The 56,238-nt window shown below is 67.5% G+C and carries 51 protein-coding genes and 1 pseudogene (1 of these 52 cut by a window edge); 28 read left to right on the top strand and 24 right to left on the bottom strand.

Translation table 11 applies throughout. From position 1 onward, the window contains the following. Nucleotides 1–870, bottom strand: the 5' portion of a protein-coding gene (locus tag P1L40_RS13160; RefSeq protein WP_284007628.1) for a DNA-methyltransferase. The gene continues 114 nt to the left of window position 1, outside the view; only the first 870 of its 984 coding nucleotides appear in the window; its start codon is at nucleotides 868–870; its stop codon lies off the left edge, out of view. Nucleotides 871–971: 101 nt separating this feature from the next. On the opposite strand from P1L40_RS13160, the gene P1L40_RS13155 reads away from it, so the two are divergent. Then, nucleotides 972–1,274: a helix-turn-helix domain-containing protein gene (locus tag P1L40_RS13155; RefSeq protein ID WP_284007626.1), complete on the top strand. Its 303-nt coding sequence runs from the start codon at nucleotides 972–974 to the stop codon at nucleotides 1,272–1,274. A 9-nt stretch (nucleotides 1,275–1,283) separates the two neighbouring features. Here the strand turns inward: P1L40_RS13155 and P1L40_RS13150 are convergent, their stop codons facing one another. Then, entirely contained in the window at nucleotides 1,284–2,336 is a 1,053-nt protein-coding gene (locus tag P1L40_RS13150) for a TrmB family transcriptional regulator (protein WP_284007624.1), read from the bottom strand. A gap of 327 nt (nucleotides 2,337–2,663) precedes the next feature. Between P1L40_RS13150 and P1L40_RS13145 the strand changes: the two genes are divergently transcribed. Together P1L40_RS13145 and P1L40_RS13140 are read left to right on the top strand one after the other, a co-directional pair. Next, nucleotides 2,664–2,918, top strand: coding sequence for a HalOD1 output domain-containing protein (locus tag P1L40_RS13145; RefSeq protein WP_284007622.1), 255 nt, complete (start codon nucleotides 2,664–2,666; stop codon nucleotides 2,916–2,918). Between the two features lie 90 nt (nucleotides 2,919–3,008). After that, a complete protein-coding gene (locus tag P1L40_RS13140) occupies nucleotides 3,009–3,206 on the top strand; it encodes a hypothetical protein (protein WP_284007620.1) in 198 nt (65 codons plus the stop codon). Here the strand turns inward: P1L40_RS13140 and P1L40_RS13135 are convergent. Next, nucleotides 3,203–3,931 (bottom strand): GNAT family N-acetyltransferase, encoded by a 729-nt coding sequence (locus P1L40_RS13135; protein WP_284007619.1) that lies wholly within the window; start codon nucleotides 3,929–3,931, stop codon nucleotides 3,203–3,205. The genes P1L40_RS13140 and P1L40_RS13135 overlap by 4 nt on opposite strands. Nucleotides 3,932–4,366: 435 nt before the next feature. On the opposite strand from P1L40_RS13135, the gene P1L40_RS13130 reads away from it, so the two are divergent. Next, nucleotides 4,367–5,083 carry an HD domain-containing protein gene (locus P1L40_RS13130; RefSeq protein WP_284007617.1) on the top strand — a complete coding sequence of 239 codons (717 nt, stop codon included), beginning with the start codon at nucleotides 4,367–4,369 and terminating at the stop codon, nucleotides 5,081–5,083. On the opposite strand, the gene P1L40_RS13125 is transcribed toward P1L40_RS13130, so the two are convergent. After that, complete coding sequence (locus P1L40_RS13125) at nucleotides 5,078–5,776, bottom strand: LysE family translocator (RefSeq protein ID WP_284007615.1); 699 nt, start codon at nucleotides 5,774–5,776, stop codon at nucleotides 5,078–5,080. The two genes, P1L40_RS13130 and P1L40_RS13125, sit on opposite strands and share 6 nt — an antisense overlap. Before the next feature lie 37 nt (nucleotides 5,777–5,813). Further along, nucleotides 5,814–6,704, bottom strand: a complete 891-nt coding sequence (locus tag P1L40_RS13120; RefSeq protein WP_284007613.1) for a coiled-coil protein — start codon at nucleotides 6,702–6,704, stop codon at nucleotides 5,814–5,816. 333 nt (nucleotides 6,705–7,037) lie between these two features. On the opposite strand from P1L40_RS13120, the gene P1L40_RS13115 reads away from it, so the two are divergent. From P1L40_RS13115 to P1L40_RS13105, 3 genes are all read left to right on the top strand, one after another. Next, nucleotides 7,038–7,211, top strand: coding sequence for a hypothetical protein (locus P1L40_RS13115; protein ID WP_284007611.1), 174 nt, complete (start codon nucleotides 7,038–7,040; stop codon nucleotides 7,209–7,211). 25 nt (nucleotides 7,212–7,236) lie between these two features. Next, nucleotides 7,237–7,653, top strand: a complete 417-nt coding sequence (locus P1L40_RS13110; protein ID WP_284007610.1) for a DUF371 domain-containing protein — start codon at nucleotides 7,237–7,239, stop codon at nucleotides 7,651–7,653. 81 nt (nucleotides 7,654–7,734) lie between these two features. Then, a complete protein-coding gene (locus tag P1L40_RS13105) occupies nucleotides 7,735–8,538 on the top strand; it encodes an endonuclease III domain-containing protein (RefSeq protein WP_284007608.1) in 804 nt (267 codons plus the stop codon). A 16-nt stretch (nucleotides 8,539–8,554) separates the two neighbouring features. Here the strand turns inward: P1L40_RS13105 and P1L40_RS13100 are convergent, their stop codons facing one another. Beyond that, on the bottom strand, nucleotides 8,555–9,589 hold the full coding sequence (locus tag P1L40_RS13100) for an aldo/keto reductase (protein WP_284007606.1): 1,035 nt from the start codon (nucleotides 9,587–9,589) through the stop codon (nucleotides 8,555–8,557). Between the two features lie 42 nt (nucleotides 9,590–9,631). Continuing rightward, a complete protein-coding gene (locus P1L40_RS13095; RefSeq protein WP_284007604.1) occupies nucleotides 9,632–10,054 on the bottom strand; it encodes a disulfide bond formation protein B in 423 nt (140 codons plus the stop codon). 82 nt (nucleotides 10,055–10,136) lie between these two features. On the opposite strand from P1L40_RS13095, the gene P1L40_RS13090 reads away from it, so the two are divergent. Beyond that, nucleotides 10,137–10,619, top strand: a complete 483-nt coding sequence (locus tag P1L40_RS13090; RefSeq protein WP_284007602.1) for a DUF7984 family protein — start codon at nucleotides 10,137–10,139, stop codon at nucleotides 10,617–10,619. A gap of 48 nt (nucleotides 10,620–10,667) precedes the next feature. Continuing rightward, the gene (locus P1L40_RS13085) at nucleotides 10,668–11,390 is read left to right on the top strand and encodes a hypothetical protein (RefSeq protein WP_284007601.1); all 723 of its coding nucleotides are present in this window, start codon (nucleotides 10,668–10,670) and stop codon (nucleotides 11,388–11,390) included. 1 nt (nucleotide 11,391) lies between these two features. Here P1L40_RS13085 and P1L40_RS13080 read toward each other — a convergent pair whose 3' ends face one another. Further along, nucleotides 11,392–12,243: a metallophosphoesterase family protein gene (locus P1L40_RS13080; RefSeq protein WP_284007600.1), complete on the bottom strand. Its 852-nt coding sequence runs from the start codon at nucleotides 12,241–12,243 to the stop codon at nucleotides 11,392–11,394. 2 nt (nucleotides 12,244–12,245) lie between these two features. Further along, nucleotides 12,246–12,785, bottom strand: a complete 540-nt coding sequence (locus tag P1L40_RS13075; protein ID WP_284007599.1) for a hypothetical protein — start codon at nucleotides 12,783–12,785, stop codon at nucleotides 12,246–12,248. Nucleotides 12,786–12,871: 86 nt separating this feature from the next. Here P1L40_RS13075 and proS point away from each other — a divergent pair, with 86 nt between their 5' ends. The 7 genes from proS to P1L40_RS13040 all read left to right on the top strand — a co-directional run bounded on the left by proS (nucleotide 12,872) and on the right by P1L40_RS13040 (nucleotide 23,702). Continuing rightward, the gene (gene proS / locus P1L40_RS13070; RefSeq protein ID WP_284007598.1) at nucleotides 12,872–14,326 is read left to right on the top strand and encodes a proline--tRNA ligase; all 1,455 of its coding nucleotides are present in this window, start codon (nucleotides 12,872–12,874) and stop codon (nucleotides 14,324–14,326) included. A 146-nt stretch (nucleotides 14,327–14,472) separates the two neighbouring features. Continuing rightward, nucleotides 14,473–15,060, top strand: a complete 588-nt coding sequence (locus tag P1L40_RS13065; protein WP_284007596.1) for a TetR/AcrR family transcriptional regulator — start codon at nucleotides 14,473–14,475, stop codon at nucleotides 15,058–15,060. Nucleotides 15,061–15,149: 89 nt separating this feature from the next. Continuing rightward, complete coding sequence (locus P1L40_RS13060; RefSeq protein ID WP_284007595.1) at nucleotides 15,150–15,821, top strand: DUF2306 domain-containing protein; 672 nt, start codon at nucleotides 15,150–15,152, stop codon at nucleotides 15,819–15,821. A 301-nt stretch (nucleotides 15,822–16,122) separates the two neighbouring features. Continuing rightward, a complete protein-coding gene (locus P1L40_RS13055) occupies nucleotides 16,123–17,379 on the top strand; it encodes a Glu/Leu/Phe/Val family dehydrogenase (protein ID WP_284007594.1) in 1,257 nt (418 codons plus the stop codon). Nucleotides 17,380–17,508: 129 nt separating this feature from the next. Beyond that, nucleotides 17,509–17,925 (top strand): CBS domain-containing protein, encoded by a 417-nt coding sequence (locus P1L40_RS13050; protein WP_284007592.1) that lies wholly within the window; start codon nucleotides 17,509–17,511, stop codon nucleotides 17,923–17,925. Between the two features lie 158 nt (nucleotides 17,926–18,083). Further along, entirely contained in the window at nucleotides 18,084–22,643 is a 4,560-nt protein-coding gene (gltB, locus tag P1L40_RS13045; protein ID WP_284007590.1) for a glutamate synthase large subunit, read from the top strand. 75 nt (nucleotides 22,644–22,718) lie between these two features. Beyond that, nucleotides 22,719–23,702, top strand: a complete 984-nt coding sequence (locus P1L40_RS13040; protein WP_284007588.1) for an NAD-dependent epimerase/dehydratase family protein — start codon at nucleotides 22,719–22,721, stop codon at nucleotides 23,700–23,702. A gap of 1 nt (nucleotide 23,703) precedes the next feature. On the opposite strand, the gene P1L40_RS13035 is transcribed toward P1L40_RS13040, so the two are convergent. Both P1L40_RS13035 and P1L40_RS13030 read right to left on the bottom strand, forming a co-directional pair. Next, a complete protein-coding gene (locus P1L40_RS13035; RefSeq protein WP_284007586.1) occupies nucleotides 23,704–24,801 on the bottom strand; it encodes a TrmB family transcriptional regulator in 1,098 nt (365 codons plus the stop codon). 74 nt (nucleotides 24,802–24,875) lie between these two features. Beyond that, nucleotides 24,876–27,404: a glycoside hydrolase family 3 N-terminal domain-containing protein gene (locus P1L40_RS13030; protein WP_284007583.1), complete on the bottom strand. Its 2,529-nt coding sequence runs from the start codon at nucleotides 27,402–27,404 to the stop codon at nucleotides 24,876–24,878. A gap of 172 nt (nucleotides 27,405–27,576) precedes the next feature. Between P1L40_RS13030 and P1L40_RS13025 the strand changes: the two genes are divergently transcribed. Next, on the top strand, nucleotides 27,577–28,635 hold the full coding sequence (locus P1L40_RS13025) for an NAD(P)-dependent glycerol-1-phosphate dehydrogenase (protein ID WP_284007582.1): 1,059 nt from the start codon (nucleotides 27,577–27,579) through the stop codon (nucleotides 28,633–28,635). Here P1L40_RS13025 and P1L40_RS13020 read toward each other — a convergent pair whose 3' ends face one another. Continuing rightward, entirely contained in the window at nucleotides 28,636–29,109 is a 474-nt protein-coding gene (locus P1L40_RS13020) for an NUDIX hydrolase (RefSeq protein WP_284007581.1), read from the bottom strand. An 82-nt stretch (nucleotides 29,110–29,191) separates the two neighbouring features. Continuing rightward, nucleotides 29,192–30,979 (bottom strand): S9 family peptidase, encoded by a 1,788-nt coding sequence (locus tag P1L40_RS13015; RefSeq protein WP_284007579.1) that lies wholly within the window; start codon nucleotides 30,977–30,979, stop codon nucleotides 29,192–29,194. Nucleotides 30,980–31,060: 81 nt separating this feature from the next. Between P1L40_RS13015 and P1L40_RS13010 the strand changes: the two are divergent. Beyond that, nucleotides 31,061–32,118 (top strand): annotated as a pseudogene (locus P1L40_RS13010) (glycosyltransferase family 4 protein). Nucleotides 32,119–32,184: 66 nt separating this feature from the next. Continuing rightward, nucleotides 32,185–34,086 (top strand): DEAD/DEAH box helicase, encoded by a 1,902-nt coding sequence (locus tag P1L40_RS13005; protein ID WP_284007578.1) that lies wholly within the window; start codon nucleotides 32,185–32,187, stop codon nucleotides 34,084–34,086. 21 nt (nucleotides 34,087–34,107) lie between these two features. Here the strand turns inward: P1L40_RS13005 and P1L40_RS13000 are convergent, their stop codons facing one another. The 3 genes from P1L40_RS13000 to P1L40_RS12990 are packed head-to-tail and all read right to left on the bottom strand — an operon-like array spanning nucleotide 34,108 to nucleotide 38,062. Then, on the bottom strand, nucleotides 34,108–34,722 hold the full coding sequence (locus tag P1L40_RS13000) for a class I SAM-dependent methyltransferase (protein WP_284007576.1): 615 nt from the start codon (nucleotides 34,720–34,722) through the stop codon (nucleotides 34,108–34,110). Nucleotides 34,723–34,782: 60 nt separating this feature from the next. Continuing rightward, on the bottom strand, nucleotides 34,783–37,218 hold the full coding sequence (folP, locus tag P1L40_RS12995; RefSeq protein ID WP_284007574.1) for a dihydropteroate synthase: 2,436 nt from the start codon (nucleotides 37,216–37,218) through the stop codon (nucleotides 34,783–34,785). A 40-nt stretch (nucleotides 37,219–37,258) separates the two neighbouring features. Further along, nucleotides 37,259–38,062, bottom strand: coding sequence for a hypothetical protein (locus P1L40_RS12990; RefSeq protein WP_284007572.1), 804 nt, complete (start codon nucleotides 38,060–38,062; stop codon nucleotides 37,259–37,261). A gap of 173 nt (nucleotides 38,063–38,235) precedes the next feature. On the opposite strand from P1L40_RS12990, the gene P1L40_RS12985 reads away from it, so the two are divergent. Next, complete coding sequence (locus tag P1L40_RS12985; RefSeq protein WP_284007570.1) at nucleotides 38,236–38,856, top strand: hypothetical protein; 621 nt, start codon at nucleotides 38,236–38,238, stop codon at nucleotides 38,854–38,856. On the opposite strand, the gene P1L40_RS12980 is transcribed toward P1L40_RS12985, so the two are convergent. The 3 genes from P1L40_RS12980 to purH form a co-directional block, all read right to left on the bottom strand. Then, nucleotides 38,853–39,422 (bottom strand): hypothetical protein, encoded by a 570-nt coding sequence (locus tag P1L40_RS12980; RefSeq protein ID WP_284007568.1) that lies wholly within the window; start codon nucleotides 39,420–39,422, stop codon nucleotides 38,853–38,855. The genes P1L40_RS12985 and P1L40_RS12980 overlap by 4 nt on opposite strands. A gap of 40 nt (nucleotides 39,423–39,462) precedes the next feature. Further along, on the bottom strand, nucleotides 39,463–40,422 hold the full coding sequence (locus P1L40_RS12975) for a formate/nitrite transporter family protein (protein WP_284007567.1): 960 nt from the start codon (nucleotides 40,420–40,422) through the stop codon (nucleotides 39,463–39,465). Nucleotides 40,423–40,496: 74 nt separating this feature from the next. Further along, on the bottom strand, nucleotides 40,497–42,074 hold the full coding sequence (gene purH, locus P1L40_RS12970) for a bifunctional phosphoribosylaminoimidazolecarboxamide formyltransferase/IMP cyclohydrolase (protein ID WP_284007566.1): 1,578 nt from the start codon (nucleotides 42,072–42,074) through the stop codon (nucleotides 40,497–40,499). A gap of 531 nt (nucleotides 42,075–42,605) precedes the next feature. On the opposite strand from purH, the gene P1L40_RS12965 reads away from it, so the two are divergent. From P1L40_RS12965 to P1L40_RS12935, 7 genes are all read left to right on the top strand, one after another. Continuing rightward, nucleotides 42,606–43,352, top strand: a complete 747-nt coding sequence (locus tag P1L40_RS12965; protein WP_284007564.1) for a mechanosensitive ion channel family protein — start codon at nucleotides 42,606–42,608, stop codon at nucleotides 43,350–43,352. A gap of 81 nt (nucleotides 43,353–43,433) precedes the next feature. After that, nucleotides 43,434–43,982 (top strand): hypothetical protein, encoded by a 549-nt coding sequence (locus P1L40_RS12960; RefSeq protein WP_284007563.1) that lies wholly within the window; start codon nucleotides 43,434–43,436, stop codon nucleotides 43,980–43,982. A gap of 63 nt (nucleotides 43,983–44,045) precedes the next feature. Beyond that, nucleotides 44,046–44,897, top strand: coding sequence for an eIF2B alpha/beta/delta subunit family protein (locus tag P1L40_RS12955; protein WP_284007562.1), 852 nt, complete (start codon nucleotides 44,046–44,048; stop codon nucleotides 44,895–44,897). 59 nt (nucleotides 44,898–44,956) lie between these two features. Further along, entirely contained in the window at nucleotides 44,957–45,952 is a 996-nt protein-coding gene (locus P1L40_RS12950; protein WP_284007560.1) for a PrsW family intramembrane metalloprotease, read from the top strand. 37 nt (nucleotides 45,953–45,989) lie between these two features. Further along, nucleotides 45,990–47,372 carry an adenylosuccinate lyase gene (gene purB, locus P1L40_RS12945; RefSeq protein WP_284007558.1) on the top strand — a complete coding sequence of 461 codons (1,383 nt, stop codon included), beginning with the start codon at nucleotides 45,990–45,992 and terminating at the stop codon, nucleotides 47,370–47,372. 109 nt (nucleotides 47,373–47,481) lie between these two features. Then, a complete protein-coding gene (locus P1L40_RS12940) occupies nucleotides 47,482–48,792 on the top strand; it encodes an MFS transporter (RefSeq protein ID WP_284007556.1) in 1,311 nt (436 codons plus the stop codon). A gap of 38 nt (nucleotides 48,793–48,830) precedes the next feature. Then, complete coding sequence (locus P1L40_RS12935) at nucleotides 48,831–49,451, top strand: phosphoribosyltransferase (RefSeq protein WP_284007555.1); 621 nt, start codon at nucleotides 48,831–48,833, stop codon at nucleotides 49,449–49,451. Here the strand turns inward: P1L40_RS12935 and P1L40_RS12930 are convergent. Together P1L40_RS12930 and lysA are read right to left on the bottom strand one after the other, a co-directional pair. Continuing rightward, nucleotides 49,443–50,633, bottom strand: a complete 1,191-nt coding sequence (locus P1L40_RS12930; RefSeq protein WP_284007554.1) for a M20 family metallopeptidase — start codon at nucleotides 50,631–50,633, stop codon at nucleotides 49,443–49,445. The genes P1L40_RS12935 and P1L40_RS12930 overlap by 9 nt on opposite strands. Next, nucleotides 50,630–51,862, bottom strand: coding sequence for a diaminopimelate decarboxylase (gene lysA / locus P1L40_RS12925; RefSeq protein ID WP_284007552.1), 1,233 nt, complete (start codon nucleotides 51,860–51,862; stop codon nucleotides 50,630–50,632). The genes P1L40_RS12930 and lysA overlap by 4 nt, the downstream gene beginning before the upstream one ends. Before the next feature lie 166 nt (nucleotides 51,863–52,028). On the opposite strand from lysA, the gene P1L40_RS12920 reads away from it, so the two are divergent. Further along, nucleotides 52,029–53,399, top strand: a complete 1,371-nt coding sequence (locus P1L40_RS12920) for a protein kinase family protein (RefSeq protein WP_284007550.1) — start codon at nucleotides 52,029–52,031, stop codon at nucleotides 53,397–53,399. Nucleotides 53,400–53,569: 170 nt separating this feature from the next. On the opposite strand, the gene P1L40_RS12915 is transcribed toward P1L40_RS12920, so the two are convergent. Genes P1L40_RS12915 through dapA form a run of 3 tightly spaced genes read right to left on the bottom strand, consistent with a single transcriptional unit; the run spans nucleotide 53,570 to nucleotide 56,140 of the window. Next, nucleotides 53,570–54,409 carry a 2,3,4,5-tetrahydropyridine-2,6-dicarboxylate N-succinyltransferase gene (locus P1L40_RS12915; protein WP_284007548.1) on the bottom strand — a complete coding sequence of 280 codons (840 nt, stop codon included), beginning with the start codon at nucleotides 54,407–54,409 and terminating at the stop codon, nucleotides 53,570–53,572. A 55-nt stretch (nucleotides 54,410–54,464) separates the two neighbouring features. Further along, nucleotides 54,465–55,217, bottom strand: a complete 753-nt coding sequence (gene dapB, locus P1L40_RS12910; protein WP_284007546.1) for a 4-hydroxy-tetrahydrodipicolinate reductase — start codon at nucleotides 55,215–55,217, stop codon at nucleotides 54,465–54,467. Continuing rightward, nucleotides 55,214–56,140 carry a 4-hydroxy-tetrahydrodipicolinate synthase gene (gene dapA, locus P1L40_RS12905; protein ID WP_284007545.1) on the bottom strand — a complete coding sequence of 309 codons (927 nt, stop codon included), beginning with the start codon at nucleotides 56,138–56,140 and terminating at the stop codon, nucleotides 55,214–55,216. Before dapA ends, dapB begins: the two co-directional genes overlap by 4 nt. Nucleotides 56,141–56,238 lie beyond the last annotated feature (98 nt).

Genomic DNA, 56,238 nt, shown 5'->3' with positions numbered 1-56,238 from the left:
ATAGAAAGTTTCGTCCAGTTCGATTCCGACCGCATCGTAGCCGAGTGCGTGGGCTGCCGCGACAGTCGATCCACTTCCCATGAACGGATCGAGAATTGTCCCTTCACGAAGGGGAAGCGCGGCGTGACAGAGCTCCCGCATCAGCTTCTGGGGCTTCAGATTCGGATGGGCGACCCGCTCTTCCTCGTCGCCCGGATGGGCGTCCTTGACGATTTCTGTCTCTTCTTTCGGAGTCTTTCCGTTTCCGAGTAGATCTGTAAAGGGCCGATCATCAGATTCACGCCGGAGACCGCCCGTTTGCCACTCCGACAGATTGTCGTCTAAACGCCCGTCGAACGGTTTGCGGTAGAGGAGCCACGGCTCCCAGTAAACGCGTGGCATCGACGACACGTTCTGATACTCGGGATGGTCGTGCGCGCCTTTCGGGCGGTCGCCGCCTCGGAGGGTCTTCGTCTCACGGACAAGAACATCACGCCGCTCCAGCCCTGCTGCGTCCAGTTGCTTTGAGACCTCGTGCATCAGTAACTGCGTCGTCGCGAGAAAGACATGCCCACCCGGACGAAGAACACGTTCGACGGCTTCTCCAAACGTCTCGAAGAAGTTTCGAAGCTTGTCTTTGTCGTCCGCCGTGAGTGTCGTGAACCGAGGGAGTGGCTTGCGCTTGTTTCCGTCCAGTTCGGGAGGAATCCGCCAGACACCACCGGTTCCCTCACGCATTTTCTCGACATTCGCTGTTTCGAACTCTACGACACCATACGGCGGATCGGTCACAATAGCATGGACCGAGTTGTCCTCGAACTCCTCGGGTAAGACTCCGAAAGAGTTGCCCTGGTAGAGCTCATATCCCATCGTTTGAGTCATCTCGCTCATAGCGTCTTAGGCTCTATCCTTCTGTTTGTCACAAAAGTGTAAGTATTTTGAGCTAAAACATAAGTATTCTCATGTGTTAGAGGAGCTATCTCGTCAGTAAGATGGGTCAGGTTGAGGACGATGCGTCGTTCGTTGTACGGTCACCGCACCGTACGATGGTGCTTCGACGACTCGCCGAGGGGGCGGCGATCCCTGCACAGATACGGGAGGATACCGGGCAGGAGTATAGCCGCATCAGCGAGGCCGCTGGTACGCTCCGCGAGCGCGGCCTTATCGACCTCGTCGTCGATGACGACACGAAACGCGGACGACTGTATTCCATCACCGACCGAGGCGACGACGCGCTACAGTTTATGGACGAAAACGGGATGCTAAGCGACGGTACGAGCTTCGAACGACGGTGAACTCGCCCCTCACGCGAAGTCGATCTCGAACCCGTGGGCAGCGATGTCTTCGATCGTCGCGTCCCAGCCGCCGACGGTGAGCGTGCCGTCGTCGGTTTCGATCTCGAACTGCACGATGTCCGGGAGGATCGCCGTCCCTTCGAGTCCCGGTGGATCGACGGTGTAGTCACCGATGGTCCCCGTCCAGGTGTCGCGCTGGCCGGTATCGACCTCGTGGCCCTCGACCGTCGCGGTCAGGGTCGTCTCGTCCTCGAACGACGCAGAAAGTGCCGTCAGTGCCTGCCAGGGCGTCAGGAACCGCATCGGGAGCGTGTAGTCGGTCTGGATCGGGGGCGATCCCAGCCAGAACTGCTCGCCGTACCGGCGAAGCATATCGACGATATTGTCGTCGTCGGTCGCGAGCGCCTGGCGGTCCATCGACGGAACCCCGACCCCGCGAAACACACCGTACGAACGGTCGGCAGCGACGATCGTGTCTGCGCGGGTCCGATAGCGGACCTGAAGATCGTCGGGATACGCGAGGTTCTCGATCGCCGCCCGGTCCGGCGATTGGACCACCAGACGGACGGTAACGCCGCGGTCGAGGGCCGCGTCGAGTTCCGCCTCGACAGCCTGATACCACGGACGCGGCAGCGAGAGAAACAGCCACCAGTCCGCGCTCTCGATCGCGCTGGCCACGTGGCGCCGGACCGACGCCTCGTGTGTGAGAGACGTGACGAACCCGGCAGAAGTCGTGACCTCGGCGAACCGCTCGGAGAGCGTGTCGGTGGCCGTCTCGAACGTCGATTCGAACTGGGCGACCCGCTGGCGTTTCAGCGCCGTCAGGCCCGATTTCGGTGGGACCGCCACGGCCTGCTTCGCGTCGCTCCCCTCGTGGACTTCCACGAGGCCGACCTGCTGGAGGTCGTCGACGACATCGTAGATACGCTGTACGGGGACCTCGGCTTCCTCCGCGAGGTGCGTGAGTTCGGCTGTTCCCAGCGTCACGACTGCGATATAGCTCCGGGACTGGTACTCGGTCAGTCCGATCTCGCGGAGCGACTCGACGAGGTTGTCGTCCATCTACGACACCCCCGACTGACCTTGGTGGGAAACAGCACGCCACAGCGAGTCCATAGTGGTGACCGATTCCGCGTATGCAAATAGTTTCGGTCGGATCACGGGCGATATATCTCTTCACAGAAGCACGTGCAGCGGGTCAGAAACCGGGACCGGGACTGTCCGGCGGGCTGAAGCGGGCCGTGGCCTCGGACAGTCGCCGACCGTTGGAGTGCCGAGTCTCACTTAACTAAACACGACCGGACTACGCGGCAGAATCGTTCACCACTGTCGGTGGTGAACAGTTGGGATCGACGAGAGTTTATATATCAGGGTACCGACTTGTCGCTCATGGATTCCGGAGAGATGGTAGTGCGAGCGGTCGTCGACCGGGTGGCAGCGCGCGAGGGTGTCGACCCGGTATCACTCGACCCACCCCTACACGCAGCAATCGATACGGACGCGCTCTCGACGCTGTTCGGAAGCCAGGAGACCGACGGCGAGACAGTCGTCCAGTTCACCTACCAGGGGTACCGGATCACAGTCGGCGGGCCGGAAAGTATCCGCGTCAGCGATCCGATCCAGGAACCGGACACGGCGTTGTAGCACCACACGGCGGCGTCGGTACCGACCGCGGTTTTCATCCTCCGGGAACGGAGAGCCGGGTTTTTGTCCGGACAGATCGAACACGCGACTATGGAGCACCTGCACATCCCGATCGACGGCGGGTTCGTGCCGGCTCACCTGACGACCGGCTTCCCGGCCGGCGATATCCTCGTCGGTGTCGGTGTGGCCCTGGTGCTGTTTGGCCTGTACTACCGGCTGGTCCTCGAACCGGCACGTCGGGAGGCCACCGCACAGCCGCCGTCGGCGTTCGACGACACCGGCGACTAGAGGTACGCCGCGTCCCACCGGAGCGGCTTCCGGACGTTACCGCAGTTGTCACACTCGATGCGCCCCATCGAGTCCATCGCGTTGGCCAGCGTGTTGCAGTTGCTACAGAAGTAGCCGTATCTATCCTCGCCCGTCTCGTCGGCGAAGACCACCTGAAACGGCGCGATAGACCCTCGTTCGTGGTTGTCGTGGTCTACGTAGACGGTCCGACCGTTCCCGTCGTCGAGTGGTTCGCGGCCCCACTGTTCGGCCTCGGAGTAGATGTTCTCGACGTAGGTGCGGCCGTCGATCTCGACCTGTTCCGTGCCGACGTGTTCGAACCCACGCTCCGTGTAGAACGTGTTGCCCTCGACGTTGTCTTCGAGGACGCGACCGTGGAGATTAGATGCGCCCCGCTGCTCCAGATGAGTCCGCGTGGCGTCGAACAGTTCTGAGGCGAGTCCTTCGCCCCGGTGTGCCGGGTCGACGTGGATCCACAGGAGCGTGCCGGTGTCGTCGGCCGCGACGACGCTCTCGGAGAAGCCGACGACCTGCTCGTCCCGTTCGACGACGAGCAGGAGTCGATCGCCGTCGGCCAGCGTCTCGGCGAGTCGCCCCTCGTCGTACCACTCCTCGATGGCGCTGGTGATAGCCTGTGGCCCCAGGGAGTACGACGCCTGGAGCGATCGCCGTGCCACGTCCCTGATCGCTGGTCTGTCTGCGGGTTCTGCTGGTCGGATATCCATGTGTCAATCGTCGGTATGGATCGGTATAAACGTACAGCCCGCCACCCCCGTCCGGAGAGCGACAGCGTCGGAAAACTAGTACGTCCACTATTTCATTATATTGTGCTGTTTTCGTCCGAGAAAGCCTTATATATCTGGACAGAGTTGCTTCGAATAGACGTGGAGGTGAACAGATAGGAACACAGCTGCCCGCGACACACCATCGAGGCAGAGGTTGTGCTGTACCGCCTGTCCGTCCGACTTGTCGTCAGGGTACCACGCTCGCTCAACCATCGTGCGTTTCGGTACCCGCGCGGTTTTACGTGTCGCTGTCACCGATCAGTCGACAGCGCCTGCCGTCCCGCCGAAGACATGAGCCTGTCGTAACGCTAAAGAGTCGAACGTGCCTTCCTAGCTATAAGATGAATATCGGAATCTGTCGGCGGAGGTGGTTCTGTGGGCGTCGAAATTAGGGAGTCACCAGTTTCGGACGAGGAGTTCGAAGCCATGCAGGTGTTCGTCCACGACTATCTGACTGCCAGTGTCGAGAACGAGGACGAGGGCGGCCGGATGCGATGGTACCCCTGGCACTCGGCGGAGTATCGGTTCAACCACATCCTCAACGTCGTCGACCTGGCGACGAAGATCGCCCGTCAGGAGGGTGCAAACGTCGACGTGACGCGAGTCGCCGCACTGTTTCACGACATCGCGAAACTGGAGGCCGAGCAGGACGTACACGCCGAAGCCGGCGCGCGTATCGCCCGCGAGTATCTGCACTCACACGGCGACTACCCCGAATCGTTCGTCGAACAGGTGTGTGCAGCCGTCGCCGATCACTCCTATCAGGGTGACCTGACCGACCTCCCACTGGAGACTCAGTGTCTCATCGAGGCGGACATCCTCGACAAGGTCGGCGCGAACGGGACGGCGCTCATGTTGTTGCGCATGGGCTACGAGGCCCGCACGCACATGGACGCCGCCGAGATGGTCGACCGGGTGATCGAACGCGGCTACGACGCACGCGAACGTGTCGAGAGCGACACCGCCGAGTCGATCGTCCACAAACGGCTCAAACGCACCCGCTGGTTCCAGGAGTGGCTCGAACTGGAGGTCGCCGAGATGGACGCCGACGACGCTCTGGACGACGTGGCGACCGGGATGGGCGACTCATAGCGCCTCGAACAGGAACAACACACCCGATCCCGCGAGCACGAGCGCGCTCGCCCACGCGACGACCGGTGCGAGCCGTTCGACACGCCGCCGAGCAGCGGTGATCGCCGCCGGAAACCCCGTTATCCAGACGGCGATGCCGCCGAACAGTCCCGCGAGCAACACGGGATGGCCCGTCTGGACCACCAACAGGCCCGCCAGGTCCGTCCCGACGACCGGGAGCGACGCGAGGACATCCACGCTCCCGTCCTCTAGCAGGCCGATACCGACGGTGAGCCAGAACGCGACCTGATAGGGGTTGGTCAGCGCGAGCACGAACGCCTTCCGGAACCCCTGGCTCTGTTCGGCCACGTCGGCCTCGGCGGTCGAGAGGGTGTTTGCCTCCCGGACGGCGCCGTAGGCGAACCAGAGCATCAGGAGGCCGCCGCCGGCGATCATCACCCGCCTGAGTCCGGGCGTGTCCGTCACGATCGTCGCGGCGCCCAGGAGGGCCAACACGAAGAAACACGCGTCGGCGGTCATCGCACCGAGGCCGGCGGTGAACCCGGCGCGCCACCCACGTACCGCGCTCTCTTCGGCGATGACCGCGTTCATCGGTCCGGGCGGGGCCGCCAGCGCGAGGCCGAACAACACGCCGCCGGCGGCTGTCGGAACGAGTGTCAGAACGCCGAGCACCGGAACAGTCCAGAGATACATCTACAGTCGGGAAAATCGAGAGAACAGTGGTCGCAGATTACAGCTTGCCGGCCTTCTGCAGCTTCATCAGGTCCTCGGTGTCGAGGGTCTCGCCTTCCTTGAACTTCTGGTAGATCTCTTCGGCCTCCTCCTTGGCGGCCTCCTGCTTTTCCTCGCGGGCGGAGCGTTCCTGTTTCTCCTCTTTCTTGTCCAGTTCGCGCAGGCGCTTCTGGACGCGGACGAAGTCCTCGTGGTGCTGGTCGGCGGCTTCCTGGGCCTCGACGAACTCCTCGTGCTTCTCGTCGGCCTCGTCACGGATCTCGTCGGCCTCGCGGTAGGCCTCGATCATCTGGTTGTGGTGCTTCTGGGCCTCGTCGGCCAGTTCCGTGACTTTCTGGTGGTGCTTCGAGGCTTCCGAGCGGACCTCTTCGGCCTCGGCCTTGAGCTCTTCGAGGTCGTCGGTCTGATCGAGCTTCTCCGTCTTCTCCTGGAGTTTCTCGCGTTTCTCCTCGATCTTCTCGATGAGCTCTTTCTCGTCCTCCGAGGAGAGCACCTCGGTCTGTTGCTTGAACTCGAGGTCCTCGATCTCGTCTTTGAGCTCGTCGACGGACTTGCCCTCGTCGAGTTCGAGATCGTTCTTGAGGCTGTCGACCTTGTCGAACAGCTCGTTGGCCTTCGCGTTGAGCTCGTTGCGCTTGTCCTTGTGCTCTTGGACCTGCTCGTTGAGCTCGTCGCGCTCCTCGCGGTGTTCCTGTGCCTCGTCGACCTTCTCGCGCGTCTTCGCGTTCAGGTCGTCGCGGCTGGAGGCCCGCTCGGAGGCCATCTGGTTCAGCTCGTTGCGTCGGTCGCGGAGCTGACCGGCGAGTTTGATGAGCTCGCCCTTCGATTTGTTTTCGAGATCCTCTTCGGTTACTGTGACGTTTTTCGATTCGTCTATCGAGTCTGCCATTGTTGAAACCTCTATGCCATCACCGCTTCCGGATAGACAGTCGATCCGCTAGTGAGGGGCTGACGCCAATAACAAGGGTTCCCTCTCATGTTGGGCGGAAGGCGATACTGCCTGAACGCGGAAGCGTTCTGGTAGTTCAACATACCGGGGGGAGTTGTTTAAATATTCCGGTGCAACAGATACCGTGGTTTCGGCTCACACACCTGGCAACGGGCGCGTGAAGTATTGACACAGATATGGAACAATATATAAACTCGGTCGTGTCAGACGCCACTTTCACTTTCACTCCGGGGATGGCTCGCATTGACATAGCTGTCGGCCCTCCGGAAGAATATGCTGGACGAACTCGACGACCTCCGGACCCCGACCTGTGAGCACGAGGCGTGTGACCGTTCGCTGGGTGAGCCAGCACTCGTCTTCCGAACCGAAAGCGGGTGTCGGGCGGCCTACGAATGCCCGTGTGGTGCGGTGACAGTGACCGTCATCGGCCCCGAGTCCGCGCGCTAAAGTGCGTCGCCGGCCCAGCACGCGTATGAACGAAGTCGTCCACGCGAGCGGTCACGAAAACGTCAGCGCCGAACACGGAAGCACGCTCGAGGTCACCAGCGACGACTTCCTCACCCCCGCCGGGGACTGCATCCTCGGTATCGAGGCCGACCGCGTCCCGGGGGCGTTCGACGGCGAGTTCGTCGCGGCGTGCCAGGACGGGGCGGCGACGATCACCGCGACCTTCGAGGCCGGCGGCCACAGCGTCGTCGTCGAAGGGAGCGGCCACCCGGACCTGACCTTCGAGGACGACCGCAGCCACGTCCTCCGAACCAGCGACTACGTCGACGATCGGACCGTGATGGTCGAGGCGGACGCCGCCGCCGGCGATCTCGACCGCGCTCTCGTCGACGCGCTCGCGGCCGGTGCCGACCTCACGATGACCCTCAGCGTCGACGCCTGATCGTCAGAACGCGGTTTCAGGACCGCGGCGGGAGTGGCGGTTCGGCCGGTCGCTTTTGCCCTTCGAGTCCGACAAACGGGTATGGACGATCCCGAACCGGAACGCAACATCAGCGGGGGCGCTGCGGGCGGTGGCACCGAACAGGGGTTCGACCCCGCCACCGCCGGGACCCGTGCCGAGGCGGTCGTCGACGCGCTCGGCGAGCTGTACTGGCAGAAACGCTACGGCGGCCGGGACGGGTTCGAGTGTCTCGTCCGGACGATCCTCAGCCAGAACACCAGCGACAAGGCGAGCCAACCGGCCCACGACGCGCTCGTCGATCGGTACGGCGGCGGCGACCTCGTGGCTGCCCTCGCGGACGCCGACCAGCAGGAACTGGCCGAGACCATCTCCGCAGCGGGACTGTACAACCAGAAATCGGAACGGATCGTCGCCATCGCCGAGCTGATCCGCGAGGAGTACGGCGGCGAGGGGGCGTTCGACACGTTCGTCAAGGACGGCGACCCCGACGAGGTCAGGGAGCGACTGCTCGATTTCAACGGCGTCGGCCCGAAGACTGCCGACTGCGTGTTGCTGTTCGCGGGCGGCCGGGGCGGCGTCTTCCCCGTCGACACCCACGTCCACCGGATCGCCCGCCGGATGGGACTGGCCCCGGCCGACGCCGACCACGAGACGGTCCGGGAACACCTCGAAGCGGCCGTGCCGGCCGAGAAATGCGGGTTCGGCCACACCGCGATGATCCAGTTCGGGAGGGAGTACTGCCGCGCGCGCAAGCCCGCCTGCCTGGACGACCCCGACGCCTGTCCGCTGGCGGAGTACTGCGACCAGGTCGGTGTCTATCCGGCCAGCGGCGAGGTCGTCGATCCGGCCGAGGCGAGCGACTGAACCCCCCGCAGACCTGTCAGGACGTTCGGTGGCCCCAGCGGCGCCCGTCGTCGGCGTAGCGGGCCGAGACGATCCGGTTGAACTGGTCGTCCGAGAGCGAGAGCTCGACCGCGCCGACGTTCTCGTCGAGTTGCCCGACCGTGCGGGCGCCGACGATCGGGACACAGGTGAAGTCGTGCTGTTCGATCAGCCAGCGGAGCGCGACCTGTGCCGGCGTGGCGTCGAGGTCGGCAGCGACCGCACGGAGTTCGTCCAGCACGTGCCAGCCACGCTCGGAGAGGTAGTAGTCCTCGAAGGAGTCGTAGATGTCGCCGCGGGCGCCCTCGGGCCCCTCGAACTGCGTGGGGTCGTCGGGGTCGGCCCGCTCGTACTTCCCGGTGAGGAACCCACCCGCAAGCGGCGAGTACGGGCAGACCGCGATGTCCTGATCGGAACACACGTCGAGGTACTCTTTCACGTCGTCCCGGTAGCCGGCGTGAAAGAGCGGCTGGGTGACCTCGAACCGTTCGAGTCCTTCGACATCTGACTTCCAGAGGGCCTTCGTGAGCTGCCAGGCGGCCATCGTCGAGGCACCGAGGTAGTTGACTTTCCCCTCGCGCACGAGGTCGTTCAGCGTCCGCAACGTCTCCTCGATGTCGCTGTGCTCGTCCCAGCGGTGGATGTAGTAGAGATCCAGATAGTCGGTCCCGAGGCGGTCCAGGGTCCCCTCGACCTGCGCGCGGATGTGTTTCCGGCCCAGTCCGGAGTCGTTCGGACCCGGCTCGCCCCAGCCGTCGAACGGGAAGTACACCTTCGAGGCGACGACGAAGTCCTCGCGGTCGTGGTCGTCGAGCCACTCCCCGATGTACTCCTCGCTGAGTCCGTTTGGCGTGCCGTAGACGTTCGCGGTGTCGATGAAGTTGATTCCCCGTTCCCAGGCCGCGTCCAGCAGTTCGTGGGCCTCCTCACGGTCCGTCTCGACGACGCCGCCGGTCTCGCGGCCGAAGCGCCAGGTGCCAAAACAGAGCTTCGAGACGGTCGTCCCCGTCGATCCGAGGCGTGTGTACTCCATGTGCGAGCCGACGGCCGGTCGACGCAAAACCGTTGCCCCCGGTCACTCCCTGGCCTGCCACCAGCAGGCGGCGACTCCGCCAGTGACGAGCGAAAACGCCAGCAGGGAGAGGTTCGGGATCGTCAACAGTCCGAACAGTCGGTACTGGACGGTGGCACAGCTGACGACGCCGACCGAACACGTCGTCTGTGTCACCTGGAGCCAGGAGTGATACGCCGCCAGGCCGAGTCCGAAGACGGACAGGGGCAGGACCGTCCGGGCGACCGCGGGTCGTTCCTCGACGGCGGCGACACCGAGGACGACCACGAGCGGGTACATGAGGATCCGCTGGTACCAGCAGAGCCGACACGGCGTCAGTCCGAGGCCGAGCGAAAAGAAGAGGCTGCCAGCCGTGGCGACGGTAGCCACGACGGTCGCGACGGTCAGCAACAGCCGCGGGGACCGGGCAGCGTCGGCGCGGGACATACCGGTGCTGTCGGCGGACGGGTCAAAAGCGTTCCCGGTCTGGCGGCGCCACAGCGAAGGCGGCGGCCGCCGATATCCGTGTATGCAGATCACACAGACGGTCGTCCGGACGGAGTACGACTGGGTCCGCGAGCGCGCGCCGGTCGTGGTCCCTCTCGTCAACGAGACACGGAGTCGGTTGGGCGAGCAGTTCGGCGTCGACGTGTCGTCGGTCTCGGTCGAGGAGTACGACGACTGCATCGAGGCCGTCTTCGCCGACGGCGACCGCGCGGTCAACGTCGCGGCACTGACCCGACTGTTGCGAACGCTGGATGTCGACGACGACTACCCGGGGTTCGTGGTTGACGAACTCCTGGGTCGGGAACTGGCGGCGATGATCGCCGGCGACCAGCCGCTCAGACTGCTGGCCGAGGCGACGTTTCACGTCGCGGATGTCCACACGCACGGACGCGAGGGCGACGCCGCCGGGGCCGACGACCTCGATGCGGCCCTCGCGGCGGGCACCCAGACCAGGATTCCGGGGTGGCCCTGGCGCGAGGGGGCGAGCCCCTTTGCCGTCGAGTAGCTGGCGAACCCGTCCAACCTTTTTATCGCCCCCCTTCGACCGCCCGATATGGATACGATCGGGTTCATCTGCGAGCGTACCCATCCGGTGTTCTGGCCGGTGGCCGAGCGCCTCGCAGCGCGGGGGTTCGACGTGCGGTTTTTCGAGCCGGGCGAGCGGATCACACGCGCCGAGATCGGGGAGCTGGCGGCGCTGGTCAACAAGAAGATCAGGCCGGAGTCGTTCGCCGCCCTCCACTACGCCGACCGGATCGGCGTCCCGACGTGGAACGGCTTCTTCGCGACGACCGCGCTCTCGTGTCGGCTCGTCGCGCTCAACGCCTTAGAGGCGGTCGGCTGTCGGGTCCCCGCGGTCCACTTCGAGAAACCGCCGAGCGAGTACGTCGCGAAGGGACGGTACAGCTGGACCGGGTCGCCGACGCTCGGCGGAGAGGGGGATTTCTACCAGGAGCGCGTCCGAGCAGCGCCGATCGACTACAAGTACTACGCGGTCGACGACGGCCGCGAGACCCACGTTCGCGTGCTCACCGCCCGGTCGAAACTGACCGAGCAGAAGGAACTCGTCGGCGAGGGCGACGTGGATATCACGCTCGCGGCCCAGGTCCGCGAACTCCTGGACGAGTTCGGCGCACGCGCACTGGGCGTGGACTTCGTCCGCGGCGAGGAGGAGTTCTACGCCGTCGATGTCAACCCCGCGCCGAGTTTCACCGGGACCGGAATGGAGCGGCGCATCGCCGACTCGATCGCCTCGCTGACGACCATCGGCGCCTGAGCTACCACTCGACCCGACAGAGCACGCCCTCGCTGCCGTCACGAAGGTCGTGGTAGTGGACGGTTACCACGCCCGCGTCGGCGTCGATGTCGAGCCAGCGGAGGTCCCCGTCGTACTCGGGGTCGCTCTTGCCGAAGTGACGGGCCAGAACGTGAGTGACTCCGCCGGTTTCGTGGGTCGCACGACCCCGATCCGGGGAGTAGTGGCCGCTGTTGACGAGCACTGTCTCGCCCCGTTCCAGCCGGCGCTGGACGGCGGGGTAGTTCAGCGTGTACCGATAGGCGCCCGTCCGCCCCTGGTTCCAGTTGTCCAGCCCCGGGAACTGTGTCAGCGGCGTGTGACAGTAGACGAACGTCGGTACCTCGCTGTCGGCGTCGAACAGGCGATCCAGCAGGGAGAGCTGTGGCGCGGTGACGAAGTTCTGTGTCTGATACAGCGCGTGGTAGCCGGCGCTCGGGCTCGAATCGAGGAAGACGTGTCGGACCCCGCCCTCGCGGGTGGCCCAGAACCGCGGGTGGTCCTCGGCGTCGAACACCGCCTGAAACGCCGACAGCGGACGGTCGTGGTTGCCCCGGATCACCCGGTAGGGCGCGTCGAGCGCCTCGTCGAACAGCCGCTTCACTCGCCGGAAGTCCTTGCGGTAGTACTGATCCTCGGCGTCGCCGTGCCAGGTGCCCCAGCCGACACGCTCGGTCGTCTTCGAGGCCAGCGACCGCAGATCGCCGCCCAGGAGCGTCCAGTCGACGCCGTTCTCGTTGAGGATCGCACAGCCACGGCGGGCGCGCTCGGCGCCGTCGTAGGCCCGTCGCTGCCCGCGCGTGACGTGAACGTCGAACAGCAGTCCGACCCGCATCGTCACTCCGAGAACAGCTGGACGGCGGTCCCCCGATCGACCGTCGCGGTCCCGTCCTCGACGCGTGCTCTGAGCGTGAACCCACCGTAGACCTCCCGGCCGTCCCTGATCGCGTCGGGATCGTCGGGCGCGACCTCGACCATCGGCGTCTGGAGGTCGCCGGTGCGTGTCAGGTCGACCTCGGTCTCGTAGTGGTCGCCGTCGAGGTGGCGCTGTGTGAGCCACAGCGACAGCGTCGCGCCGGTCTCGACGGAGACGTGCCCGACGACGTTGAGGTACAGCGGTACGTCGTCGTGGCCGCCCAGGTACGGCAGTGTGAACCGACTGCGCTGGAGCGTGACGTACTTGCCCGTCTCGACGGACCAGTCGGCGTCTCCCGGTCCGTCGGCACCGGGTGCGGGGCCGAGCGGCCACGAGGTGACCAGTTCCGGCCCCCCGGTCCGGGGTCGGTAGTCTCGTGAGGCCAGCCCCGAGGAACTGGCGTCGAGTGGTGACGGTCGGGTCCCGTCGTCCGAGGAGCCGTTCGTGTGACGTTCTGTCATACGAGGAAATCCGGGGGCGTGGGCCTTCAGTGTGGGTGCCGGGCCGAAGCGTAGTGGGTTTGTACCCCCCGTGTCAGAGTACGGGTATGAGCGGCGAGCAGGAACTCGGTATCACCGAGTCCAAAGAGTACGCGACCGGCGAGTGGTACGCCGAAGTGGTACAGAAGGCCGGCCTGGCGGACTACGCGCCCATGGGCGGGTTCATCGTCACACGCCCCCGCGGGTACGCCATCTGGGAGCACATCCAGGACCACCTCGACGGCTGGTTCAAGGACACCGGCGTCGACAACGCCTACTTCCCACTCTTTATCCCCGAATCGTACCTCGAACGGGAGAAAGACGTGGTCGAAGGGTTCGACCCCGAGGTGGCGTGGGTGACCCACGGCGGCCACGACGAACTCGAAGAGCGCCTGGCCGTGCGCCCGACCAGCGAGTCCATCATCGCGCCCTTCATGGCGCAGTGGACCCGCTCCCACCGAGACCTCCCGATGCGGCTCAACCAGTGGTGTTCCGTGGTGCGGTGGGAGGCCACCGAGACCAAGCCGTTCTTCCGGACCAAGGAGTTCCTCTGGCAGGAGGGCCACACCGCCCACACCGACGAAGACGGCGCGTGGGACGAGACGATGACCCGGCTGGACCAGTACGCTCGCCTCTACGAGGACGTGATGGCGATGCCGCCGCTGAAGGGGCGCAAACCAGACCACGACAAGTTCCCGGGTGCCGACACCACCACGACCGTCGAGACGCTGATGCCCGACGGGAAGAGCGTCCAGGCCGCGACCTCTCACTACCTGGGGACCTCCTTCGCCGAGGCGTTCGACATCACCTACGCCGACGAGGACGAGGAGGACACGACCGCCCACACGACCTCCTGGGGGCTGTCCTGGCGCGCGATGGGCGCGCTCATCATGACCCACTCCGACGACCAGGGGCTCGTGCTCCCGCCCGCCGTCGCGCCGACCCAGGTCGTCGTCGTCCCCATCTGGCAGGAAGACACCAAAGACGACGTGATCGAGTACGCCGCCGACCTGGCCGCCGAACTGGAGGAAGCCGGCGTCCGCGTCGACCTCGACGACCGCGAACACCGCAATCCCGGCTTCAAGTACAACGAACACGAGCTCAACGGCGTCCCCCTCCGCGTGGAGGTCGGCCCCCACGAGGTCGAAGACGAGGAGGCGACGCTCGTCCACCGCCCCGACGGCGAGAGCGAGAGCGTCGACCGCGAGGGCATCGCCGGGACAGCACGGGATCACCTGGACACCGTCCACGCGAAACTGTACGCAAGCGCCGAGGAGACGCTGGACGGCGAGATCCGCGAGGCCGAGTCCCGCGAGGAGATTTTGGGGACGATCGGCCAGCACGGCGGCTACGTCAAGGCCGGCTGGTGCGGTGACGAGGAGTGTGAGGAGCCGATCAAGGACGCCATCGCCGCCGAGATCGTGATGGTGCCCCTGGACCGGGACGAGGAACCCATCCACGACGAGTGTGCCATCTGTGGCGAGGACAGCGAGGAGACGGCGTACTTCGCGAAGTCCTACTAGCCTACCGTCTTCGACTGTGGGTTCGAGTGTGCCGAAGTCGAGCGTTCGACCCCTGATCAAAGACGTGGGCGGTTCGCTCGTCGCGGAGCGGCGACGCGAACCCGACGATGAAAAAGGTGGTATGTGGTGAGCGTCCACTTAGTCGTATGACCGACTCAGTGCCGGCCGACGCCAAGGCGGAAGTCGCCCAGGCAGTACGGGCCGCGCTCGCGGAACACGGCTACGCGCGGCTGACGACCGCGAAGATCGCCGCCGAGTACCCCAAAAGCGAGGCGGGTCTGTACTACCACTTCGACTCGAAAGACGAGATGATCGCGGCCTTCCTCGAATACGCCGCGGGAGAGTTGGCCGACGAACTGGCCGATATCGGTACCGACGACCCCGAGACGCGCCTCCGAGCGGCCTGTGAGTACCTCTTCCTGTCGCCGGGCGAGGAGGGAGCCGGGGTCCACGTCGCCGTCATGGAACTGCTCTCGCACGCGCCCCACAACGAGACCCTGCGGGAGCCGTTGCTGACCCTGGAGTCGGCGACGCTGGAGACGCTCACGGCGATCGTCCGCGACGGCGTCGAACAGGGGGTGTTTCGCTCAGTCGACCCCGAGGCGACGGCGGCGTTCCTGCTGGCCGCGGCGGACGGTTCGACCGGCTTCCACACCGCACTGGAGATGGACGTAGGGGAAGCGATCACGACCGGCTGGTCGGGATACGTCGACTGTCTCCTTGCCGACGCGTGACCCGGCGCGGGGAGTGAGTACCGTCCATAGGTGAAAAGTGAGTGCTTACTCAGTAGCTTTATTATCCCGCTCACGGAACCGAGGAGACGATGATCACGGTCTCACTGATCGAAGAACTGACCCTCGGCGTGCACATCTTTGCCGGGTTCGTCGCACTGGGCGGGGGACTCGGTGCGTTCGTCACCGCCAAGGGCGGGCGTCGGCACCGTCGATTCGGGATCGCCTACGTCTACGCGATGGCGGTCGTCTCCGGAACGTCGCTGCTCCTGTACGTCATCGAGCCGGTCTCGTTTCGCCTGTTTCTCGCGCTGGTCGCGATCTTCAGTTTCTACTTCGCGTACTCCGGCTATCGGGTCCTCTCGCGTAAGCGACCGACGGACGCGCCCGGCCGACGCGACTGGGTCGCGCTGGGACTGTTCGGCGTGGCGAGCGTCGGGCTGGTCGTCGTCGGTGCCCTGTGGTATCTCGACGGAAACGGGTTCGCGCCGGTGATCCTGGTGTTCGGGACGGTGGGGACGGCGTTTGCAGCGGGCGATCTCCGATCGTTCGGAACACCGCCCGAATCCGGCGAGTGGATCGGACAACACGTCACGCGGATGGGCGCCGGCTACATCGCCGCGGTCTCCGCGTTCTCGGCCGTGAACTTCCTCTTCCTGCCAGCCGTCGCCAGATGGCTCTGGCCGACGGTCCTCGGGACGCCGCTACTGGTCTACCTTGGCCGGACGTACACACAGCGGTTCGGGCCGGCCGAGTCGACGTAGTCGGGAAGAACTGTGGGGTAGGGAGCGTGTGACCTTCTCCATGCCCCCAGGCAAGAGTCACCACCGATAGTATATAAAGTGGCGTCAGACCAGAGTCATACAAACGGAAGACGGCGGACAGATTGGGCGGCTATCACGACGGAACGACGAGCGACGCGGTTGACGCCGAGTATAATGTGTATAAGGTACATAATTTTGACCATACGTCACCCTATTCCTATACCACATTTATTGCCAGTTTTCTATTAAAGTTGGAATAGCTTCGAATACTTTATGTACTGTACTGGACAGTCGTCCAAATATGGGCAAGGCAGTCAACCCGTTCGAGAGTTTCCAGGAACAGGTAGACGAGGCCGCGAGGTACCTCGATGTCGACGAGGGCATGCTCAACCGGCTGAAAAACCCGGAGCGAATCCTCGAAACGAACCTCTCCGTGGAGATGGACGACGGCTCCATCGAGGTCTTTCGTGCGTACCGCTCACAGTTCAACGGTGACCGCGGCCCCTACAAGGGTGGCATCCGGTATCACCCGGGCGTCTCCCGCGACGAAGTGAAGGCGCTGTCGGGCTGGATGGCGTACAAGACAGCGACAGTCGGCATCCCGCTTGGCGGTGGGAAAGGCGGAATCATCATCGACCCCACCGAGTACTCCGAGGACGAACTCGAACGGATCACGCGGGCCTTCGCCGAGGAACTGACCCCGATCATCGGTGTCGACCAGGACATCCCGGCACCGGACGTGAACACCGGTCAGCGCGAGATGAACTGGATCAAAGACACCTACGAGACCCTCGAAAACACGACCGAACCCGGTGTCATCACCGGGAAGGACATCTCCAGCGGCGGGAGCGAGGGGCGCGTCGAGGCGACCGGCCGCTCGACGGTCATCGCCGCCCGCGAGGCGTTCGACTACCTCGGGAAGGACATCGCGGACGCGACCGTCGCCGTCCAGGGCTACGGCAACGCGGGCTGGATCTCCGCCAAACTCGCCGAGGAACTCGGCGCGACGGTCGTCGCCGTCTCGGACTCCAGCGGCGGAATCTACGACGAAGACGGGCTGAGCGCCGTCGACGCCAAGAGCCACAAACGCGAGACGGGAAGCGTCGTCGGCTACCCCGGTGCCGCCACCGAGATCACGAACGACGAACTCCTCCAGCTCGATGTCGACCTGCTGATCCCGGCCGCCCTCGAAAACGCGATCACCGAGGAGATCGCCGAAGGCGTCGAGGCGGACGTGATCTCGGAGGCAGCCAACGGTCCGGTGACGCCCGACGGCGACGACGTTCTCGCCGAGAAAGACACCCTGATCGTCCCGGACATCCTCGCGAACGCCGGCGGGGTCACCGTGTCGTACTTCGAGTGGGTCCAGAACCGACAGCGGTTCTACTGGGACGAGGAGCGCGTCAACGAGGAACTGGAAGCCATCATCGTCGACCAGTTCGAGACCCTCGTCGAGGCCTACGAGGAACACAACCTCCCAAGCATGCGCGTCGCGGCGTACGTCGTCGCGATCCAGCGCGTCGTCGAAGCGGCCGAACAGTCCGATATCTGGCCCTGACCGACCGCGACGACACGACCGTGGGCACGGAACCCTTCGGTTCGCTCTCGAACTGAACGTACGTCGTATTTACATAAAATAATTTAACAGCCCGACAAATTTATACCACGGGCGTTGGTATCAACACGCATGGACGATATCTTTGTCGGCCGACTGATGTCCTCACCTGTAACGACCGTCGCCGCGGACGCGTCCGCCGAGTCGGTCGCAGAGCGGATGCTGGACGAAGGGATTAGCTCTGTCGTCGCCGTCGACGACGAGAACCACATCGAGGGGATCCTCACCTCGACCGATTTCGTCCGGATCGCGGCACAGGGCGGTCGGACCAGCGCGGTGACGGTCGCGGACCACATGAGTACCGAGGTCGTGACGGCCACCGCGAACGACCCCATCCAGCACGTCGCGGACCTGATGATCGACCACGCGATCCATCACGTCCCCGTCGTCGACGAGACGGAAGGCGTCGTGGGGATCATCACGACGACCGATCTCACCGCCTACCTCTCGGGTATCGAGGAGCCGTCGCCCACTCGGGTCACGACCTGAACCCATCCTGATCGCGACAGCGGGCCTCGGGGGCCGTGAGGAACCGACAACAATAGGCAATTATCGTGCATAATATATATGCCCTAATTTGGGGTTTAAGAACACTTATACCTTGAGGGACACCCTCTTGTGCCCGTTTTCCAGAGACCTATGCACATATGGTTGAGCGACCTACGGGTGAGTCTGCGGGTGAGGCCGGGCTCGCGGACCCCACGGACGCGCGGTCGAACTGTGGCGTCGGGGTAGTAATGGACCTCGACGGCGACAGCGACCACTGGGTAGTATCGGACGGACTGGACCTTCTGGAGAACCTCGAACACCGAGGGACGACGGGGGCCGAGAAGAACACCGGCGACGGTGCCGGGATCATGCTGCAGACACCGCACGACTTTTTCGCCGAGGAGGTCGACGCAGACCTCCCCGCACCCGGCGAGTACGCCGTCGGGACGCTGTTTCTACCGAGCGACGAGGACGAGGCGGCCGCTCTCAAACAGCTCGTCGAGTCGAAACTGGCCGCCGAGGACCTCGCGGTCGTCGAGTGGCGGTCGGTGCCGACGGACAACGACGGGCTGGGCGAGACCGCACTGGAGTCCGAACCCGAGATCGTCCAGTGTTTCGTCACCAGCGAGACCGGCGCGACCGGGACCGAGTTCGACAATCAACTGTACGTCGGCCGGCGCGCGCTGGAGAACGCGGTCGAGTCCGAGGAGCCGGCGGGCCACGAGCGGTTCTACGTCGTCTCGCTGGCGACCGACGTAGTCGTCTACAAGGGGCTGCTGACGGCCGAACAGCTCCCCGACTACTATCCGGATCTCGCCGACGAGCGGCTCGATTCGACGTTCGCGATGGTCCACGCCCGGTTCTCGACGAACACGCTGGGCGCGTGGCACCTCGCACACCCCTACCGCCGGATCATCCACAACGGCGAGTTCAACACCATCCAGGGCAACATCAACTGGATGCGCGCCCGGGAGACGGACATCCAGAGCGATGCCTTCGGCGAGGACATCGAGACGATCAAGCCGATCATCGACGACCCCGAGCAGTCCGACACCGCGAGCGTCGACAACGCGCTCGAACTGCTGCTCCAGGGCGGGCGTGACCTCCCGCACGCGCTCCGGATGCTCATTCCCGAGGCGTGGCGCGGCGAGATGAACAACGTCTCCGGTGACCGCCGTGACTTCTACGACTACCACGCCTCCCTGGTCGAGCCCTGGGACGGCCCCGCACTCGTCGCGGCGACCGACGGCGACCGGATCGGCGCCGTGCTGGACCGGAACGGGCTGCGCCCGTGCCGGTACGACGTGCTGGAGGACAACACGCTCGTGATGTCCTCGGAGGCCGGCGCGCTCGACCACGACACCAGCGAGATCAGCGAACGCGGACGCCTCCAGCCCGGCCAGTGTTTCCTCGCCGACCCCGAGGAGGGGCGCGTGATCCCGGACGCCGAGGTGTTCGACGAGATCACCGACGAGAAGTACGGCGAGTGGGTCGATCAGGAGCAACTGGACATGGCGGACATCACCGACAGAGCGGACAACACGCCACAGGGCGAGGTCGGTGGTCTCCGGAGCCAGCAGGCGATGTACGGCTACACGTACGACGAGGTCGACCACCTCATCGAGCCGATGGCCGAGAAGGGGAAAGACCCGGTCGGCTCGATGGGCGACGACACGCCGCTGTCGGTGCTCTCGCAGTTCAACCGCCCGCTGTTTACCTACTTCAAGCAGCTGTTCGCCCAGGTGACAAACCCGCCCCTCGACTACATCCGCGAGGAGCTCGTCACCTCGATGGAGTCCCGACTGGGCTTCCAGCGTAACCTGCTTGACGAGAGCTCCGACCACGCCCGCCAGCTCGTCCTCGACTCGCCGATCCTCACCGACGACGAGACAGGAGCGATCAAGGAGCTGGGGTCGTCTGCCGACGCGAACGGCATGTCGACGAAGGTGCTCGACATGACCTACGATCCCGACACGGACCTGGAGACCGCCGTCGAGGAACTCCGGTCGACCGCCGACTCGGCGGCCGAGGAGCACGACATCCTCGTCCTCTCGGACCGGGCGGCCGGCGACGACCGGGTCCCGATCCCGTCGTTGCTCGCGGTCGGTGGCATCCACCACCACCTCGTCCGCAACGGCCTACGCAACCACGTCGGCCTCGTCGTCGAGTCCGGCGATCCGCGTGCGGTCCATCACTTCGCGACGCTGATCGGCTACGGCGCGGGCGCGGTCAACCCCTACCTGGCCTACCAGACCATCGAGGACCTCGTGGCCGGCCCGGACGGCGCGGACTTAGAGCAGTCGATCGACGCCTACGTCGGCGCCGTCGAGGACGGCCTGCTGAAGACGATGGCCAAGATGGGCATCTCGACCGTCGAGTCCTACCAGGGCGCCCAGATCTTCGAGGCCGTCGGGCTCTCCTCCGATTTCATCGCGGAGTACTTCGAGGGGACGACCTGCCGGACCGAAGGGATCGGTATCGACGACATCGAGGAGGACCTCCGCCAGCGCCACGACGTGGCCTGGAGCGAAGAAGAGCCGGAGATGCCCCGCCAGGGCGAGTACGAGTTCCGCTCGAACGGCATCCACCACCAGTGGAACCCCGACACGGTCGGCAAGATCCAGCAGGCCGTCCGCACGGGCGACTACGGGACGTACAAGGAGTTCGCCGGGCTCATCAACGAGCAAAACGAGCAACTCCAGACGCTTCGCGGGCTGCTCGAACTGGACTCGGACCGCGAGTCCATCCCGGTCGAGGATGTCGAGCCAGTCGAGGACATCGTCACGCGCTTCGAGACGGCGGCGATGTCGCTTGGCTCACTCTCGCCGGAGATGCACGAGAACAACGCCATCGCGATGAACCGACTGGGCGCCAACGCCAACACCGGCGAGGGCGGCGAACCGCCCGAACGCTTCGGTACCGAGAAGGAGTGTACCACGAAGCAGGTCGCCTCCGGCCGCTTCGGCGTGACCTCCGACTACCTGGCCTCGGCCGACGAACTCCAGATCAAGATGGCACAGGGCTCGAAACCCGGCGAGGGCGGTCACCTCCCCGGGATGAAGGTCAACGAGATGATCGCCCACGTCCGGTACGCGACTCCGGGCGTCGGCCTCATCTCCCCGCCGCCGCTGCACGACATCTACTCCATCGAGGACCTCAAACAGCTTATCCACGACCTGAAGGCGAGCAACCCGGAGGCCGACATCAACGTCAAACTGGTCGCCGAGGACGGCATCGGCACCATCGCGGCCGGCGTCGCGAAGGCAAACGCCGACGTGGTCCACATCTCGGGCCACTCGGGCGGCACCGGCGCCTCGCCCAAGACTTCGATCAAGAACGCCGGCCTCCCCTGGGAACTGGGCGTCGCGGAGGCGAACCAGATGCTCCGGGCGACCGGCCTGCGCTCGCGCATCAAGATCACGACGGACGGCGGGATGAAGACCGGCCGGGACGTTGCCGTCGCCGCGCTGCTGGGCGCCGAGGGGTACACCTTCGGGACCGCCTCGATGGTCACCTCGGGCTGTGTGATGGCCCGGCAGTGCCACGAGAACACCTGTCCGGTCGGCGTCGCGACACAGAACGAGAAGCTGCGCGACCGGTTCCCCGGCGAACCCCAGCACGTCATCAACTACATGACCTTCGTCGCCCAGGAACTGCGGGAACTGATGGCCGACCTTGGCTTTGCGTCGATCGACGAGATGATCGGCCGTGCCGGTGTGCTCCAGATGCGCGACGATGTCGAACAGCCCAAAGCGAAGAAACTCGACCTCTCGTCGGTCATCGCCGAACCGGACGGCGACGACGGGCGCTACAAGCAACGCGAACAGACTCACGACATCGACGCACAGCTGGACTGGGAGCTGATCGAGGCCGCCGAGCCGGCCATCGAGACCGGCGAACCCGTCGCCATCGACACCGAGATCGACAACGTCGACCGCGCGGTCGGGGCGACGCTCTCGAACCGGATCTCCCGCGAGTACGGCAAACAGGGGCTGGCCGACGACACCGTCCGGATCGACGCGGCCGGGACCGCCGGCCAGTCCTTCGGCGCGTTCCTCGCGACCGGCGTGACGATGGATCTGACCGGGACGGCGAACGACTACGTCGGCAAGGGCCTCTCGGGCGGGAAGCTCATCGTCAACACGCCCGAGGAGGCGTCTTACGCGGCCGACGAGAACATCGTCATCGGCAACGTCGCCCTCTACGGCGCGACCCGGGGCGAGGTGTACATCAACGGCCGGGCCGGCGAGCGCTTCGCCGTCCGCAACTCCGGGGTCAAAGGCGTCGTCGAGGGCGTCGGCGACCACGGCTGTGAGTACATGACCGGCGGCGCTATCGTCGTCCTCGGGGACACGGGCAAGAACTTCGCGGCCGGGATGTCCGGCGGCGTCGCCTACGTCTACGATCCCGACGGGAGCTTCGCCGAGCAAGCGAACACCGGCATGGTGACCGTCATGGACGACCTCGAAGGCAAGGACCGCCAGATGATCACCCGCCTCGTCGAGAACCACGCCGCCTACACCGACTCCGACCGAGCGGCCGAACTGCTGGAGGAGTGGGACGCGGTCGTCGAGAACTTCACGAAGGTGATGCCCGACGCCTACGCCGAAGTGATCGCGGACCGCGAGCGCGACGACGTGCGCAACGAACCGCCGGCCTCGGCCACCGCGACGGCCGACGCCACGGAGACGGACTTCGCGGCCTCGACCGACGACTGATCGCGGCTCGCCGGACGAGCGCGTCGAGGGCCGCACGACCCCACTCGTTTTCCCGCCGCCGTCCGAGAACCGGGTATGGCTACCGTACTGATCATCGGTGGGACACGGTTCATCGGGCGCTCCACTGTCGAGGAGTTCCGGGCGGCCGGCTACGATGTCGCGACGTTCAACCGGGGTCGCCACGACGACCCCTTCGCGGACGACGACAGCGTCACGCAGGTGACCGGCGACCGTCGGGAGCGTGACGCGCTGGAACGCGCTCGCGAGGCCGTCGATCCCGACATCGTCGTCGACTGTGTCGCGTACTTCCCCGCGGACGTGCGGACGGCGACGGACGTGTTCGCCGACAGCACGTACGTCTACGTCTCCAGCGGCGCGGCCTACGGCGTCGATCGGACGCCAAAGCGGGAGGACGAGACGCCGCTCGCTGACTGTTCGGCCGAGCAGGCGACGACCGACAGCGCCGAGACGTACGGCCCGCGCAAGGCCGAGGGCGACCGCGAGGTGTTCGCGGCGGCCGACGACGGCGTCCGTGCGATGAGCGTCCGGCCGACGGTGGTCTACGGCCCCCACGACTACACCGAGCGGTTCGCCTACTGGGTCGACCGGGTCGACACCGACGACCGGGTCCTCCTCCCGCAGGACGGGCTGAGCCTCTGGCAACACGTCTACGTCGAGGATGTCGCCAGCGCCCTGCGCGTGGTCGCCGAGGAGGGGACCGCCGGCGAGGCGTACAACGTCGGCGACGAGCACGCCCCCACGCTCGCCGAGTGGATCGACCTGCTGGCCGGCGTCTGTGGGACGACCGTCGAGACGGTCGGGGCGAGCGCCCGCGAACTCGCGACCGAGGGGATCGAGCCAGAGGACTTCCCGCTGTACCGGCGCCCGCCACATCTGCTCTCGACGGCGAAGCTCCGGGGGCTGGGCTGGTCGTCGACGAGCCACGCGAGAGCGCTCGAACGGACCGTCGAAGAACACCGCGAGAACGGCCGAACGGGGCGGGAGCACGGCCCGGACCGAGCCGCCGAACGGGCGCTGATCGAGCGGTTGACGGGCTGAGCTACGCCGGCCGGAGCGTCGTCTGCTTGGTCTCGTAGTCCTCCAGGAAGGCGTCGATACCGCCCACGGAGAGGCGACGGTCGCCGGTGTCGACGACAAGGGAGTTCTCGAAGCCGAAGTCGCTGGCCGGCGGGTCGAGCAGGTTCTGTCGCACGTCGACGACCTCGCCGACGACCGTCTCGAAGGCGTCGTCGGTCCCGGTCGGGCGGGCGTACAGTTCGGCCCTCAGTTCGGTCCCCGCACGCCGGTGCAGCGTCGCCGCGAGGACGGCGTGTCTGAACATCCGGGAGGTCAGGGGCAGGTCGGGCGGCCGCGCGACCGCGACCGTCTCGCCGATCGGCCAGTAGTTCCCCAGATACGAGCCCACCAGGACCGCCGCGATAGCCTCCTGTGAGAACGTGATCGCCCGCGTCTCGTCGTGGTCCCAGCTGAGCATCGTCGCCGGCGAGACGACGCCGCGCTGCTGGTCGATCGACAGCAACGAGGGCGCACCGGCGATGCCGCGTCGGGCGACCGTCGCGACGCCGTCGAGGTCGAGCGGCGACGACGGACCGCTGGGCGGGAGCAGCGACGACGACTCGTCGTGAGCCGAGAGGCTCAACAGGATCAACACGCCCCGATCGTGGGCCCGTCGGAGGTTCTCACTGACCTCCGGCAGGCGCTGGGACGGGAGCTGGAGGACGATCTCGTCTTCGGCGGCGTCGATGTACTGTTCGAGTCGCTTGACGATCGTCGACCGGGACTTGACGACCTCGAAGGAGTTGTCGTCATCGTTCTGTTGTTCGTACCGTGCGGTGACGGCCGATTCGAGTGTGTCGAGTTCGCTTCGCATCGCGCCGAACGCCTCCGCGGGGTCGGTCGCCTGGATACGTGTCGGCGTCCGATGGTCGTCGACGCTGAGGAACCCCTCGGACGCGAGGCGATCACAGATGTCGTAGACGTAGCTCGTCGAGACGCCGGCCGCGTCGGCGATCGTACTGGCGGTCGCGGAGCCGCGTTCGACGACCGCGAGGTACGTCTCGGCTTCGGTCTCGGAGAACCCGTGGCGCTGGAGCGTCTCTCGAAGCGTCGCCGTGTCGGTCATATCCTGGTCTCGCATCGTCTGTTCCGTAGTCCCAACGTGCGTCACTATCACCGCTCCCGGCAGGGAAATACCTGTGGTCGGGGACCGCCTCAGGACGACCGACGGGCGTCTTTCAGCAGGTCGACGACATCCTCCATCGTCGGGTCCTGGCTCCGAGCGGTCCCGGAGCCGGTTCCCCCGCTACCCGGGATCGGATCGGGGTCCGTGATGCTCGCCGTGTTCTGGACGGTGAGCGTCGTGGTCGGTCCGTCCTGGCCGACCGTGAGTTCGTAGTCACCGGCCTCGACGACCTTCGGACCGAGCGCGAGTACGTCGCCCGGGACGACCTCCAGAGCAGCCAGGTCGGCGGTGATCTCGACCGTCGTCTGCTCGCCCGAGTCGAGCGAGACCCGTTCGTAGCCCAGCAGCCGGCGGATCGGCTGGAGGACCGAGCCGTACGACTGGGTGTTGAACACCTCGACGACGTGCTCGCCGGCCATCTCGCCCGAGTTCCGGACTTCGACCGTGACGGTCACCTCCGAGGTGTTGGCGGGGTTGCCCACGGTCGAGGGCGTCACCGACACTGACTCGTAGGTGAAGTCGGTGTAGGAGAGCCCGTAACCGAACTCGAACATCGGGGTGTTGTCGGTCGCGCCGGTCGAAGTCGGATCGTAGCGGTTGTACTGGACCGGCGTCGTCCCGACGTTCTCGGGCCAACTGAACGCGAGTTTCCCCGACGGGTTGTAGTTGCCTACGAGGGTGTCTGCGATCGCGGGCCCGCCGTCGCTGCCGGGCTGGCCGGCGAACAGCGCCGCGTCGAGCTTCGAGAACGTCTCGGGGGAGCCACGCGGGCTCCCGGCCAGGAAGACACCGACGACCTGGGTCGAGTCGTCGACGGCCGAGGCGACGGTGTCGAGGAGGTCCTGCTGTGCCTCGTCGAGCACCAGTTCGTCGCGGTCGCCGAAGCCCTCGTTGTGGGTCCCCTCGCCGAGGACGACGACGGCGGCGTCGGCGTCGGGCGCGGCGGCCTCGACCTGCTGGCGCTGGCGCTCGGTGAACTCGAAGTTGCCGTTCTCGTCGGTCTGCTGGTTCGGGCCGTCCCCCTCGCCGGCCCACCAGCCGGCGTTGTTGTAGGTGGTCGGAACGTGTGTGAGGCTGCTGACGCGGTCCCGGAGCGCGTCGGTCAGCAGTTCCTGTCGCGGGTACGGGCCGCCGGCACTGGCTCCCTGCCAGCCGAGCGTCCAGCCGCCGTGTTGCATCAGCGCCCTGGTGTTGTTGCCGTTGCTGTCGACGCCGGGACCGGTCAGCAAGACGTTGTCCCGGCTCGATATCGGGAGGGCGCCGTTGTCGTTTTTCAGCAGGACGAGCGACTCCCGGGCCAGCTGTTCGGAGGTGTCCGCGGCGCCGCCGAGCGTACCCCCGATCCGCGATTCGTCGACCGTCGGCTCGGCGAACAGCCCGAGATCCTCCTTCAACTCCAGGATGCGCCGGACAGCTTCGTCGATGCGGCTCGTCGGGATCTCGCCGTCCTCGACCAGCGAGACGACGGTGTCGATGTACTCGACCGGACCGGGGGCGGAGCCGCCGTTGCCGATCATGTACATGTCGACGCCGGCGTTGATCGCCTCCTTCGTCGCGGTCCGGAAGTCCGGCGCGTAGTCGTGGTTGGTGATCATCCGGTTGAGGTCGTCGTAGTCGGAGATGACCACGCCCTCGAAGCCGTAGTGGTCCCGGAGCATCCGCGTCAACAGCCAGTGAGAGGCGTGAGCGGGCTTGCCGTTGACGGCGCCGCTGTTGACCATGACCGTCCCGGGTTCCGGCTCGAGCGCGTCCCGATACGGCGGCATGACGTTGGTCCGGAGGTCCCGCATCGAGGTGTCGACCGGCGCCCGGTCGTTGCCGTTGTTTGGCATCGAGTACGCGGCGAAGTGTTTGACACAGGCAGTCAGCCGGTCGTCGTCTTCCAATGCCTGTGCCCGGACCCGGGAGATGTCGCCGGTGAGCTTCGGGTCTTCGCTGATCCCCTCGAAGAACCGGCCCCAGCGGGGGTCTCGCTGGAGGTCCGTCGTCGGCGCGAACGTCCAGTGGGCACCCATCGAGGCCGTCGCGTCGCTTGTGTGGCGCTCGGCCTGTGCGATCAGTTCGGGGTCCCGCGTCGCGCCCATGTTCATCCGCTGTGGGAACGCCGTCGCTCCCTCCAACAGGACGTTGCCGTGGGTGGCGTCGACGCCGTAGAGGAACGGAATCCCGTGGTCGGCGTTGTTCAGGTTGTACTCCTGCAGCGAATTGACGCCCTCGACGACCTCCGACGCTTCGAAGGACGGCGGTGCGGCCCCGCCCGAGAGGACTGATCCGATCCCGAGTTCGCTGAAGTACTCCCCGACCGTGTCGACCCCGAAGTTACCGGGGACGTTCGACCCGCTTGGCTCCGGTTCGAAGGAGCTGATCGCCACCTGGGTCATCTGTGCCACCTTCTGTTCCAGCGTCAGATCGTCGATGATCGCGTCGATGTCGGTCTGTGCGGCCGCGGTGCCCGTGCCTGCGACGACCGCGCCCGTCGCAGCGCCGGTTGCTTTCATGAACGTCCGCCGAGAGGTTTCCCCGACCGCCCCATCCGTCGTATCGTTGTCGTGTGCCATCGCGTTCCATCCCAGCCGATATGCATAATTATCAGTTTGGGAAAGGATTCGTGGGACGGCGTTCCAAACGTTTGTTTCTGTAGTTCGAGTCCGGAAACAGTCGCGTGACACGACAGACTGCGGGCCGCCGGAAGGACAAACCGTTTTGCCACCGGGGTGACGAGAGACAGGTATGTTCGACAAGCGCACCTGGATCCGGCTCCCGCGCAACGTCGTGGTCGGCCACGACGTGCTCGGGGAGACGATCCACGCCGTCGAGGAACTCCACCTCACCGGCCGACCGCTGGTCGTTTCGAGCCCGACACCCCACGACGTGGCCGGCGAACGGGTCGTCGAGCAGTTCGCCGCCCAGGGGTACGAGCCGGCCGAAATCGTCATCGAAGAGGCGAGTTTCGGGGCCGTCGAGACGGTCATCGACCACGCAGAGTCCGTCGAGGCGGGCTTCCTGCTGGGGGTCGGCGGGGGCAAGGCCATCGACATCACGAAGATGGCCGCCGACGACCTGGGGCTGGGGTTCGTCTCCGTGCCGACCGCGGCCAGTCACGACGGCATCGTCTCGGGCCGGGGGTCGGTGCCCGAAGGCGACACGCGCCACAGCGTCGCGGCCGAGCCGCCGCTCGCGGTCGTCGCCGACACCGCGATACTCGCAGAGGCCCCCTGGCGGCTGACCACCGCCGGCTGTGCGGACATCATCTCGAACTACACGGCGGTCCGGGACTGGGAACTGGCCCAGCGGCTCCAGAACGTCGAATACTCCGAGTATGCCGGCGCGCTGGCCCGGATGACCGCCGAGATGCTCGTCGAGAACGCGGGGTCGGTCAAACGCGGTCTGGAGGAGTCGGCCTGGATCGTCGTGAAGGCGCTGGTCTCCTCGGGCGTCGCGATGTCGATCGCCGGCTCCTCGCGGCCGGCCTCCGGGGCCGAACACCTCTTTTCGCACCAACTGGACCGGCTCGTTCCCGAGGCGGCGCTGCACGGCCACCAGGTCGGCGTCGGCTCGATCATCACGGCGTACCTCCAGGACGGCGAGAAGGGGATGTGGCGCAACATCCGCGACGCGCTGGCACAGATCGGCGCCCCGACGACCGCCGAGGAACTGGGGATCGACGACGAGACGGTCGTCGAGGCGCTGACGACCGCCCACGAGATCCGCGACCGCTACACCATCCTCGGCAACGGGATGAACGAGGAAGCGGCGATCGAAGCCGCGACCGTCACGGGCGTCATCTGATCACACCGGGGCGTCGACGGCGTGCGTGGGCTCCCAGTGACCGTCCGCGGGAGCTGCCGGATCGACGGCGTCGGCCACGTAGACGACAGCGAGCCGGTAGACGGCCTTCGATCCCGGGTCGTCGCCGTTGCGGATCCCGCGGATCGTCGCCTCGGTGGCCTCGCGCGGGACACAGTCGATGCCGGTCTGTGCCTGTGCGATCCGTCGTGCGGCCGTCCCGATCGACTCCCCCGGGTCGGTTTCCCCGTAGGGAAGCCTGTCGTCCTCCCCGGGTGTCACCAACACGTCGCCCTCCTCGTTGGTGATCGCGACCCGGACCCCGAAGACGCCGTCGAGCGACCGATCGATCGCTGTCCGGTACTGCTCGGCGGTCGCCACCACGGTCTCCTGGTTCACCGTCGGCGACCGTTCCCCCTCGGTGAGCCGGTCTAACCGTTCCTGTACCCGGTCACGCGCCCGGTCGACCCCCTCCATGTGCTCGACAGTGCGACCCCGGCGACATAAAGCCAGCACGTCGTTTTCACGGGCTGAAACGGCAGTTCGTGACGCCCCGGGCTCAGACGTGCTGGTCGAGGAACTCGACGACGCGGCTGTAGGCCTCGATGCGGTTCTCGCGCTTGCTGATGCCGTGACCCTCGTCGTCGAAGAGCAGTTTCTCGACGGGCACACCTTGCTCGCGGGCCTGCTCGGCGATCTGTTCGGCCTCGCCGACCGGCACGCGTGGATCGTTCTCGCCGTGGAGGACGAACAGCGGCGCCGCGATCCGGTCGACGTTGTTGATCGGCGAGATCGACTCCAGGAACTCCCGGTCCTCGGCGAGCGAGCCGTACTCGGCCTCCCGAAGCGACCGGCGCCAGTCGCCGGTGTTTTCGAGGAACGTGACGAAGTTCGCGATCCCGACCACGTCGACGCCGGCCGCCCAGAGGTCCGGATACTCTGTCAGCGCCGAGAGGACCATGAAGCCGCCGTAGGAGCCGCCCATGGCGACGATCCGGTCGGGATCGACCGCGGCCTGGTCGCGGAGCCACTCGACGCCGGCCCGGAGGTCTTTCACCGAGTCCAGGCGCTTCTCGACATCGTCGAGGTGGGTGTAGGCCTTCCCGTACCCCGTCGAACCGCGGACGTTGGGCTCGAAGACGGCGTACCCCCGCGAGAGGAAGTACTGGGTCAGCCCGGAGAAAGAGGGTCGGCGCTGGCTCTCGGGCCCGCCGTGGATGTCGACGATCACGGGCGTCTCGCCGGCCGGGGCGTCGGCCGGCAGCGAGAACAGCGCGGGGATCTCGCGGCCGTCGAACGACTCGAAGCGGACCACCTCGGGTTCGACGAACGTCTCGCTCGGGATGCCGGCCGTCGAGGCCCGCGTCCAGCGTTCGCTTTCGCCAGTCGCCGTCTCGACGAGGAAGACGTTCGTGTTCTGTCGCCGGCCGGTGACGCTGAGCGCGAACCGCTCGGCGCCGGGTCCCCAAGAGACGCCGCCGGCCAGCCCGCCGGGCAGGTCCGGCGCCGGGAACTCCTCGACGGTCGTCGGCCCGGTCAGTTCGCCGACGGTGAGTTCGGTGTACCCCTCGACGTTGCGCGAGTAGACGAGTCGGCCGGTGTCCTGGTCCAGCGCGACGCCGTCGATGTTCCACTCACCGCCCTCCCGGACCGTCTCCAGCGTACCGTCCAGTCGGAGCCGCGCAAGCGAGAGCGTGTCGCTGTCCCGGTCGGTGACGAGATACAGCGCCTCGCCGTGGGGACCCCACGAGACGCTCGTGTACCGGACCGACCCCTCGTGTGGCGTCAGATGGTCCAGCTCGCCGCTGTCGACATCGAGAACGTACACGTCCTGATCGAAACTGGAGTGGGCCTCGGTGACGACCAGTTTCTCGCCGTCGGGCGCCCACCCGCCGACGGTGAACCAGCCGTCGCCCTCGTAGACCAGTTCGGCGTCGCCGTCGCGGTCCTGGACGTAGATGTCGAAGACGGCCTCGTCCCGGCGGTTCGACGCGAACGCGAACCGCTCGCCGTCGGGGTGCCAGCCGCCCCAGCGGTGTTTGGCGCCGGGCCGGCCGGTGAGGTTCCGCACCCGGCCCTCGGCGTCTAAGCGGTAGAGCTGCTGGCGTTCGTTGCCCCCCTGGTCCATCCCGAAGACCAGTTCCGATCGGGTCGGGGAGTAGTCGACGAAACTCACCGGCTCGTCGGCGAAGGTCCGCTGTTCGGGCCAGCCACACGGCTCGTCCAGGGTCCAGACCTGGGCGACACCGGTCGTGTCCATCAGGAACGCGACCTGGCCGTCCGGACTGAGCGAGGCCCCGTAGGCGCTGCGGACGTTCAGGTAGCGTTCGAGGTCGTAGTCGTACACGGCGGTGTCGAGGCGTCCGACGGCCAAAACGCTTTGTGGCGAACGGATGGCTTTTTTACTGCCCCCCGTGTGCCGACGGGTATGCGTGTCGCGGTCGTCGCCATGGAGACGCTTCGCCACCGTGACACCGAGGGACGACGCCGGCTGGAACGGCTCGCGACCCACCTGGCCGACGCCGGCCACGATGTCACCGTCTTCTGCGCACAGTGGTGGGAGGGACAGAACAACCGCTTCGAGCCCGAGAACGTCTCGTATCGGGCCGTCACGACGGCCCCGGCCGAGCCCTCGTTCTGTCTCCGGCTCCCGGCGCTGCTTGCGGCCCACAACCCCGACGTGATCCACGCGCTGTCGCATCCGCCGGGGGTCGCGCTCGCGGCCGGGCTGGGGGAAGCCTGGCCCGGGCGCCCGTCGCCGTCGACTGGTTCGGGGACGAGTCGCTGCCCCGGTCGCGGACGACCGGCCTGGCGCTTCGGTGGGCCGACCGACTCACCGTCCCGGCACAGATGCAACAGACCCACCTGCGCGAGCGGGGGTACGACGACGGCCGGACCGCCATCCTCCCCGAGAGCATCGACGTGGCGACGATCCGGGAGACGGAACCGGCCGACGACATCGACGTGGTCTACGCCCACCCGTTAGGCGAGAGCGCAAACGTCGAGTCGCTCCTGCTGGGGCTGGCCGAACTGCGCGACCGGGACTGGTCGGTGACCATCGTCGGCGACGGCCCCGAACGCGGGACCTACGAACAGGAAGTCTCGGACCTGCGGATCGACGACCGGGTGACCTTCGCCGGCGAGTGCGACCGCGAGCGCCGCGTCGCCATCTACAAGGGCGCTCACACGTTCGTCCAGACGGCCGTCCGCGAGCAGTTCGCCACCGAACTGCTGTGGGCGATGGCCTGTGGCTGTCTGGGGATCGTCGAGTACCAGGCCGAGTCCAGCGCCCACGAACTCGTCGAACAGCGCGATCGGGCCTTCCGCGTGACCAACCCCCAGGAGATCGCCGACACCATCGTCGAGTCGGCCGACCACGAACGGCTGGCCATCGACGACTCCTTCGCAGAGTTCGACCACGACGCCGTCCGGAAGCGGTACGAGGCGCTCTACGACGAACTCGTCGCCGAACACGGCCTGTTCTGAGCTGTCGGGCCGGCGAGGAGACGGGCAACGAAACCCGTTTGCCCGTCCCGGCGCTACGACAGCCCAATGACCACGGACGAGACAGCGGGAGCGGGGCCGCCAGCCGAGGAGTCCCCGGCAGACGACGCGGACACCGACAGGGAGGACGATCGACCGCTGGAACTGGACGCGGTGTACGACGCCATCGACGCTGTCGGTCGCCCCCACCTGACGGCGACGGAACTCTCCCGGAAGACAGACCTGACGCCCGAGGCGGCCCGCGAGGCACTGGAGACGCTGGCGGCCGAGGGCGACATCCAGCGCCAGGACGTAGCCGACATCGAGTCGGTGTGGTACCCGACCGACCTCGCCGAGGTCACCGACCGCGAGCGGGTCGTCCTCTTTCCCGATCGGCGCGAGATCGTCGTCGAACACCCCCACCAGTTCACGCGGGCACAGCTCTCGCAGTTCGCTCGGCTGCAAGACACCAACCGCTCGGGCGGCTACGTCTACGAACTCCGCGAGGAGGACATCTGGGCGGCCCCACACGAATCACTGGACGAACTGCTTTCGACGATGCGAGACGTGCTGGGCGAGCGCTCGCCGCATCTGGAGGAGTGGGTGACGAGCCAGTGGGAACGGGCCCGGAAGTTCCGGCTCTACACGCACGAGGACGGCTACGTCGTCCTGGAAGCCGAGAACGACGACCTGATGGGCAACGTCGCCCGGCAGAAACTCGACGACGACCTCCTCCGGGCGCCCATCTCGGACGCGGAGTCGTGGGTCAACGCCGACGCGACCGCCCAGGTCAAACGCACCCTCTACGAGGCCGGCTACCCGGTCCGAGACGACCGCGAACTGGAGACCGGCGACGCCCTGGAGATGGAACTGCGCCTGCGACTGCGTGACTACCAGGCCGACTGGGTCGAGCGCTTCACCGACCAGGGGTCGGGGGTGTTCGTCGGCCCGCCGGGGTCGGGCAAGACCGTCGCCGCGATGGGCGCGATGGCAGCCGTCGGCGGCGAGACGCTCATTCTGGTTCCCTCGCGCGAACTCGCGACCCAGTGGCGCGGCGAACTGGTCCGTCACACCACACTGACCGACGACGACATCGGCGAGTACCACGGCGGCGAGAAGTCGATCGAGCCGGTGACCATCGCCACCTACCGGACCGCCGGGATGGACCGCCACCGGAAACTGTTCGACCAGCGCAAGTGGGGGCTGATCGTCTACGACGAGGTCCATCACGTCCCCAGCCCGATCCACCGGCGGAGCGCGGACCTCCAGACGAAACACCGGCTCGGGCTGACCGCGACGCCGACCCGCGAGAGCGACGACGAGGAGGAGATATTCACGCTCGTCGGGCCACCCATCGGCACCGACTGGGGCAAACTGTTCGACGAGGGGTACGTCGCCGAACCGGAGGTCGAGATCCGCCTCGTCCCGTGGGGCAGCGACACCGAACGCAGCGAGTACGCAACCACCTCGGGCCACGGTCGCCGGCAGGCTGCCGCCGAGAACACCGGGAAGATCGACGAGATCCGCTACACGCTCGAACAACACCCTGCGGCGAAGGCGCTGCTCTTCGTGGAGTATCTCGACCAGGGCGAGGCGATCAGCGAGGCCCTCGACGTTCCCTTCGTCAGCGGCGAGATGCCCCACGCCCGCCGGGAGAAACTGTTCGACGAGTTCCGCCGCAGCGAACGGGACACGCTGCTCGTCTCGCGGGTCGGCGACGAGGGGATCGACCTGCCCGACGCGGAACTGGCCGTTGTCGCCTCGGGACTGGGCGGGTCGCGCCGCCAGGGCGCCCAGCGGGCCGGGCGGACGATGCGGCCGGCCGGTGACGCCCGGATGGTCGTGCTGGCGACGCGGGGAACGACCGAGGAGGACTTCGTCCGCCGGCAGATGCGCCACCTCGCCTCGAAGGGGATCAGGGTCACCGAGACGGAGTCGGAGGTCGTCGAGACGCCGGTCGACGGGGAGTGAACGGTCGTCGACGGCGGCCGATCAGGCTCGCGCCCGAAAGAAGGCGAAGGCCCCGCCCAGTTCGTCGTCGACGACTTCGACATCGGTGACCGTGAAGCCGGCGTCGGTCAGCAGTTCGCGGTTGCGCTCGCGGCCGTGGAAACTCCAGGCCATCTCGGTGCCGGTGTCGAGCCAGTCGTCGTTGTTCCCCTCCCACTCCTCGTTGCCCAGCGCGGCCAGCAGCCGGCCGCCGGGTGCGAGGACACGTTCGAACTCGGCGAAGACGGCGGCGTGTTCGGCCCGCGGGACGTGGATGACCGCGTGCAGGGAGACGAGGGCGTCGAAGGTGTCGTCGACGAACGGTAGCGCCGCGAGGTCGCCCTGACAGAACAGTGAGTCGGGGAGTCGCGCCCCGGCCGAGCGCAACTGCTCGCGGGAGATGTCCAATCCGGTCACCGCGTGGTCGCCGACGACGACATCGAGGGCGGGCGTCCCGGCGCCACAGCCGGCGTCGAGCACGCGGCTTCCGGCCGGTAGCGCCGCGGACAGGTCCGTGAGGAGGCGTCGTTCGCGGCCGTCCCCGTCGCGTTCGGCCGTGTACGTCGCGGCGATGTCGTCGTAGCCCGTCCGGACGGTCTCGCGCTGGTCCTCGTCCATACGCCGCGCTCTCGACAGCGACGAATAGCTCTTGTGGAGCCCTGACAAGCGGTGACAGTCTCACTCCGCGCCGAACCGACTCGGATCGTCGGCCGCCTCGACGACGTTGACGGCGGCGACGTTCTCGGGCACGTCGTGGACGCGGACGATGTCGGCCCCGCGCTCTGTGGCCAGTGCCGTCGCGGCGACGGTCGCGTGCTCGCGTTCGTCGGCGTCCTGCCCGATCAGGCCAAAGAGGGACTTGTGGGAGTGCCCGACCAGCACCGGACAGCCAAGCGCCTGGAACTCGTCGAGTCGGTCGAGCAGTTCGAAGCTCTCGGCGGCGGACTTCCCGAAGCCGACGCCGGGGTCGACGACGATCTGCTCGCGGTCCAGGCCGGCCTTCTCGGCCAGCAGGACTCGCTCGGTGAGGGCGTCGATGCAGTCGGTGACCACGTCGTCGTAGTGGATGTCGCTGTCGGGGTCGACCGGCACCTCGATCGAGTGCATCACGACGACGGGCACGTCGTACTCGGCGGCGACCAGGCGCATCTCGGGGTCCGCCAGCCCGGAGACATCGTTGAGGATGTCCGCGCCGGCGTCCAGCGCCGCCCGTGCGACGCTCGCCTTCCGGGTGTCGACCGACAGCGCTACGTCGTGGTCCGCAAGCGCCTCGACGACCGGGACGACCCGCTCGCGTTCCGCCTCGGCGGGCACCACGTCGGCGCCGGGCCGGGTCGACTCCCCGCCGATGTCGAGGATGTCGACACCCGCCTCGATCATCGCCTCGGCGCGGCCGACGGCGTCCTCGACTGCGTTGTACTCGCCGCCGTCGTGGAAGGAGTCCGGCGTGATGTTGAGGATGCCCATGACCGCGGTGCCGTCGCTCCAGGGGTAGTCGTGGTCCGTGGTGGGTTGCTGGATGTCAAGCGCCCCCCGGAGTTCGTCCGCGAACGTCGAGAGGCCGTAGGGCTGGCCGTCGAGTTTGTCGGCCAGGCGCTTGAACTGGGCCATCGTCGCCATCATCACGATGTCGACGTTCTCCTCGTCCTGGTCGTTCAGCCCCGAGATCGCACACTCGCCGCCCAGCGACAGCAGTTCCTCCTTGAGATACTGGGCCTGGCGGGGCTGGACGCGGGTCCGCAGGACGCGGTGGACGCCTTTCCCGCGCATCCGCCAGGCGCCGGCCTCGGTGACGTGGGCGGCTTCGAGCGTCCGGCGAGCCTCGGGGATCGAGTCGATCCGCTTCGGGACCATCGGCCGTGCCCACCGCGTGCGGGCCTCACGGACGGCGTACAGCGAGCCGGTGACCAGTACCGCGTCGTCGGGGCCGGCCGCGTCGAGTGCCATCCCGAGGGCGCCGGCGACATCCGACCGAGTCTCGACGGTCGCGTCGGCCGTCGTCCGCAACGCCGCGGCGACCACCTCGGCGGACTCGGCCCGGCCGATATTGGGGTGACAGGCGATCGCGCGGTCGAACGCCGGCAGCGCCGCGGCGATGCGTTCGTGGTCCTTGTCGACCATCGCGCCGACGACGACGTGGAGGTCGTCGTAGTCGAAGGTGTCGAGCGTCTCGGCGACCCGCTCGATCCCGCCGGGGTTGTGCGCGCCGTCGAGGACGACGAGCGGGTCCTCGCCCATGACCTCGAAGCGGCCGGGCCAGTGGGCGTTTCGGAGGCCCCGTTCCAGGTCGGCCGACGACACGTCCGCGACCTGCCGACACAGCGTCGCCGCGACGCCGGCGTTGGTCGCCTGATGCGCACCCAGTAAGGGGAGGTGCGTGTCGACGGTCCAGTCGGGCCCCTCGACGGTGACCGCGCCCTCCAGGCCGTCGCGCCCGCGGTAAGTGACGGACACGTCCGCGTCGTCGCCGACGGTCACCACGTCGCCGGCGACCTCCCGGACAGCCGCCAGCGCGTCGCCGGTCGTCGCCGTCACGAGGGGAGCGTCGTCGGGCGCGACGTGGGCCTTGTCGGTCGCGATCTCGGCGACGGTGTCCCCGAGTATGTCGGTGTGTTCGAGCGTCACCGAGGTGACCGTACTGGCGATCGGGTCGACGACGCTCGTGGCGTCGTACTTGCCGCCGATACCGACCTCCAGGACGGCGATGTCGACGTTCCGGCGGTCGAACTCCCACAGCGCCAGCGCGGTCAGCGTCTCGAAGAAGGTGGGCGACTCGCCGACGGCGCCCTGTTCGGTGACGTACGGTTCGACCGTCTCGGCGTACTCCACGAGCGCTGCTTCGGGGATCTTACGACCGTTGACCCGGATGCGCTCGCGGACATCGTCGAGGTGTGGCGAGGTGTAGAGGCCGACATCCAGTCCGGCCTCCCGGAGGGTCCGTTCGACCATGCGGGCGGTCGATCCCTTCCCGTTCGACCCGGCGATCTGGACACAGTCTATGCGCTCGTGGGGGTCCCCGAGCGCCGACAGCAGGTCCCGCGTGGCGTCGGTGCCGGGCCGGGAGGCGAACCGGCGCAACTCGAAGAGGAAGTTCGCGGCCTCGTGGAACTCCATGCTCGCGGTAATCACGTCGTCGCGCTTTAGCCTGTCGGACCTACGACTCCCGCTGGAGCCAGCGGACCACCGCACCGCTCAGCGCGACGAAGGCGACACCCAGGAGCGGTGCCCGGTCGAGACTCCCGTCGCCGGCGAGTTCGGACTCGTCCGCTGACGGCGCCGGCTTGTCGGCGTCGGACTCGCTCGCCGACTCCGCCGTCGTGTCGGCCGCCACGACGCGCTCGGTCGCCGCTTCCGAGGACTCTTCTGCCGTCGGCGCCCCCTGTTCGTCGCGTTCGGCCTCGCTAGCGTCCGGTTCGGCGTCGGTATCGGGTTCGTCGGTGGGTGTGTCCACGGTCGGGGCGTCGAACTCCGTCGGGCCGGCGCCGGTCGAATCGTCGCCGGCGACCGCTGTATCGTCGTCACCGGCCACCCGGTCGCCGGGGACCCCGTCGGGGTTCGGGACGGTCCCGGTGCTACCGGGTTGGTCCTCGGTCGCGGCGACGGCCGTCTCCTCCCATGCAGGGCTCTCGAACTCCGTCTCGGGCGTCGGGGCGCTGTCGCGGTTCCGTCGCCGGTACCACCACAGGCCGGCGGTCGCGACGCCGGCGCCGATCATGGCGACCGCCGCGGCGAGCAGGCCGTACTCGCCGACCAGCGACCGGGGCTGACCGCCCCGACCGGAACCGTCGTCGACCGCGTCGGCGTCGTCGGCTACTGTGTCGGTCCGACCGGGGAGCGGCGTCACGCGCTCTGTCTCCGGGTCGAACTCCTCGGGCACTTCGACCCCGGGAACCGCTCTCGCCGCCCGCCTGACAACGTCGCTGTCGATGTCGATGCGGACGACCGTGTAGTCGCTCATACCTCTGGCTTGGTGCCCGGGGAGCAAAAACAACGGTGGCCGGGGATCGGACACTAACCAGTAAGGTACGGTCGTTCACCCGACAGGTGCCAGCGACGGGCTGTGGAGTGAAACCGCACGACAGCGGCCGTATCCAGGCGATCGGAGCCGGTCCAAACTGGTGAGGTCGTACGGTGAGGGACCTGGGGCCTGTTGTCGGGGACACGATGACGGGACAGGCCACCACGGTATCCGCGACGGCAGTCGAGTGCGTTCGAGCAGCCATCACCGAGACCTGCGGCGGGTTCGAACAGCGGACCCGACTGCTCCTCGAACGCAACGGCCTCCCCGAGCCGGAGCGGGGCGAGTGGTACCCGCTGGCGAACGTGCGGGCGCTGTACGAGGACCTGCACTCGACGACCGGCCGGAACATCGTCGAACAGATCGGCGTGACCTTCCCTCGGGTCACGGACTGGCCGGGCGGCGTCGACGGCGTCGGCGCGGCGCTGGCCGGACTCGACGGCGTCCACCGGGACCTCCACCGGGGCGAAGCCGGCGGGTACAGCTTCACCCGCACCGGCGAGCGGACCGGCCGCCTGGTGTGTGACACCCCGTATCCGGCCGCCTTCGAACGGGGCGTCGTCCGCGGGATCGGAAAACGCTTCGGCGTCGACACCGGCTTCGTCGCGATCGACGACCACACCCGCAGCGACGGCGCGACGGTCTGTACCGTCGAGTGGTGGGGCGAGCGCGGCACGAGCGCGACCGCACGTCTGGGTACGTCGAGCGACACCGAGTTCGTGACCGGCGACTAACGCTCCTCTGTCTCCCGTTCTCGCTCCCCGCGATCTGTTCCCCGGTCCCGTCCGTCCCGCCCGGCTTCGGCGACGGCCCGCTCGTCGGCGACCGCACGGGCCGACGGGGTGTCCCGTTCGTCGTCTTCCTCGTCGAGAAGTGTCCGCAGCCGGGCTTCGAGTTCCGCCTCGCTCAGTTCCCCGTCGACGTAGCGCTGTGTGAGCGCCTCGCGGCGCTCCTCGACGGTCGGCTCGGGCGGTTCGAACCGGTCGGCGAGCCCGAGCGCCGACAGCGGCGGGACGAACCGCTCCAGGCGACCCAGTCCGTCGGCGACCCGCTGACTCTTCGGGAGCGAGGCCGACGCCGCGAGCGACGTGACCAGGCGGACGCCGAAGACGACACACAGCCCGAACAGGGCCAGCGACCCGAAGACGGTACCGGCGACGATACCGAGGATCGGCCCGCCGGTGAGGAGGACAGACAGGGTCGTGAACAGGCCGACGACGGCGACGCCGACTGCTCCCAGTCCCGAGAGGACGGTGACGGCGAACAACAGCCAGTTGCGGTTCTCCCTCAGCCAGTGCACGTCGGGACGTACTCGCAGGTCGGAGATATGGGTTTGGGACTCAGTCGTCCTCGTGGCCGTTGACCGGCACGTACCAACGGCCCGACTCCGAGAACGAGCCCAGAAGCCACTCCCGGACGGTGAGCTGTCGCTTCCGACCGGCTTTGCGGGCGCTCGCCAGTCGCCGCTCGGTCGTCTGGAAGTAGTTGACCACGGTCACGAGCACGACGCCGCCGATGGAGTTCCCGAGCAGGACCGGTAGGACGAACTGCGTGGTCCCGACCGCGAGGCTGAGTTCGCCGATGAACACGAGATACAGCATCTCCGTCGCGGAGACGACCACGTGATAGAGGTTCGCGAAGGGGATCGCCAGGAAGGAGACGTAGACGAGGGCGAGCCTGGAGATGCTGTCCCGCAGCGAGTAGTCGACCCAGACGACGCCGGCCACGATGAGCCCGGCGAAGACGGCCTTCGAGAACAGCGTCCACCACGGCGTCTCGATGGCCTTCCGGGCGAACCCCTCGGCCGCCAGGGCCGCGTCGGGCGAGAGCACGCCGGTCGAGGCGAGCGCGAACGCACCGAGCGCACCCCCCGGCGAGGTTGGCGACGAGCACCAGCCCCCAGATCCGGAACAGGGAGGGGGGAGACTCGCCAGTCGTTCCAGCGTCAGCGCGACCGGCGGGAGCGTGTTCTCCGTGTAGAGCTGGTAGTCCCCGAGGATGATGAACACGAACCCGAGCGGGTACAGCAGTGCGCTCAGGACCGGATCGCCGTCGGTCGACGCGTACAGCGACGCGTACAACAGGAAGGTGACGGTGATCGCGAAGCCCGCAGCCAGCCCGCTGGCCAGCAGTTCGCGCCGTGACGCGGTCACCTCGTGGTCAGCGGCGACGATGATGCGCTGGAAGATCTCGTCGGCGGAGAACCGGTCCCTGATGACGTGGCCGCCGGCCGGTGCGCCGCTCTGTGAACGGTCGACCGCGTCCCTGACCGCCCGTTCACGGTCTGTATCGTCTGTCATAGCCGGCGTCTTGACCGGCCCGCGGCAAACAGCTTTCGAGACCGGACGAGGTTCGGGCCGACGGGTGGTGCTGTTCAGTCGTGCCGGAAGCTGCGCTGGCCGGTGAACACCATCGTCATGTCGTGTTCGTTCGCGGCCTCGATGACCGAGTCGTCGTTCTTCGAGCCGCCGGGCTGGATGACCGCCTCGATCCCGGCCTCGGCGGCCTCCTCGATCCCGTCCGGGAACGGGAAGAAGGCGTCCGAGGCCATCACGGCGCCGTCGGCGTCTTTCCCCTCGGCGTGTTCGTCGGCCTTCATCGCGGCCAGCCGGACGGCGTCGACCCGGGAGACCTGTCCCATGCCGATCCCGACCGTCTCGGTGTCCTTGGCGAAGAGGATGCCATTCGATTTGACGTGTTTCAGCGTGTGCCAGGCGAACAGCATCGACTCGATCTGGTCGTCGGTCGGCTCGCGCTCAGTGACGACCTCCAGGTCGTCGGCGGTGAGATGCTGGGTGTCACGCTCCTGGACGAGGCGACCGCCGACGAGGGGTTTCTCCGTGAGCGTGTCGGTGACTTCGAAGTTGTCGTTGACATCGAGCACTCGGAGGTTCTCCTTCTCGAAGAGCACGTCCAGCGCGGCGTCGGTGTACCCCGGCGCGACGACGACCTCCTTGAACGAGTCGATGATCTGTTCTGCGGTGTCGGCGTCGCACTCGCGGTTCAGGGCGACGATGCCGCCGAAGGCGCTCATCGGGTCGGTCGAGAGCGCGTCGGCGTAGGCCTCGGCCAGCGTGTCGGCGGTCGCACAGCCGGCCGGGTTGGTGTGTTTGATGACCGCCGCGGCGGGCTCGTCGAACTCCTTGATGAGGTTCAGGGCGCCGTCCGCGTCGTTGTAGTTGTTGTACGACAGCGCCTTCGCGCCCTCGTTGAGCTGGTCGGCGTGGACGACGCTGGCCTCCGAGACGGTGCTGTCGGCGTACAGCGCGGCGTCCTGGTGGGGGTTCTCCCCGTAGCGCAGGTCGGCGGCGCGGTCGTCCGAGACGATGCGTCGGGCCGGGAAGTCACCGCCCTCGTCGCCCTCGACGGTGACGGTGCCGTCGTCCTCGACGGTGACCCGATCCCCGGCGAACCACTTGACCGCTCGCGGGTAGGCGGTGAACTCCCCCTCGTAGAGGACCCGTTCTTTCAGCGAGTCCTCGTCGTCGCCCTCGAAGACGGGGATCGGTTCCTGGGTGACGATCGGCCCGCCGTCGACCGTCTCGTCGACGACGTGGACCGTACAGCCCGACACCTTCACGCCCGAGTCGAGCACCTGCTCGTGGGCGTCCATGCCCGCGAAGTTCGGCAGCAGGGAGGGGTGGACGTTCAGCGTCGTCGGCGTCTCCGAGAGGAACGTCTCGCTGAGGATGCGCATGTAGCCGTCGAGCGTGACAAGCTCGAAGTCGTACTCCGACAGGGCGTCGAGCACACGCCGCTCGTGGGCCTCGCGGGCCTCGTCGGGGTCGCGCTCGACGACCTCCGTCGGGATGCCCCGCTCGGCGGCGTCGTCGAGGACGGGCGCGTCGGCGTCGTTTGTCAGCACGACCGCGAACTCCGCCCCACCCGGAGCGCGGTCGGCGATGTTCAGCAGGTTCCGGCCACGATTGCTGGCCATACCGGCGAGTTTCATATCTGAGTGGCTGCGGGGAGCCCGCAAAGTAGTTGCGAAACGGACGCCGAGACCGCTGACACCGACGACGGTGAATCGCCCGTGTACCGGCGTCTCACCCCACTCGACACAGCGGATCGGGAGAGGTGGCTTCGGACGGCTCCCGGCGCACAGGCAGACACGCCGCGTGTGGCCTTCGGACAGAGCCCCGTGGCCGGGCCAAGCACCCGTTACTCCGTTCCGTCCCGGAACGAGCCACGAGCACGCGGGCAGTGCTCCCCCGTCTCCGACGCTCCGGCGGTTCCCCTCGCTTACCCGTCGGCAAGGCGGGACTAGACGCCCCGATCTGACGGGGGTGGTCCGTCCACCGAACGCCGGAACCGACGGGCACGGTTCCGGAAATCCCAGGTTTACTGACCCTTCTTCGCGCGGATAGCGCGGTGTGACTGACCGGCGCCTGTCGGACCGGAGACCGCGTGCACGCACCGGCCACAGACAGTGCGAGATACGGGACACATAACAATACCGAAAGGTCGCGTAGGAGCGGGCACCATGCCATCCGTAGAACCGTCCGTGCTCCAGCTAGACACCGGGCTACTCGGGGAGACGATCGCCGGTTTCGTCGACTTCCTCCCACAGCTGGTCGGCGCGGTGCTCATCCTCGTCATCGGTTGGTTCATCGGGCGACTCGTCGGGGGCCTCGTCCGTCGCCTCGTCGACCGGACGGAGATCGACCGCCTCGTGCTGAAGACGCCACTGGGCGGCGCGCTCGGCGGGAGCGAGCGGGCGGTCTCGACGAGTCTCGGCAGGATCGGGGCCTTCTTCGTGTACGCGCTGGCCATCCTGGCGGCGGCGGACGCGCTCGCCATCGAACTCCTCTCGCAGTGGATCGCCGACGCGGTGTCGTACCTGCCGGCCCTCATCGCCGGGTTGCTCATCATCGTCATCGGGTTCGTCCTCGCCGACTTCCTCAGCGACATCGTCGCCCACACCGAGACGGTGACCGACACGGGCTACACCGACGTGTTCGCCGACGGGCTCCGCGCGTTCCTCTACTTCGTCACCGTCATCATCGGCCTCGGGACGATGGGCGTCGACGTACAGATTCTGAACACCTTCGCCCAGGCGGCAGCCTGGGGCCTCGCGGCCGGCGTCGCGCTCGCCATCGGGATCGCCTTCGGACTCGGTGGCCGCGACTACGTCGCCGCGAACATCGGTGACTGGCTCCCCGGACGGACACCCGATAGCACCTCGACCGCCATCGGACAGACCGACGGCGGCGAGGAGCCGACTGACTGAACGGCCGGCCCCGACAGCGGTCGTCGGAGTGGGCTGTGTCGTGTCGACGTGCCTTAGTACCCGGACCGACGAGACGCCAGTATGTCGAAACTCCGGTGTCAGTGGGCGGGCGCTGTCGCGGCCGTCGGCGGCCTTCTCTGGACGGGGTGGGCGGGGGCGGCCCACGTCCTCGGCCGGACACCCGCCCCGGTGGTCGGCACCATCGTCGTCTCGGCGCTTGGCGTCGTCGCGGGCTGTTACGCCGTCGAGGAGTTCTACGGCCAGCGTATGAAGCGGCCGGGGACGGCCGGCGCCTGGCTGGGCGGCCTCGCCGCCCTCGTGTTCGGAATCGGCCAGGGGCTCAGGCTCGCGACCGGCGGCGGCGAGGCGACGCTGGCGATCGGCGGGTTGGGCCTGTCGGTCGGCTCGCTGCTGATGGCTACCGGGCTGGTCCGGACCCGCATCCAGCCCCCGTGGCTCGGCGTCGTCCTGGCGATCGGGACGATCGGCTTTCTCCTGTACGAGGCGGTTCCGGCCGCGGCCGCCCTGTACGGGCTGGCCTGGGTGGCGCTGGGTCAGGACTTCTACCGCCACGACCCACCCGACGGGCGCTTTGGCGAGCCCGGCGCGGACTACGGCTGGCTCTCCTGACACCGGGTCGAAGCGGGGCCAATCGAGCCAACAGCTATACCGTGTGCTCCCTCACCAACAGACATGATCGACGAGACGGTTCGAGAGATCGAGGAGATGGACACACAGAGCGCCTCGATCGTGGCCGTAAAGGCCGCGAAGGCACTGCTTGACCTCGTCGACCGGGAGGCCCACAGCGTCGAGGAGTTCCAGCGCACCCTCGAACGGAACAGCGGCGCCCTCCAGCGGGCGAACCGCTCGCACGCGCCGCTGTATACGACCCAACAGCGGATCGTCGACGCGGTGGCCGAGGCCGACCCCGACACGGTCGCGGCGGCCAAAGCGGTGCTGGAAGCCGCCGTCGATGAGGTCGTCACAGAAGTCGAGTCCAGTAAGGCCGCCGCGGCCGAGCGGGCGGCCACGCTGATCGAGGACGGCGACGTACTCTTGACACACGAGAACTCCTCGACGGTGATGGCGACGCTCGAACAGGCCCTCGACGACGGGAAACAGTTCGAGTTGTACGTCACCGAGTCGCGGCCCCGCTATCTCGGTCGGCGGACGGCACGGCAGTTGCGCGACCGCGACGGCGTCGACGTGACGCTCGTGGTCGACGGGGCCGCCGGCTACGCCGTGCGGAAGTGCGACCGCGTCCTCGTCGGCATGAACTGTCTCATCGAGGACCGGATGTACAACCGGATCGGAACCTACCCCATCGTCGCCACGGCCGCCGATCAGGGCGTCCCCGTCGCCGTCGTCGCCTCCTCCGCGAAGTTCATCGGCGGTGGGTTCACGTTCCAGAACACGTACCGCTCGCCCTCGGAAGTGATGCTCGAACCGCCAGAGGGATTCGCGGTCGAGAACCCCGGCTACGACGAGGTCCCGACGCGACTGCTGGATGTCGTCGTCACCGAGGACACGATGCTGGAGTTCTGATCGCCACAGCGACCGTGCTCGCCGGAACCCTGAGGTAGGAGGCTCGTCACTACCCTGGTGTGACAGACGACCAGACCGATCCGGTCAAGGCGGGGTTGTCCGGCTCGACAGATCTCTACGACATCGCGTCGTGGGACGCCCGGTCGGCGCTCGACCGAGTCTCGGTGTCGTTGTACGGGTTCTTGCACGCCTCCCGACGGTGGCTGCTCATCGCCGTCGGCGTCCTCCTGTTCGTCGCCCAGTTGGCCGCGACGGTGCTGCTCGTCGTTCGCCAGCCCTCCGTCGGCGTGCTCGCGGCGCTGTCGGCGCTGCCGGCGCTCGCGATCGTCGGCTATCTCTGGTACGACGACCCGACGATACGCGAGCCGATCGAGCCGCTCGCGATCACGTTCGTTCTGGCGATCATCTTCGCCAGCATCGCCGCGCTGTTCAACACGCTGTTGCAGCCGCTGTTCGGGTTCGTTCCCGTCGTCGGGATGGCGCTCTTTTTCTTCCTCGTCGTCGGCCCCGTCGAGGAAACTGTCAAGTGGCTCGGAATCAGGGTCGGCGCCTTCGACACCATCGACGCCGTCGTCGACGGCGTGGTGTACGGCGCTGTCGCCGGCCTCGGGTTCGCCACCATCGAGAACCTGCTGTACATCTCCCAGGGATACCTCCAGGCCAGTTCCGGCCAGTCGATGGAGCCGGTGCTGGCGGCGGTCCAGACGGCCACGAGCCGCGCGTTCGTCGGGCCGGGCCACGTCCTGTACTCCTCGTTTGCCGGCTACTACCTCGGCCTGGCGAAGTTCAACCCCGAGAGCAAGGGGCCGATCGTCGTGAAAGGCATCCTCATCGCCGCGATCATCCACGCCGTCTACAACACCGCCGTCACCTACCTCCCACAGTTGGGGTTCTGGAACCTCTTTACCTTCGTCGGCTTCGTCGTCGTCTTCGACGCCCTCGTCGGCTACGCGCTCTACCGGAAACTCTCCCGGTACAAGCACCACTACAACCAACTCGACGGCGGCCAGGCCGAGAGCCAGACCGGAGCGGCCGAGGCGGCAAGCGAGTCGTAACGACACGCTTTTTCGCGCCTCTCGCGTCCCCTCTCGCATGACCGAGAGAGGGCCACTCGCCGCCGTCTCGCCGCTCGACGGCCGCTACGCCCGCTACACCGAACCGCTCGTCCCGTACGCCAGCGAGCGGGCGCTGATGCGCGCCCGCGTCCAGGTCGAAGTCGAGTACCTACTCGCGCTCGCGGCTCTCGACGCGACGCCGCTGTCGATCAGCGAGGACCAGCGCGCGACACTGCGGGCGCTGTACGAGGAGTTCGACGACGAAGACGCGAGCGTCGTCAAACAGCTCGAAACGGAAGGCTACGGCGAGTACAGCGCCACGAACCACGACGTGAAAGCCGTCGAGTACTTCGTCCGTCTGGGGATGCCCGACGGGCTCGACGCCGACCACTGGATCCACTTCGGGCTGACCAGCGAGGATGTCAACAACCTCGCTCACCGCCTGCTCGTCAAGCCCGCAGTGACCGACGTGCTGGTCCCGGAACTGCGCGAGATCAGGGACGCGCTCGTCGAGATGGCCCACGGCTACGGCGACGTGCCGATGCTCGCCCGCACACACGGCCAGCCCGCGACGCCGACGACCTTCGGCAAGGAGATGGCCGTCTACGCCTCCCGACTCGGGAAAGCCATCGGCCGGGTCGAGCGTGCCGCCGCCGCCCTCTCGGGGAAACTCGCGGGCGCCTCGGGGACCTACGCCGCCCACCACGCCGCCTACCCCGACGTGGACTGGCCCGCGTTCTCGAAGGCGTTCGTCGCGGACCTCGGGCTGGACCACGAACCGCTGACCACGCAGGTCAACCCCTGTGACGACCTCCAGACCGTCTTCGACGCGCTCCGCGGGGCGAACAACGTCCTGCTCGACATGGACCTGGACATGTGGCTGTACGTCTCGGACCGCTACCTCGGTCAGGAGGCGGTCGAAGGCGAGACTGGCTCCTCGACGATGCCCCACAAGGTCAACCCCATCGACTTCGAGAACAGCGAGGGGAACCTCTCGAAGGCAAACTCGGATCTCACCTTCCTCGGTGATTACGTCACCAAGTCCCGCCTCCAGCGTGACCTCTCGGACTCGACGGTCAAGCGCAACGTCGGTGCGGCGTTCGCCCACTGTCTCATCGGCTACAGCAAGTGCCAGAACGGGCTGGCGAAGGTCGTCCCCAACGAGCAGGTGATGCGGGAGGACCTGGAGGCGACCCCGGAGATCATCGGCGAGGCGGTCCAGACGATCCTCCGCCGCGAAGGGTTCGAAGACGCCTACGAGCAGGTCAAGAAAGCCACCCGCGGCCAGCAGGTCACGATGGCGGACTTCCAGGCGATGATCGACGACCTCGATGTCGACGAGTCCGTCCGCGCCGAACTGTCGGCACTGACGCCGACGGGCTACACCGGGATCGCCGAGCAGTTGGCCGAAGACATCTGAGCCGCGTCGGCGGTCGAGTGACCGCGCTTTCGCCGGGCAATTCGGGCCGTCTCCGAATAGCCGTGGCGACCGGAACCCTCACCACGGGCCAGTCCTACCGCCACAGTAGATGGTCCTCGGCACCGACTCTCGGGTCCTCACTCTGGCGTTCGCGCGGATGGCCGACGCCCTGGGCAACTCGTTTCTCATCATCGTCCTCCCGCTGTACATCGCCAGCGGGCAGGTGACTCTGACCGGGATCGTCGGCACCGAACTGTTCGGGTTCGTCCTCCGGGAGGAGACGCTCATCGGGCTCGTACTCTCCCTGTTTGGCCTGTTGAACAGCTTCGGCCAGCCGTTCACGGGCCGACTCTCCGATCGGACCGGTCGGCGACGGGCGTTCGTGTTGATCGGACTCGTCCTCTTTGCGATCGGGAGCGCGGCCTACCCGTTCCTGTCGAGTTACTGGGCCGTTCTGGGTGCACGGGCGTTCCAGGGGGTCGGCGCGGCCTTCACGATCCCGGCGACGATCGCGCTGGTCAACGACTACGCCGAGAGCGACAGCGAGCGGGGCGGGAACTTCGGCGTGTTCAACACCTTCCGGCTGATCGGCTTCGGCTTCGGGCCGATCGTCGCCGGCATCGTCATCACGGGCGGGCTGGCCGCCGAGGGGGTCGTCACGTACGACCTGCTCGGGACCGCGCTGTCGGGGTTCAACGCCGCGTTCGCGATCGCCGTCGGCGGCGCCCTGGTCAGCCTCGCGCTGGTCGCACTGCTCATCACCGATCCCCCTGTCGCCGCCGACGCCGCGAGCAAGAACCTCTCAATCGCGGTCAGAGACCCCGACGGGCAGGGCCTCGACTCGGTGTTCGTCCTCGGCGTCGGGACCTTCCTGATGGCGACGACCATCGCGCTGTTTGCCACGCTGGAAGGCCCGATCCGGATGCGCCTGGACGAGTCGACGTTCATGTTCAGCGTCCAGTTCGCGGCCGTCGTCATCGCGAACGTCCTCCTCCAGGTGCCGATCGGCCGGGCGAGCGACCGGATCGGCCGCCGGCCGTTCGTGGTCGCCGGCTTCGTCGTCCTCGTCCCGTCGGTGTTCGCACAGGGGGTCGTCACGGACCCGTGGCTGATGCTGGCCGCGCGGTTCGTCCAGGGGATCGCCGTCGCGCTCGTGTTCGCGCCGTCGCTGGCGCTCGCCGGCGATCTCGCGGGCGAGCGCGGCTCCGGGACCACCCTGTCGGTGCTGACGATGGCGTTCGGACTGGGGGTGGCCGTCGGGCCGCTGGCCTCCGGCGTCCTGTTCAACCTCGGCGGCTTCTCGACGCCGTTTACCGTCGGCGCAGGACTGGCCGTGGTGGCGCTGGTGTTGACCTACACGCAGGTCTCTGAGACGCTCACCGATGCCGACGGCGGGCTGGACCCGAACCCACAGGACTGACCCGAACGGCTAAGCGTGTCAGCGAACTATCTAGACGTATGTTCACTAACCGTACGTCAGCCGGCGAACGGCTCGCCGACGAACTCCGTCGGCAGGAGCTCGGCGCCGATCTGGTGCTGGCGATCCCGCGGGGCGGACTCCCGGTCGGTCGCCCGGTCGCCGACGCGCTGGGCGTCCCACTGGACGTGGTGGTGGCGAAGAAGATCGGCGCGCCCGGGAACCCCGAACTCGCGGTCGCCGCAGTCGCCGACGACGGGACGCTCTGGCGCAACGAGTCACTGATCGGCGCGCTCGATCTGACCGAGGAGTACGTCGCCGCCGAGCGCGAGCGCGAGCGGGTCGCCGCGAAGGAGAAGTTCGACCGCTACCGCGCGGACAGGCCGCCGCTGGACCTCACGGGGACCCGGGTCGTGATCGTCGACGACGGCCTGGCGACCGGCGCGACGATGCGGGCCTGTCTCCGGCGTGTCGTCGACGGCGGCGCCGGCAGCGTCGTCGTCGCCGTCCCGGTCGGTTCACCGGACACCGTTGCGGCCCTGGAGTCGGTCGCCGACGCGGTCGTCGCGCTGGAACAGCCGCCGGGCTTTCGAGCGGTCGGACAGTACTACAGGGACTTCGGGCAGGTCAGCGACGAGGACGCGATGGCGTATCTACAGTAGCCGCTCGACGGTCTCACGGACCGCCCGGGCGGCCGTCCGGACCTCCGAGAGCCGGACGTACTCCCGGTTCGAGTGGGCGACCGCGCCGGCGTCGTCGCTCAACTCGCCCGGGCCGAAGACGACGGTCGGTGCCCGCTGAGCGAAGTACGAAGCCTCCGTCGCGGCGCCGAACGGGCGGACCGACCCGCCGCTCGCCTCGGCGAGCGTGCGGACCAACGGCTCGTCGGCGTCGGTGGCGAAGGCCTCCGGAAACGGCGTGTCGGGCCGGATGAGTTCCACCGAGAGGGCCATCCCGTCGGGGAGCCACTGGCCGAGATGTTCGGCGAGCGCCGAACAGAACTGGTCGCTGGTCTCGGGCGGGACGCTCCGGCGATCGAAGGTGATCGTACACTCGGCTGGCACCTGGTTGGTCGCCTCGCCGCCCTCGATCATCGAGGCCGTCAGTATCGGCCGTCCCAGGACATCGTGGTCGTCGGGGCCGCGCTGTTCGTCGTAGCTCTCCATCGCCTGCAAGAGTGGGGCGGCCGCCCGGACGGCGTTCATCCCGCTGCCGGGGTCCGCGGCGTGGGCGCTCTCGCCGTGGATCGTGACGGTGCCCTCGAACTGGCCGCGGGCGGCGGTACAGACATCCAGCCCGGTCGGTTCGCCGACGATGTACCCGTCGGCGTCGACCGTCTCGGCCAGGTGTGCGCCCCCGGTCTGTGTCGTCTCCTCGTCGATCGAGACCGCGAGCGTCACCCGGCCGTCACCCGGGGTGACGGTGAGAAACGCCTCCAGCAGCGCCGCGAGCGGTCCCTTCGCGTCACAGGCGCCGCGGCCACAGACCACGTCGCCGGCGTCTCGCCGTTCCCGCTTGCCCCCGCTCGACTGTTCCGAGGCGTGGGGCGCCCCGTCCCCCTCGTCGCCGCTCCCGTCGACGGTTTCGTCCGCTCCGGGTGGCTCCGCGCGGCGCTCGTAGGGCAGGTGTGGCGGGACGGTGTCGATGTGGGTGTTGAACGCGACGTGGGTCCCGTCGCCGTCGCCGCGGGTCGCCACGACGTTGCCGATCTCGTCGACGGCCGGGTCGACACCGGCCTCGCTCAGGGTCTCGACGAGCACCTCCCGCATCGCGTCGACGTTCTCGTGGGAGGGCGTCTCGACTGCCCGACGGTGAAACGTATCGAGGTCAAATTCGGGAGTCATCGCTCGACCCGGGTCACGTCCGCCAGCGTCTCCCGTTCCCGGACGACCCGGGCGTCGTCGTCTTCGATTGCGACTTCGGCAGGTCGGGGCTGGGAGTGGAACTGGTTCGCCAGTTCGTAGCCGTACGCGCCGGCGTTCCCGATGGCGAGCAGGTCTTCGCGCTCGGGCCGGGCGACCGGCCGATCCGTACAGAACACGTCCGCGCTCGTACAGCAGGGGCCGCCGACCGACACCGGTTCGGCGCCGCGGTCGGGCGCGGAGACGTTCCGGATCGGGTGGTACGAGCCGAACATCGCCGGGCGGATCAGCGTCGCCAGCGAGGCGTCGACGCCGACGACGGTCGCCGCCGGCGTCTCCTTGACCGTGTTGACCTCGGTGAGGATGCACTCGGCGTCGGCGACGACGTACCGGCCGGGTTCGAGTTTGACCTGGGCGTCGAGGTCGCCGACCGCCTCGCTGACCCGCTCGCCGACGACCTGCATGTCCAGCGGGTCCTCGTCCTCGCGGTAGGGGACGCCAAAGCCCCCGCCGAAGTCGACGAACGCCAGGTCGTGGGACTGCTCGACGGTTCGCCCCATCTCGGCGACCTTGGCGATGGCCCGGCAGTGGTCGTCCAGGTCGTCGTGGAGGACGCCGCTGCCGGCGTGAGCGTGGATGCCGACCAGATCGAACCGCTCGCCGATCTCGTCGGCGAGGCCGGGCACCTCGTCGTAGGGGATCCCGAACTTCGCGTCCTTGCCCGTCGCGACCTTCTCGTGGTGGCCGGTGCCGATACCGGGATTGATCCGGATGGCGACACGGCCGTCGTAGCCGCGCGCTTCGAGGCGGTCGAAGGTGTCGCGCGCGCCGCCGGTGATCGTCAGTCCCGGGTGGTCCTCGGCCAGATCGACCGCGTAGTCGAGGTCACGGTCTGGCGGGTTGACGGCGGTGTACTGGAGCGTATCGGGGTCGGCACCGGCGTCGATGGCTCGCTGGAGTTCACCCCAGGCGGCACACTCGATGTCCGCGCCCGTCTCCAGCAGTTTCGACAGCACCGCGTGGCCGGTGTGGGCCTTCGCGGCGTACATCACGTGGGCGTCGGGAAACGCCGACGCGAACCGCTCGTAGTTCGCTGCGACGCGGTCGAGGTCGAGGACGTACAGTGGTGTCCCGTGCTCGGCGGCGAGTCGGGACAGCCGGTCGTGGTCCCAGTCGGCGAGGCGACGGACCGGCGGCGAGGCGTGACTCATTGCACGAGACACGGTGGCGGCGAGTAACAAGGGTTCCGCTCTGTCGCGACCGTGGTCCGGCCGCCCGGCGATCCCGCCACCGTCGCCGACACATACTTATCAGAGGGGAAACGTTACTCTGCCAAGACACCCGGCCGCGACGGGGGAATCGCGGCCGCCACTCGCCATGCCACCGGACGTGCCACAGCGACCACCACTGGAGATCGTCAAGCAGGGACGGGTGTGGCTCGTCGAGGAGTATCGTAGAGGCGCCCGCGACGGCGAGACGTACTCGACACACGACGAACAGATCGACGCCGTCCGCAGCGCGAAATCACGGATGGACGCCGACACGCACCCGTGTGCCGTCCGCTGGGACGGCCCCCGGAGCGTCAGCGAGGTGTACTGGAACCCCCTGTTCGAGTGTCTGGTGGTCGGCTACGACGACCTCGTCGGTGCCTGGACGGTCGTCCCCGAGGCCGGGACCTGTGCGATGGCAGTCCACGACTCCCGCGAGGCCGCGGGCAAGCGCGGCAAGCAACTCCAGCGGGCCTACGACTTCAAACACCTCCACGCCTACGACCGGCGCGGCGAGAGCTACGAGGAACGGGACCACCGGTTCCTGCGCCACGACGTGACCCGCTCCGGGGTGCGGTTCAGCAAGGAAGCCATCGAGTCCGTCCCGCCGCCGGAACGGGACGACGACCCCGAGGAGACCGACGCAGCGACCACCAGCGACGCCACCGAGGTCGACTACGTCGGCCCCGCGAGCCCCGGCCAACTGGGCGCGTCGATCCCCGACGTGACCAAAGTCGAGTTCATCGACACCGACGGGGTCGTCCACCGGTACGCGACGCCGTGGGACGGGGGCACCTACGCGGAGATCCTGGCAGTGTCGAGCAAGCACGGCACCGACGGGGGCGTACAACCGGCCTTCTCCGAACGGCTCTCGCGCTGGGAGACGGTCGACGACAGCGCCCACGTGGCGACGGTCCACGAGTCGGGGACCGCCCCGACGCCGTGGGTCGCCTACCGCGTCGGAAAACACACGCTGGGCGAGATCGGGACCGACCTCCCTGTCGAAGTCCGCCTGGACATCCTCGGCGACATCGTCGACGCCGCCACGACCGTCGCGGACTCGTCGCTACCGGTCTGTGGACTCTACCCGGCGAACGTCCACCTCAAGGGCGGGGACAGCGGCTGGCGGGCGACGGTCTCGAACTGGGGGATCGAGTGGGCCGTCCGGGAGGCGCTGGGCGTCGACCACGGCAGCCCCTTCACCGCACCCGAACAGCTCGACGGACGGCTCACGCCGACGACCGTCGTCTACCAGCTCGGCGCGATCGCCTACTGGCTCCTCTGTGGGACGACACCGGTCGAGGAGACCGCCACGGGGTCCCGGGCGACGATGCGGACCGGCCAGCTCCGGACGCCCCAGCCCGTCGACGAGATCTCTCAGGCGGTCGAGCCGGTGCTGCGCCGGGCGCTGGCTCCCGCCCCCGACGACCGCTACGGTTCGCCGATCGCGTTCTACCGGGATCTGACGGGGTCGGTCTGAGCGGGTCGCTCTTCGGGAGCCCGAGCAACGCGAGGATCTCACTCTCCTCCACGGTTCGCTCCGCTCGCCGCGTCGGTGTCGAGGCGCTTCGCTGCGCTCAGCGCCTCGCTGCTCGCGGCTCCAATCGTCGCCGCTCGCTTTCGGGATTCCTCGCTCCGTTCGGAATCCCGCTAGTCCCGAAGCGCGTCTTCCCGTTCGGTCGCTTCCAGCGTCTCCTCTTCGACATCGGTCGCCACCACGGCGGGCTTGTAGGCGCCGCCGTCGAACAGGTCGTGCTCGCCGACCGAGGAGTCGACGAAGCGCTGGAACGCGCGCCGCTCGGGCGGCAGTTCGCCGTAGAGCACCTCGTCCTCGACGAGGTCGTAGACCGGAATCCGGGGCGTCAACAGCGTGTTCTCGCCGACGACCGAGCCCTCGCCGACGACGAACCCGCTGGTGACGCGACAGCCGGCGCCGAGCGCCACGTCGTCCTCGACGATGACCGGCGCGCTCTCGACGGGTTCGAGGACGCCGCCGATGAGCGTGTTCGCGCCGAGCTTGACGTTCTCGCCGATCTGGGCACAGGAGCCGACGGTGTCACAGGAGTCGATCAGCGTCCCGTCACCGACGTGGGCGCCGATGTTGACGAACGACGGCGACATCATGATACAGTCCTCGCCCAGGTACGCCCCCCGGCGGATGGTCGTCCCGTCCGGCGTGTTGCGTGTCCCGCGCTCCCCCAGGTCGCCGGTGTCCCGCAGCGGCAGGACATCGTGGTAGTCGACATCGCCGTAGGTCCGGCTGTAGGTCTTCCGGAACGCGAAGTTCAGCAGGATGCCGCGCTTGACCCACTCGTTGACCTGCCACTCGCCGTCAACCTTCTCGGCGGCGCGCACGTCGCCGTTCTCCAGCGCGGTCAGGAAGTCGTCGAGCGTGTCCAGCTGCGGGGGTTCGACATCTTCCACCGTCGCGCCCTGTTCGTAGGCCGTCCACAGGTCCCCGATGTTCCGTTCGAGGTCTTGTCCGAGCATCGTATCCCTCGGTACCGTCCCCGGTGGTTTAAGCACTCCCGAATGTCGCCGGTGCTCAGGCGTCGACGACGGCGCCGAAGTCGTACCAGCCCGGGTCGCGGCCGTCGAGCCAGGCGGCGGCGTCGAGCGCGCCGGCGGCGAAGACCCCGCGGTCCTCGGCGCGATGCGAGAGGGAGAGGACCTCGTCGTTGCCCGCCAGGATCAGCTCGTGCTCGCCGCGGATGTCGCCGGCCCGCCGGGCGAAGACGCCGATCTCGTCGTCCTCGCGGGGGGCGTGGCCTTCGCGGCCGTAGACGGGTTCGACATCGCGCTTCTCTTGGATGGTCTCTAAGAGCGTGTTCGCGGTGCCGGAGGGCGCGTCGACCTTCCCGTTGTGATGGCTCTCCATGAGTTCCAGATCGTAGTCGTCCAGCGTGGCGACGGCCTCGCTGACGAGGCGGTTGAGGACCTGGATGCCCTGCGAGAAGTTCGTGGCCTTCAACAGCGGCGCCTCCTCGCTGGCGTCGTCCAGTCGGGCCACCCCGTCCTCGTCGAACCCGGTCGTCCCGACGACCAGCGCCGTGCCGGTCTCGGCACAGGCCGCCGCGAGCGGCAGGGTCGACTCTGGGATCGAGAAGTCGACGACCACGTCGACATCGTACTCGGTGAGTGTCCCCGCGATGTCGTCGCTGTCGACGACCGGGACGCCGTCGACCTCGCCGCTCGCGACATCGAAGCCGACGACGACCTCCAGGTCGCGGTCGGCGGCCGTCTCGATGACCGTCTTCCCCATCCGGCCGGTCGCGCCGTTGACGGCGACGCGTGTCATCGCTCGACCTCCGCGTACTCGTCTTCGAGGTCCTCGTCGTCCAGCACCGCCAGCACGTCACGGAGTTCGTCGAGGTGTTCCTCCGAGAGGCGCGTCAGCGGCGAGCGGAGGTGTGCGGGCCCGTATCCACGGATTCGCATGGCCTCCTTGACCGGGATGGGGTTGGTCTCGGCGAACAGCGCCCGGAACAGCGGGCCGAGTTCGTGGTGGAGCGCGCGTGCACGCTCGTAGTCCTCTGCCAGCGCCGCCCCGACCATCGCACAGGTCCGCTCGGGTTCGACGTTGGCGGCCACGGAGATACAGCCGTGGGCACCCACCGAGAGCATCGGCAGGGTCATCCCGTCGTCGCCCGAGAGCACCGCGAACTCCTCGTCGCGCGTGCGTTCGATGATCTCCGAGATCTGGTTCATGTCGCCGCTGGCGGCCTTGAACGCCGCGATGTTCTCGTGGCTCGCCAGTTCGACCGCGGTGTCCGGTTCGATGTTGCGGCCGGTCCGGGAGGGGACGTTGTAGACGATCTGTGGGCAGTCGACCTCGTCCGCGATAGCGGTGAAGTGGTCGACCAGACCCTGCTGTTCGGGCTTGTTGTAGTACGGCGAGATGAGCAAGAGCGCGTCGGCGCCGGCCCGTGCCGCGCGGCGGGACAGCGAGAGCGCCTCGCGGGTGTTGTTGCTGCCGGTGCCGGCGATGACCGGCACGTCGTCGACGGCGTCGATGACGGCCTCGACCACGTCGATGTGTTCGTCGTGGGTCATGGTGGCCGACTCGCCGGTCGAACCGACCGGCACGAGACCGTCGACGCCCGCCGCTTCGAGGCGCTGGGCGTCGGTCTGGAGTGTTTCGAAGTCGATACTGCGTTCCTCGTCGTCGTGGAACGGCGTGCACATCGCGGGGTACACGCCGCGGAAGTCGATGGCTGTCATTGCTGGGTGTGTCGTCTCGCGTCGGGATATGTCGTCCGGTTGCCGATGCACGGAACCGGCCCGGGACGGGGACGCCACGCCCGCCACGAGCCACTAGA

Source organism: Haloarcula pelagica, assembly GCF_030127105.1.
Taxonomy (GTDB): domain Archaea; phylum Halobacteriota; class Halobacteria; order Halobacteriales; family Haloarculaceae; genus Haloarcula; species Haloarcula pelagica.
This window is presented reverse-complemented; position numbering and strand designations above follow the sequence as displayed.

Excerpts from the sequence above, each read along its gene's own strand:
- P1L40_RS13155 (WP_284007626.1), top strand. The coding sequence starts at position 972 with ATGGGTCAGGTTGAGGACGATGCGTCGTTCGTTGTACGGTCACCGCAC.
- P1L40_RS13150 (WP_284007624.1), bottom strand. The coding sequence starts at position 2,336 with ATGGACGACAACCTCGTCGAGTCGCTCCGCGAGATCGGACTGACCGAG.
- P1L40_RS13145 (WP_284007622.1), top strand. The coding sequence starts at position 2,664 with ATGGATTCCGGAGAGATGGTAGTGCGAGCGGTCGTCGACCGGGTGGCA.
- P1L40_RS13140 (WP_284007620.1), top strand. The coding sequence starts at position 3,009 with ATGGAGCACCTGCACATCCCGATCGACGGCGGGTTCGTGCCGGCTCAC.
- P1L40_RS13135 (WP_284007619.1), bottom strand. The coding sequence starts at position 3,931 with ATGGATATCCGACCAGCAGAACCCGCAGACAGACCAGCGATCAGGGAC.
- P1L40_RS13125 (WP_284007615.1), bottom strand. The coding sequence starts at position 5,776 with ATGTATCTCTGGACTGTTCCGGTGCTCGGCGTTCTGACACTCGTTCCG.
- P1L40_RS13120 (WP_284007613.1), bottom strand. The coding sequence starts at position 6,704 with ATGGCAGACTCGATAGACGAATCGAAAAACGTCACAGTAACCGAAGAG.
- P1L40_RS13115 (WP_284007611.1), top strand. The coding sequence starts at position 7,038 with ATGCTGGACGAACTCGACGACCTCCGGACCCCGACCTGTGAGCACGAG.
- P1L40_RS13110 (WP_284007610.1), top strand. The coding sequence starts at position 7,237 with ATGAACGAAGTCGTCCACGCGAGCGGTCACGAAAACGTCAGCGCCGAA.
- P1L40_RS13105 (WP_284007608.1), top strand. The coding sequence starts at position 7,735 with ATGGACGATCCCGAACCGGAACGCAACATCAGCGGGGGCGCTGCGGGC.
- P1L40_RS13100 (WP_284007606.1), bottom strand. The coding sequence starts at position 9,589 with ATGGAGTACACACGCCTCGGATCGACGGGGACGACCGTCTCGAAGCTC.
- P1L40_RS13095 (WP_284007604.1), bottom strand. The coding sequence starts at position 10,054 with ATGTCCCGCGCCGACGCTGCCCGGTCCCCGCGGCTGTTGCTGACCGTC.
- P1L40_RS13090 (WP_284007602.1), top strand. The coding sequence starts at position 10,137 with ATGCAGATCACACAGACGGTCGTCCGGACGGAGTACGACTGGGTCCGC.
- P1L40_RS13085 (WP_284007601.1), top strand. The coding sequence starts at position 10,668 with ATGGATACGATCGGGTTCATCTGCGAGCGTACCCATCCGGTGTTCTGG.
- P1L40_RS13080 (WP_284007600.1), bottom strand. The coding sequence starts at position 12,243 with ATGCGGGTCGGACTGCTGTTCGACGTTCACGTCACGCGCGGGCAGCGA.
- P1L40_RS13075 (WP_284007599.1), bottom strand. The coding sequence starts at position 12,785 with ATGACAGAACGTCACACGAACGGCTCCTCGGACGACGGGACCCGACCG.
- proS (WP_284007598.1), top strand. The coding sequence starts at position 12,872 with ATGAGCGGCGAGCAGGAACTCGGTATCACCGAGTCCAAAGAGTACGCG.
- P1L40_RS13065 (WP_284007596.1), top strand. The coding sequence starts at position 14,473 with ATGACCGACTCAGTGCCGGCCGACGCCAAGGCGGAAGTCGCCCAGGCA.
- P1L40_RS13060 (WP_284007595.1), top strand. The coding sequence starts at position 15,150 with ATGATCACGGTCTCACTGATCGAAGAACTGACCCTCGGCGTGCACATC.
- P1L40_RS13055 (WP_284007594.1), top strand. The coding sequence starts at position 16,123 with ATGGGCAAGGCAGTCAACCCGTTCGAGAGTTTCCAGGAACAGGTAGAC.
- P1L40_RS13050 (WP_284007592.1), top strand. The coding sequence starts at position 17,509 with ATGGACGATATCTTTGTCGGCCGACTGATGTCCTCACCTGTAACGACC.
- gltB (WP_284007590.1), top strand. The coding sequence starts at position 18,084 with ATGGTTGAGCGACCTACGGGTGAGTCTGCGGGTGAGGCCGGGCTCGCG.
- P1L40_RS13040 (WP_284007588.1), top strand. The coding sequence starts at position 22,719 with ATGGCTACCGTACTGATCATCGGTGGGACACGGTTCATCGGGCGCTCC.
- P1L40_RS13035 (WP_284007586.1), bottom strand. The coding sequence starts at position 24,801 with ATGCGAGACCAGGATATGACCGACACGGCGACGCTTCGAGAGACGCTC.
- P1L40_RS13030 (WP_284007583.1), bottom strand. The coding sequence starts at position 27,404 with ATGGCACACGACAACGATACGACGGATGGGGCGGTCGGGGAAACCTCT.
- P1L40_RS13025 (WP_284007582.1), top strand. The coding sequence starts at position 27,577 with ATGTTCGACAAGCGCACCTGGATCCGGCTCCCGCGCAACGTCGTGGTC.
- P1L40_RS13020 (WP_284007581.1), bottom strand. The coding sequence starts at position 29,109 with ATGGAGGGGGTCGACCGGGCGCGTGACCGGGTACAGGAACGGTTAGAC.
- P1L40_RS13005 (WP_284007578.1), top strand. The coding sequence starts at position 32,185 with ATGACCACGGACGAGACAGCGGGAGCGGGGCCGCCAGCCGAGGAGTCC.
- P1L40_RS13000 (WP_284007576.1), bottom strand. The coding sequence starts at position 34,722 with ATGGACGAGGACCAGCGCGAGACCGTCCGGACGGGCTACGACGACATC.
- folP (WP_284007574.1), bottom strand. The coding sequence starts at position 37,218 with ATGGAGTTCCACGAGGCCGCGAACTTCCTCTTCGAGTTGCGCCGGTTC.
- P1L40_RS12990 (WP_284007572.1), bottom strand. The coding sequence starts at position 38,062 with ATGAGCGACTACACGGTCGTCCGCATCGACATCGACAGCGACGTTGTC.
- P1L40_RS12975 (WP_284007567.1), bottom strand. The coding sequence starts at position 40,422 with ATGACAGACGATACAGACCGTGAACGGGCGGTCAGGGACGCGGTCGAC.
- purH (WP_284007566.1), bottom strand. The coding sequence starts at position 42,074 with ATGAAACTCGCCGGTATGGCCAGCAATCGTGGCCGGAACCTGCTGAAC.
- P1L40_RS12965 (WP_284007564.1), top strand. The coding sequence starts at position 42,606 with ATGCCATCCGTAGAACCGTCCGTGCTCCAGCTAGACACCGGGCTACTC.
- P1L40_RS12960 (WP_284007563.1), top strand. The coding sequence starts at position 43,434 with ATGTCGAAACTCCGGTGTCAGTGGGCGGGCGCTGTCGCGGCCGTCGGC.
- P1L40_RS12955 (WP_284007562.1), top strand. The coding sequence starts at position 44,046 with ATGATCGACGAGACGGTTCGAGAGATCGAGGAGATGGACACACAGAGC.
- purB (WP_284007558.1), top strand. The coding sequence starts at position 45,990 with ATGACCGAGAGAGGGCCACTCGCCGCCGTCTCGCCGCTCGACGGCCGC.
- P1L40_RS12940 (WP_284007556.1), top strand. The coding sequence starts at position 47,482 with ATGGTCCTCGGCACCGACTCTCGGGTCCTCACTCTGGCGTTCGCGCGG.
- P1L40_RS12935 (WP_284007555.1), top strand. The coding sequence starts at position 48,831 with ATGTTCACTAACCGTACGTCAGCCGGCGAACGGCTCGCCGACGAACTC.
- P1L40_RS12930 (WP_284007554.1), bottom strand. The coding sequence starts at position 50,633 with ATGACTCCCGAATTTGACCTCGATACGTTTCACCGTCGGGCAGTCGAG.
- lysA (WP_284007552.1), bottom strand. The coding sequence starts at position 51,862 with ATGAGTCACGCCTCGCCGCCGGTCCGTCGCCTCGCCGACTGGGACCAC.
- P1L40_RS12920 (WP_284007550.1), top strand. The coding sequence starts at position 52,029 with ATGCCACCGGACGTGCCACAGCGACCACCACTGGAGATCGTCAAGCAG.
- P1L40_RS12915 (WP_284007548.1), bottom strand. The coding sequence starts at position 54,409 with ATGCTCGGACAAGACCTCGAACGGAACATCGGGGACCTGTGGACGGCC.
- dapB (WP_284007546.1), bottom strand. The coding sequence starts at position 55,217 with ATGACACGCGTCGCCGTCAACGGCGCGACCGGCCGGATGGGGAAGACG.
- dapA (WP_284007545.1), bottom strand. The coding sequence starts at position 56,140 with ATGACAGCCATCGACTTCCGCGGCGTGTACCCCGCGATGTGCACGCCG.